The following is a 54550-nucleotide window of genomic DNA, read 5'->3' on the forward strand; positions in this document are numbered from 1 at the left end:
TTCCGCGACGACTACGCGCTGCTGTCCTCGACCCAGGCGCTGGCCGACAAGTTCGCGAAGGGCGAGGCCACCCTCGCCGACAACAGCGAGTTCAACGACGACATGGGCGACGTCGGCGAGCAGGGCGTGTTGTCGTTCTGGGCGGACATGGGCGCGCTGGCCAAGCTCACCCCCATCCCCGCCGAGCAGGCCGCGAGCATCGAGCCCATCAAGGACGCCCGGTTCGCCGGCGCGCTGCGCTTCGACAGCGCCTACGTCGAGCTGGCCGGCCTGGTCAGGGGCGCCAAGGGCGTCACCGCGGACGACCTCCAGCCCGCCGCACTGGGCACGCTGCCCGCCGGCACCGCCGGGGCCCTGTCGGTCTCCGGCCTGGACCAGATGATCACCAAGCAGTGGGCCCAGATCCAGAAGTCGGCCGCGGCCAGTGGCGGCGCCGAGGTCCAGCAGCTGCTCGACCAGGCCAAGACCAAGTTCGGCCTCGACCTGCCCGGCGACCTCGCCACGGTGCTCGGCAAGAACTTCACGGTCGCGGTGGACAGCCAGGGCCTGGACGGCGACCAGATCAAGGCGGGCGTGCGCGTGGTCACCGACCCGGCCAAGGCCCAGGCGGTCCTCGGCAAGATCGAGAAGGCGCTGGCGGACAGCGGGCAGCCCGCTCCGCAGCTCGCCAAGGTGCCCGGTGACGGCGTCTTCACGGCGGCGACGAGCGAGGAGTACGCCAAGAAGCTGGCCGAGGAGGGCACGCTGGGCGACTCCGAGACGTTCCAGACCGCGATCCCCGACGCCGGCGAGGCCACCTTCGCGCTCTTCGTGGACCTCGACAAGGTCGAGCACCTGTACCTGCAGAGCATGGAGGGCGACGAGAAGGCCAACGTGCAGGTCCTGCGGGCCGTCGGGCTGAGCGGCAAGCAGAGCGCCACCGAGGCGGACTTCTCGCTGCGGGTGCTGTTCAACTGACCACGAAAGAAGGGGGGCGGCCGTTCCGGCCGCCCCCCTCCCTCATGTCCTCAGGCCCAGAGCTGGCCTTCGAGGCGCTCTTCCGCCTCCTCCAGGGTGCCGTCGTAGGCGCCCGTGGACAGGTACTTCCAGCCGCCGTCGGCCACCACGAAGACGACGTCGGCCCGCTCGCCCGCCTTGACGGCCTTCGCGGCCACGCCCAGCGCGGCGTGCAGCGCGGCGCCGGTCGAGACGCCCGCGAAGATGCCCTCGGCGGCCAGCAGCTCGCGGGTGCGCCGCAGCGCGTCGGCCGAGCCGACGGAGAAGCGGGTGGTCAGCACCGACTCGTCGTACAGCTCGGGGATGAAGCCCTCGTCGACGTTGCGCAGGCCGTAGACCAGCTCGCCGTAGCGCGGCTCGGCGGCGACGATCTGCACGCCGGGCACCCGTTCCCGCAGGAACCGGCCGACGCCCATGAGCGTGCCCGTCGTGCCGAGCCCGGCCACGAAGTGGGTGACCGTGGGCAGGTCGGCCAGGATCTCCGGGCCGGTGGTCTCGTAGTGGGAGCGCCAGTTGGCCGGGTTTCCGTACTGGTAGAGCATCACCCAGGACGGGTTCTCCGCGGCCAGGCCCTTGGCCACCCGGACGGCCTCGTTGGAGCCGCCCGCGGCGGGCGAGGAGATGATCTCCGCGCCCCACATGCGCAGGAGCTGACGGCGTTCCTCGGAGGTGTTCTCCGGCATCACGCAGACCAGCCGGTAGCCCTTGAGCCTGGCCGACATCGCCAGCGAGATGCCGGTGTTGCCGCTGGTGGGCTCCAGGATCGTGCAGCCGGGCGTGAGCAGGCCGTCCTTCTCGGCCTGCTCGATCATCCACAGCGCGGGCCGGTCCTTGATCGACCCGGTCGGGTTGCGGTCCTCGAGCTTGGCCCAGACGCGCACCTCGGGCGAGGGCGACAGCCGGGGCAGCCCGACGAGCGGCGTGCGCCCGACCGAGTCGATCAGCGAGTCGAACCGCATGTCACCCGCCGGCGACGGCGGGCAGCACGGTCACGGTGTCGCCGTCGGACACCGGGGTGCCGAGGCCGCCGAGGAAGCGCACGTCTTCGTCGTTGAGGTAGACGTTGACGAAGCGGCGCAGGCTGCCCTGGTCGACCAGGCGGTCCTTGATGCCGGGGTGGCGCGACTCAAGGTTGCTGATCAGCTCGTCGAGGGTGGCGCCCTCGGCGTCGACGGCCTTGGCGCCGTCGGTGTAGTTGCGCAGGATGGTGGGAATGCGAACCTCGATGGCCATCGCGGTCATTCTCCTCTTATCTGGTCGTCGTCCCATCGGCGGCAACACCGATGGCTTGGTACGGATTCCAGATCAGCGACAGTCGTAGACGACGACGGCCGGGGTGTGCGCGAAGAGGTAGCTCTGCACCGGCCGGACCATCATGGGAGGAATCTTACCTCTTCCTCCTCGATCACTCCGTCGAGGATCCGGTAGGAGCGGAACTCGACCTCGTTCTCGTCCCTGGTCGAGACCAGGACGTAGTGGGCCTGCGGCTCGGAGGCGTAGGACACGTCGGTGCGCGACGGGTACGCCTCGGTGGCGGTGTGGGAGTGGTAGATCACGACGGGCTCCTCGTCGCGGTCGTCCATCTCCCGCCAGACGCGCAGTTGCTCCATGGAGTCGAACCGGTAGAAGGTGGGCGAACGCTCGGCGTTCTCCATCGGGACGAACCGCTCGGGCACGCCGTCGCGGCCGGCGATCACCCCGCACGCCTCGTCGGGATGGTCGGCCCGGGCGTGCGCGACGATCTTGTCCACCAGTTCCTGCGAGATCGTGAGCATGCCCGGAAGCTACCAGAGGGCGCGGACCAGGCTGTCTTGGAGGTAGGTCAGCCAGTCGTAGGTGACGTAGGCCGGGTAGCGGGGGTCGTCCTCGGACATCATGGCGATCTCGTCGTGGATCTCCTCGGTCACGTCGAGCTTGGTGCCGAGCGTCAGACGCACGTCGTTGAGCGAGCGCAGCCACGCCTGGGCCTGCTCCGGCGTCAGCTCGGCGGCGCCCGGCCGGGCGGTGTCCAGGACGGTCTGGGCGTCGGCGCGCTTGCCGTCGCGCAGCGTGGCCTCGGTGTAGCGGCGGAACTCCGAGGCCTCCTGCTCGTCCTCGTAGGCCGAGGGGAACAGCCGGGCCAGCACCGGATCGGTGGGCGCCTGGGCCGCCCCGATGCCGAGCGCCCGCTCCAGCGGATCGTCGCTGGTCTCCCCCGGCGCGACCAGGCCGAGCAGCATCGAGACGAGCGAGCGCAGCAGCGAGACCTCCGCGGACTCGAACTGCGCGATGACCGAGCCGTCGCGCCCGGCCGAGAACCCCGAACTCACCGCCGCCGCCTCACTTGACCGAATCCGGCTGGACCGTCGCCCACAGGCCGTAGGAGTGAAGAATCTGCACATCGCGTTCCATCTCTTCGCGCGTGCCACTGGACACGACCGCCTTGCCCTTTTGGTGGACGTCCAGCATCAGTCTCTCCGCCTTCTCCTTGGTGTAGCCGAAGACGGTTTGGAAGACATAGGTCACGTAGGACATGAGGTTGACCGGGTCGTTCCAGACGATGGTCACCCATGGCAGATCGGGCCGGACGTCCGATGACGGACGCTCGACGGTGATTGGAGCGGTGCTACCCACATCCCCGAGTCTGCCCTATCTGGGTCGTAGTCTTCGAGTCGTGAGAATGACCATGAGCACTGCGTTGCTCACAGATCACTATGAGCTGACGATGCTCCAGGCGGCGCTGCGCAGCGGCGCGGCGCACCGGCGGGCGGTCTTCGAGGTGTTCGCCAGGCACCTGCCGGGCGGCCGCCGGTACGGGGTCGTGGCCGGCACCGGACGCGTCCTGGACGAGCTCGAACGCTTCCGTTTCGGTGACGAAGAACTCACCTTTCTCCGCGAGCAGGAGGTGGTCGACGAATCGACTCTGGCGTTTCTCGCCGATTACCGGTTTTCCGGGAACGTCTACGGCTACCGCGAGGGCGACCTGTACTTCCCCGCCTCCCCGATCATGATCGTCGAGGGCACCTTCGCCGAGGCCGTGCTGCTGGAGACGCTGACGCTGTCGATACTCAACCACGACTGCGCCATCGCCTCGGCCGCCTCCCGCATGACCAACGCCGCCGGCAACCGCCCGCTCATCGAGATGGGCTCGCGCCGCACGCACGAGTACGCCGCCGTCGCCGCCGCCCGCGCCGCCTACATCGCCGGGTTCGCCTCCACCTCCAACCTCATGGCCGGCCACGTGTACGGCGTCCCCACGGCGGGCACGGCCGCGCACGCCTTCACCCTGCTGCACGACTCCGAGCGGGACGCGTTCGAGGCCCAGATCGCCTCCCTCGGCGTGGGCACGACCCTGCTGGTGGACACCTACGACGTGGCGCAGGCGGTGCGCACGGCGGTCGAGCTGGCCGGCAACAAGCTGGGCGCGGTCCGCATCGACTCCGGCGACCTGGCCGCCGCCGCGCAGGAGGTGCGCGAGCTGCTCGACTCGCTCGGCGCCTTCGACACCCGCATCGTGGTCACCTCCGACCTCGACGAGTACGCCATCGCCGCGCTCGCCGCCGCCCCGGTGGACGGCTACGGCGTGGGCACCTCCCTGGTGACCGGGTCCGGCGTCCCCACGGCGGCCCTGGTGTACAAGCTGGTGGCGCGGGAGACCGGGGCGGGCCGCCTGGAGGCCGTGGCCAAGCGGTCGGTGGGCAAGCCGTCGCGCGGGGGGCGCAAGGAGGCGTACCGGCTGCTGGACGACGCCGGGCACGTCGAGACCGAGCTGATCACGACCGGCGGCGTCGTCCCCGACGGCGGCATCCCCCTGCTGCACGAACTGGTGCGCGACGGCGAGGTCGTCGGCCGGGAGCCCCTGTCGGCCGCCCGTGACCGCCACGCCGCGGCCGTCGCGCTGCTCCCCCAGGAGGCGCTGCACCTCGGGAGGGGGTACGCGGCGATCCCCACGGAGTTCGTCTGACGTATCGTGCTCTTATGGGCACCGCGTTGATCATCGTCGATGTGCAGAACGACTTCTGCGAGGGTGGCAGCCTGGCCGTGGCAGGCGGCTCGGAGGTGGCCGCCGCGATCACCCGCCATCTCGGCGAGCACGGCTACGACCACGTCGTGGCCACCCGTGACCACCACGTCGACCCCGGCACCCACTTCTCGGACACCCCCGACTACGTCACGTCCTGGCCCGCCCACTGCGTGGCCGGCACCCCCGGCGCCGACTTCCACCCCTCCTTCGACGTGTCGGAGGTGGAGGAGGTCTTCAGCAAGGGCGCCCACGCGGCGGCCTACAGCGGCTTCGAGGGCGCCTCGGGCGACGGCGCGCCGCTGGCCGACTGGCTGCGCGAGCGCGGGGTGACCGAGGTCGACGTGGTGGGCATCGCCACCGACCACTGCGTGCGCGCGACGGCGCTCGACGCGGCGGCCAACGGCCTGGCCGTGCGGGTGCTGCTCGACCTCACCGCGGGCGTCTCCCCGGCGACCACGCAGTCGGCCATGGCCCAGATGGAGGCCGCGGGCGTCACGCTGGAGGGCACGCCCAAGGCGGGCTGACCGGCCCCGCCCGGGGACGACCCGCGGTTGTGCCGCGACCGAGCCTGATCACGGACGGTACACAGTGCGCAACCCTGCGGTCATGTGATATTCAAGGATGACCTGACCTCTCCGCAGTCGAAGTAGTACGTAGAGTCATATCTCTTCATCCTGTGCGAGGTTCCTCATGCTTGCCATCTCCCTGGGCGTGGCCTGGCTGCTGCTCGCCCCTCTCGCCCTCTGGGTGCTCGTCAAGGGCCGTCCGGGGGCGCGGGTGGGGGCGGTCGTGACGCTGGCGTTGCTGGAGGTCGCGACGGTCGCGATGGGCGACGTGCCCTCCGGCCGCGGCCCCGCCGTCGTGGCCCACGACATGCCGCCGGTGCCCGCGCTGCCCGCCTGCGACGAGCGCACCCCGATCCCCCAGTGGGCCAGGGTGGGCCGGCAGCTCGTGCTGTCGTGGTCGGCGGCGCCGCGCGAGTGCGCGACGGCCAAGGTGATCGCCCGTCCCGAGGGCCGCCGGCTGCTGGTGTGGGTGCACGAGGGGCCGCTGAGCGGCGACCATCAGGGCGTGCGCACCCTCCCCGTCCGCGTCAAGGACGGCCGGGCCGCGCTGACCGTCCCGCTGCCGGGCAAGGAGCGCTACATCCCGGTGGACGGCCGCTCCGGCAGGAGGATCCCGGCCCCCGCCGGCCTCTAGAGCGCCCTAGAGGGTCGCCACGGCCAGCCGCAGGGCGTCGTCGAACCGGGCGAACACCTCGAACGCGTGCCGCAGCCCCGTGATCGACAACACCCGCGCCATCACCCCGTGCACCCCCGCGAGCAGCAGCCTGGTGCCCCTCGACTCGCACCGCTGCATGACCTCGACGAGCTCGTTCATGCCCATCGAGTCGCAGAAGGCGACCGCGCCGAGGTCGAGGATCAGGAACGGCTCGGCCGGAAGCTCCCACACGCGCCGCAGGTGCTCGCGCAGGATCGGGATCGCGTGGACGTCGAGCTCGCCTTCGAGCCGGATGATGACGGCGTTTCGGGAGAGGCCGGAAGCGACGATGAGGGTCGGCCTGCCGGGGGCCTCAGACGACATGGGCGAGATCCTTCTTGTGTCCCAAGACGGCCAAGAAGGTTGTTGCCGTTCTGGCCGGCCTTCTAACGGAAGGTCACTGCTCTGTGTCCAAATGTGCAGGGTCCCCTGCCTGACCCGCGCCGGGCCCCTTCGCCGGTTCGCGGGGGACCGGCGAAGGGGCGCGGCTAGCGCCGCTGGGTGGCCCAGCGGCGGATGGCGTCGATGCGCTCCTGGATCTGCTCGGCCGTGGCCTGCGCGATCGGCGGGCCGCCGCACGTGCGGCGCAGCTCGGCGTGGATGACGCCGTGGGGCTGGCCCGTGCGGTGGTTCCAGGCGCCGACCAGGCCGTTGAGCTCGCGCCTGAGCTCGGCGATCTGCTCGTGCGGGGCGAGCGTCTCCTTGGGCTGCTCGGCCGGCCCCTGCTTGCGCCTGGCGGCCTGCTGGTCGGACTGGCGCTTGCGGAGCAGGGTGGCCACCTGGTCGGGCTCCAGGAGGCCGGGCAGGCCGAGGAAGTCCTCCTCCTCGGCCGAGCCGATCTCCGCGCCGGTGCCGAACTCGCCGCCGTCGAAGAGCACGCGGTCGAAGGTGGCCGAGGTCTCCATCGTCTCGAACGGCAGCTCGTCGCCCAGGACGTCGGGGTTGTCCTTCTGCCGGTTGGCCTGCTCCAGCAGGCTGTCGTCGAGGCCGTCCTCCGGAGGCTTCTTGTTGAGCACGTGGTCGCGCTCGACCTCCATCTCGTTGGCCAGCCCCATGAGGGTGGGCACCGAGGGGAGGAAGACCGAGGCGGTCTCGCCGCGCTTGCGGGCGCGCACGAACCGGCCCACGGCCTGGGCGAAGAAGAGCGGGGTGGAAGTCGAGGTGGCGTAGACGCCCACGCACAGGCGCGGGATGTCGACCCCCTCGGAGACCATGCGGACGGCCACCAGCCACCGGTCGTGGGAGGCGGCGAACTGCTTGATCTTCTTGGACGCCCCCGGGTCGTCGGACAGGACCACCGTCGCGCCCTCGCCGGTGATGTTGCGCAGGTGGCGGGCGTAGGCGCGGGCGGTCTCGTGGTCGGTGGCGATCACCAGGCCGCCCGCGTCGGGCACGCCCCGGCGGACCTCGGTCAGGCGGCGGTCGGCGGCCTGCATGACCTGGCGGATCCAGTCGCCCTTGGGGTCGAGCGCGGCCCGCCACGCCTGGGACAGCTGATCCTTGGTGAGCGGGGTGCCGAGCGTCGCGGCGATCTCGTCGCCCGCGCGGGTGCGCCACTTCATCTCGCCCGAGTAGGCCAGGAAGATCACCGGACGGACGACGCCGTCGTCGAGCGCGGGGCCGTAGCCGTAGGAGAAGTCGGAGACGCTGCGCTTGACGCCCTCGGCGTCCTCCTCGTAGCCGACGAACGGGATCGGGTTGTCGTCGGACCTGAACGGCGTGCCGGTGAGCTGGAGCCGGCGGGTGGCGGGCTCGAACGCCTCGCGCACGCCGTCGCCCCACGACTTGGCGTCGCCCGCGTGGTGGATCTCGTCGAAGATGACCAGCGTCTTGCGGGCCTCGGTGCGCGCGCGGTGGAGCGCGGGGTGCATCGCGACCTGCGCGTAGGTCACCGCCACCCCGGTGTAGTCGCGCGAGGTGGTGCCCTGGCTGTTCTTGAACTCCGGGTCGATGCCGATGCCGACCCGGGCGGCGGCGTCGGCCCACTGGCGCTTGAGGTGCTCGGTGGGCGTGACGATGGTGACGGCCCTGATCACCCCGTTGGCCAGCAGCTCGCTGGCGATGCGCAGGGCGTAGGTCGTCTTGCCCGCGCCGGGGGTGGCCACGGTGAGGAAGTCACGCGGCTCGCGCCTGAAGTACAGGTCGAACGCCTGCTGCTGCCAGGCGCGCAGTTTGGGCGCGGTGCCCCACGCGGCGCGGTCTGGATAGGAAGGCGAAAGGTGGGACGCGGCGAAGGTGCTCACCGCATCACCTCTGGGGTTCGTGTGCTTCGCTCTCTCACAGTGACCCAAGAGTAATCGGGCTCACCGACAAGACGTGCCGTGCACCGAGGATTCTGGCCAAGGTCTTCCCTACGTGCTATGTGGCTTATCTGAAGCTCGTCATCACCGCGTCGAGCGCCTGTCTGCCGGTGGCCGCCTCGGGCTGGAGCAGGCCGACGAGCAGCACGGCGCGGCCCGCGCGAGTGAGAAGCATCACGCGCAGGAACGCGGGCCGGTTGACGACGTCCTGGTACTCGGCGCGCAGGGCACGGGTGTGTCCCTGCGGGATGTCGCGGTCGTCGACGACCGTGACCTTGTCGCCCTTGAGCAGCAGCCTGGAGTACAGCTCGGCGGCCTCCCCCGCGGCCTTCCTGGCGTTCGGCACGGGCTCGGCGACCCGCCTGGCCATGACCAGCGCGCCGTTGCCGTCCCTGGCGACCGAGGTGAAGCCGGTGACGGGCGGGACCGTCCCGGCGCTCCAGCCGGGCGGCAGCCGCAGCGTCACGCCGGCCACGGCGTCGCTCAGCCGGTCGGGCGCCGGCGGCGGCGCGCCGAGCCGGGACGCCACCGCGCTCACCCCGGCGACCAGCCCCGCCGCCGCCACCAGGGCGACCAGGACGCCCGCCGGACGCCGTCCGCGCCGCGGCGCCTGCTCCAGCGGCCCGGGGTCGGCGGGGGTGCCGTAGAGGCGGGCCGAGGGCGGCAGCGGCTCGGAGGGGGTGGCGTGGCGGCGGGCCGAGGGCGGCAGCGGGTCGGCGGCCGGCGGGACGGGCGGGACGGTCCTGCGGATCCGCGGGTTCCACGCCGGCCGCTCGTACGGGTCGCGCCCCCGGCGCGGCGGCCAGGGGGCCTCCTCGTCGTCGGCGCTGCCGTCGTCGAGGTCGTCGTCGCTGTCGGGGTCGTCCGGGAAGTCCGCGTCCTGGGGAGGAGTGCGGCGGTGCCGGGGCCCGGAAGCGGGGGGCCAGACCCGGTGATCATCCTCCATGACACCTCCTCGTCCCGTTGTCCTATCACTCCTCGGGACGAAGATCTGGCGATCCGTGATCGTTGTGGCGGGAGGGGCAGAATCACACGATCAGCGGGTGCGGGCGGCCAGGAACGTGGCGGCCAGCCCGATGAGCGCCATGAGGACCGAGATCACCACGAACCCGGTGGCGATCTGCCCGGAGCCGTGCCCGATGAAGTTGATCACCGCGCCGCCCAGGCCGACGGTCAGGGCCGAGCCCAGCATGTCGGTGACCGACAGCGCGGCGGAGTTGGCGCCCTGCTCGCTGACCGGCGACTGCCTGAGCGCGGTGACGCTGACCGTGGTCATGCCGAGGCCCATGCCGAACCCGGCCGCGATCCAGGCCGGCACCGCGATCCAGCCGCTCACCGCGGGCAGCGCCGCGAACAGCGCGATCACGATCCCGGCCGTGACGCACACCGCCCCGAGCCTGATCCGCCGGTGCGGCTCGGCGGTCCGCCTGCTCTGCAGGAACGAGCCCGCCGACCAGCCGAGCGCGCCCGTGGTCAGCGCGATCCCGGCGGCCCTGGCGTCGAAGAGCTTGACCGACGTGAGCACCAGCGGGATGAAGGAGTTCACCCCGAAGAAGGCGGCCGAGAAGAACCCGCGCAGCAGCACAGTCGTGGGCAGCCCGCGGCCGAACCGCAGCGCGCCCGGCGGCAGCAGCCGGTAGAGGCCGTAGACGAGGAAGCACAGCCCGCCGAGCGTGGCGGCCGTGCCGATCACCGGCTGCTTGTGCAGCTCGTCCACGCCCCACAGCAGCACGCCCGCGCCGCCCGCGGCGGAGGTGGCGGCCAGCGTCATCGCCAGCGGCTGCGAACGCGGCCCGCGCGGGCTCTCGTCGGCCTCCCCCGGCGAGGCCATCCGGAGCGCGGGGACGAGCATCACCAGCGCGGGCACCACCAGCGGGATGATCCCGTAGAAGACGAAACGCCAGCCCCACTCCTTCGCGACGGCCCCCGCCACGGCCGGCCCGACCATCGAGGGCACGACCCAGGCGGCCGACAGCGCCGCGAAGACCTTGGGCCGCACGACCGCCGGGTAGACCCGCGCGATCATCACGTACAGCGCCACGATCGAGCAACCGGCCCCCAGCCCCTGGACGGCCCGCGCCACCAGGAACAGCTCCTTGGCGCCGGCCGCGCCGGCCAGCGCCATCCCGGCGACGAACAGCACCACCCCGACGAGGAACGGCAGCGGGTAGCCGCGCCGGTCCGACCAGAGCCCGGCGACCACGTTGGCGAACAGGCTGGCGATGAGGAAGGCCGAGAAGCTGATGCCGTAGAGGTTGAGCGCGTCGAGGTCCTGCGAGACCGCCGGCATGACGACGCCGACCGACATGCCCTCGAAGGCGATCAGGGTGACCACCAGAAGGATCCCCAAGGTGGCGGTGCGGTACTGGGGGCCGAGGATCGGAGGTGAGGTGTCGGGAGCGTCAATTGCCTTCGGTGCTGTCACCTGCACATCGTAATTGGCCTCAAACTACGCATCTGCGCTGCGTCGGTAGGCCGTCCACATCTCGTGCATGCGGTCGGCCTGGCCCCGGGTGAACTCCGACATGCAGCGGTCGTGGGTGTAGTCCATGTAGTTGCGCATCGGGTCCGAACCGGCGTGGGGGCAGGTGTCCTTGCCCTCGGGGCAGCCTTCGGTCGCGCGGGCCTCGGGGGCGGTGTCGGCGATGCCGTCGCCGGGTTCGTCGCAGCCGTTCTCGAAGGTGTGGAACAGGCCGAGCCAGTGGCCGATCTCGTGGACGCCGGTGTAGCCCTTGTCGTAGTTGGTCATCGGGCCGCCGGGCAGGCTGCGCCAGTCGATCACGACGCCGTCGAGGGCGGGGGCGCCGGCGTACCAGTAGGGGTAGCTGGCGAAGCCCAGCATGAGCTCGCTGAGCTGGGCGATGTAGAGGTTGAGCGTCTGGGCGCCGCCCTGGTGCAGGCGGGTCTTCATGTCCTTCTCGGCGCCGACGGGGTCGGTGAACCAGCCGGCGTTCTCCTTGACGGACACGGACTCCAGCCTGAAGCGCACGCCGGTGTCGACGCCTCCGTTGCGGCCGGCGTAGGCGGCGTTGAGCACGTCGATCTGGGCCTTGACCGCCTGCTCGGAGACCTTGCGGCGGCCGTCGGTGAGGACGACCACCCGGGTCGGCACGGTGATGCGCGCGGGCACGGTCACCCCGCGCAGCCGGACCTTCAGCTCGGCCATGACCTTGGCGACGTCCTCGGGGAGCGGCGAGCGCGGGCCGGTCGCCCTCGGCTCGCCCGGGGACAGGCCAGGTGTCGGACCAGGAGCCGGGCGCCCGGTCAGGCCCAGGGCCGGGCGCCCGGTCAGACGCTCGGTCAGGCGCGCGGCCGACGACGGGCAGCGCGACGTCGGCGTGGCGTCGAGCGGGGGCGGCGGGACGAGCCCGGCCGCCAGCAGGCATGCCAACGAGACGGCGGTCGCGCGCCGGGCCATGCAATCCCCCTGTGACGCTATGGGCTGGTCAGATTACCGACCGTAGCCTTACCCGAGGGGATTGGGCTTCAGCAACACTCACTGCTTCTTGTCGTCGCCCCCGTCGCCACCCGACGGGAGACCTTCGTAGATCTCCTTGCACTCCGGGCAGACCGGGTATTTCTTCGGGTCCCGGCTGGGCACCCAGATCTTGCCGCACAGGGCGCGGATGGGTGTGCCCGTCACCATGCTCTCGGTGATCTTGTGCTTGTCCGCGTAGTGGGCGAAGCGCTCGTGGTCGCCGTCACCGTGCGAGGTGCGCGGCGTGGTCTCCTGCTCTGGGAGGATCTTCGTACTCACCCCATCGAGTTTATGCCCGCCGGCGAGCGGTCCCGCGTTCCGCGCCGGCGTGGCAGCGCGGCGAGCCCGGGAAGCCAGCCGAGCACGATTCCCCAGATCAGCCCCACGGCCAGGCCGCCGCCGAGATAGCCCAGATAGGCGCCGATCCCGGCCTGCGCGACCGTGGCGAGCAGCGCCGCGCGCAGCAGGTTCACCGCGACCGCGGCGACGAGGAACCTGCCCCAGGTGCGCCAGAAGCCGCCGCGCGTGGCCGCGACCGCGCCGACCAGGGCGAGCGCCAGGACCGTGTCGGCGAGCGTGAGCAGCCACGTCGTCTCGCCGAGGGGGACGACCCGCAGGCCCGGCAGCGCGTACGGGGCCCCGACCGCGGACGGCACGGCCAGGTAGCCGACCCGCGTGACCAGGGTCGAGCCGAACAGACCGAACCCCAGGACGATCGAGAAGGCGACGATCGCCGGCAGGCTATTGCGAACAAGGCTCATGTTCGGCAGGCTAGCCGCGTCCATGATTCTGATGGAAGACCCCATTTCCCGGCATCCGCGGAGATCAGATGAAGCGTGCCAGGTTGCTCGCGACGGCAGCCGTGCTCGTCCTGCTGGCCGGAGGCGCCGTCGCCGCCGCGACCAGGGACGCTCCCCCCTCCACGCCCCGCTATGTCACCGACGACCGGGGACGGGCGCTGATCCTGCACGGCTTCAACACGGCGGGCAGCGCCAAGGGCGCCCCCGACGCCCTGCCCGAGCTGACCCCGGACGACATCGACCGCGAGTACCGGGACATGGGCACGAATTTCGTGCGGTTCCTCATCCAGTGGCGGGCCGTGGAGCCCTCCCCCGGCACCTATGACACGAAATATCTGGACAAGGTGGCTGAGCGGGTGCGGTGGTACTCCGACCGCGGCTACCAGGTCATGCTCGACATGCACCAGGACCTGTGGGGCAACGGCATCACCCCCACCGGCGTCGCCGGCAACGGCGCGCCCGGCTGGGCCACCCACACCGACGGCCTGCCGGTGGCCACCGACCACTTCACCTGGGAGATGTACTACCTGGAGCCCGGCGTCATCCGGGCCTTCGACCACTTCTGGAACACCACCGGCGAGCACCCCGAGCTGATGGACCACTACGCCAGGGCGTGGGCGGCGGTCGCGGCCCGCTTCAAGGACGTGCCGGGCGTCCTCGGGTACGACCTGATGAACGAGCCGTGGGGCGGCTCGGTCCAGGGCGCGGCGTTCGAGACCGGCCCCCTGGCCACCCTCTACCGCAAGAGCATCGACCGGATCAGGGCGGTCGACCAGGACAGCTGGATCTTCCTGGAGCCGCAGGCCGTGGGCGTCAACTGGGGGCTGCCGTCGTCGCTGCCGCGCTTCGACGACCCGCGCGGCGGGCCGCCGCGCATCGCCTTCGCCCCGCACGTCTACCCGCTGCCGCTGGACCTCGGGGACGACTACGCCGCGGGCTCCAAGGAGTGGACCGACCGCACGCTGGGCTGGTGGCGCGACAACGTCGCACGGACGGCCGAGCGTATGAAGGCGCCCGTCCTGCTGGGCGAGTTCGGGCTGGACATGACCCGGCCCGGCGCGTCCGACCTGGTGCGGAAGGTCCAGGGGGTGAGCGACGAGGTGGGCACCGGCATGGCCTACTGGTCGCGGGACGCCGACGCGTGGGGGCCGTACGACGTGAAGGGCAAGGCCACCGCGTTGCCGGGCGCGTACGTCCGGGCGTACCCGAGGGCGATCGGCGGCGTCCCGGTCAGCGTCACGTACGGCGAGAACCGCCTCCAGGTGACCTTCGACGCCAACGAGACCGGCCCCACCGAGATCTACCTGCCCGAACGCGGCTTCCCGAACGGCGCCCGGGTGGACGGCGGCACCGCCGCCTGGAACGCCGCCCGGCGCATCCTGACGGTCACCACCAAGACCTCGGGCCGCGTCGTCCTGACCGTCACCCCCGCATGACCGGGCCCGGACAATTCGTCACCCCCGCACACGCGGGCCCGGACAGCGGAACGGCCCCCGCCACGCTTGGGCGGGGGCCGTTCCGGCGGGACGCGGTCAGCCCATGTGGACCGGCGCGCCCTCGCTCTTCCGCCCGGCCTTGACGAACAGCGTCAGCAGGGCCGTCAGCACCGCGACACCGGTGCTGACCAGGAAGGCGAGGTGCATGCCGTCCATGAACGAGTGGTGCACGGCGTCGGTGACCACCTGCGGCAGCCCGGGAGGCGCCGCGCCGAACGCGGCGGCCTTCTCCAGCAGCGGGAGCTGCGCGGGCGGGATCGCCTGCGCCGCCGGGCCGAGGTAGCCGGGCAGGGTGTCGGCGATCTCGCCGGCCATCACGGCGCCCAGGATCGCGGTGCCGAGCGCGCCGCCGACCTGCATGGCCGACTGCTGCACGCCACCCGCGACGCCGCTCAGCTCGACCGGCGCGTTGCCCACGATGATCTCGGTCGCGCCGACGAACACCGGCGAGAGACCGAAGGCCAGCAGCACGAACGGCAGGCCGCTCTCGATGAACGAGGCGTCGATGCTGAGACGCGACATGAGGAACATCGAGCACGCGGTGATCAGCAGACCGGCGGCCATCGTGATCTTCGGCCCGAGCTTGCCGATCGCCATGCCGGCCAGCGGCGAGGCCACGATCATGCCCGCGCTCATCGGCAACATGCGCAGACCGGCCTCCAGCGGGGTCAGGCCGTGCACGCCCTGGAAGAAGAAGCCCAGGAAGAACATCGCGCCGAACATGGCGAACGCGACCATCATCATCAGCAGGGTGCCGATCGAGATCGAGGCGTTCTTGAACAGCGACAGCGGCACGAGCGGCTGCTTGGCCCTGCTCTGCCAGAAGATGAACCCGGCGATGAGCACCACGAACGCGCCGATGAAGGTCAGCGTCGTCGAGTCGCCCCAGCCCCACTCGGGGGCCTTGATGATCGTCCAGACCAGCGAGAACATCGCGCCGGACAGCAGCAGCACGCCGAGCCAGTCGATCCTGGCGAACGTCTGGACGCGGTTCTCCTTGATCAGGAAGATGCCCATGATCAGCGCGACGATGCCCACCGGGGCGTTGATGAAGAAGACCGACTCCCAGCTCACCTTCTCCACCAGCACGCCGCCCACGATCGGGCCGGCGGCGCTGGACAGGCCGATGATCGCACCCCAGGCCCCCATGGCCTGGTTCAGCTTCTCACCGGGGAAGGCGCCGCGCAGCAGGGCCAGGGCGGCCGGCTGGAGCAGCGCGCCGAAGAGGCCCTGCAGCACCCGAAGGCCGATCAGCGCGCCGACCGGCGAAATGCCGGGAACGATGTCGGCCAGTTCCTGGCTGAGACCGATGCCGACCGAGGACAGAGCGAAGCCGGTCACGCCGATCAGGAAGACGCGCTTGTGCCCGAACAGGTCGCCGAGCTTGCCCGCCGTGATCAGGAACACCGCCAGCGCGAGCAGGTAACCGCTGGTCACCCACTGCAGGTCGGACAGCGACGCCTTCAACTCCACCTGGATGACGGGGTTGGCGATGCCCACCACCGTGCCGTCCAGCATCACCATGATGACGCCGAGGCTGACCGCCAGCAGCACCAGCCACGGGTTTCCGCCACCTGTCCCCGTCTTACCGAGGCCGGGCGACGACGGTTCGACGACCGCCTTCGCGTTAGCCATAAGGTCCCCCTCAGTCACATACCGCTCAACTGCGGCATAGGTCTCGTAAGCCTCAGGTAGGGTATGTCAGGCGATGACTTATGACAAACGATTTTAAAAAGACGCTGCATGACTTCTGGCACACTGTGACAGAAAGGTGGCGAAGGGGTGTCCGCTGTGGGTCTACGGGAACGCAAGAAGGAGAAGACGCGCCTCGCGCTCCTCGACGCGGCGCTCGACCTGTTCCTCGAACAAGGATACGAGTCCACCACGATCGAGCAGATAGCGGGGGTCGTCGAAGTCTCTCCCCGCACCTTCTTCCGCTACTTCACCAGCAAGGACCATCTCGTGCTGTGGTTCCACGACCACGGCGAGGAGATCCTGCTGGAGGAGTTCGCCGCTCGTCCCGCGGACGAGCCCCCGTTCACGTCGCTCATGCACGGCCTGCGGGCCATGGTGGACGACATGCAGGGGTCAACGCCGGAGGACACCGAGAGGTTCCTGAAGCTGCGGCAACTATTCGATAAATATCCACATCTGGTGGGACAGTCGGTGGCCCGGGGCGCCGTCACGGAGATGCGGCTGGCCGAGGCCGTCGCCGCCCGCAGGGGCGTCGCCCCCGAGGACGATCAGCTGACGTACCTGATCGTGGCGTTCGCGATGTCCACCATGCGCATCGGCTTCGAGTGCCCCCGCAGGGAGACCACCATGCCGGAGATCGTCTCGCGCATCTCCGAGGCGGTCGCGCTGGCCGAGGCGTCGCTGCGGCCGGGCTGGGACACCCGCCCGGCGGCCTAGTTCATCGTGGGGTCGTCGGGGCAGGTCGCCACGAAGGCCAGCTCGCCCGGCTGGCGGCGCAGCACGTGCCGCCAGAGCGAGCCGGGGTCGCCGTGGAAGGTGTCGCCGGCCTCGGAGTCGACGACGTACCAGGCGCCCTCGGCGATCTCGCTCTCCAGCTGGCCGGAGGTCCAGCCGGCGTACCCGGCGAAGATCCGCATCTGCGCGATCTCGCCCTGGAGGATCTCGGGGGGCGCGTCGAGGTCGACCGTGCCCAGGCGGGAGACGGCCGGGGTGCCCGCGTGCAGCCTGCGCCAGCCGAGCGGCTCCTCCCCGCTCGGGACCGCCGCGAGGGCGAGGGCGCTGTCGGTCTGCACGGGGCCGCCCTCGAACAGCACCGGCGGCCCGGTCACCAGCGGGTCCCAGACCGGCAGCACCTGTGTGACGGAGATGTCGCTCGGCCGGTTGAGCACCACGCCGAGCGTGCCGCCGTCGTGGTCGTGTTCCAGGATGAGCACGACGCTACGCCGGAAGTTGGGGTCGTCAAGAAGCGGCGTCGCCACCAACAAACCGCCGACGTAGATCGCTTCCGCCATACCTCCATCATGATGGGTGTGACGGGCTTCCGCTCCTCCGGCTCGGCCATGTTACTTTCTGTGCACTTATGGGCACGATCTGTGGCAAAGATCACGCTTGCGGGGCTCGGGAGGAGCACATGCGCATCGGTACACGCCTCGTCCTGGCCGCCCTTCCCGTGGGCGCGGCCCTGCTGCTTCCGTCGTCCGCGCAGGCGTGGCCACTGCCGGACCGGGGTGATCCGTTCACGATGACGACCGACCGGCTCGCGTGCGGTTCGGGGTCCGTACGGGTCACGCTGCGCAACCAGACGCCCCAGCTCGCCCGGTTCGACCTGCGGGTGGACGCGAGGAGCGTGGCGACCGGCTCGATCCCGGCCCGCAAGCAGGTGGTCAGGACGGTCCGCATCGACCGGGGCACCACCCGCGAGATCGAGGCGTTCTCGGTCACCGACACCCATCCCGACACGCTGATCGACTCCACCCGGGTGCGCAACGACTGCACCTGGGGGCGGGAGCGGCGGCACAGCCGGCTGCCGTACACCGGGCCGCCGTCCGACCTGTGGGGCAAGCTGGCCACGGCGGCCGGGCTCGTGGTGATGGGCGGGATCATGTGGTGGTACGGCTCCGTCTGGCCCCGTTCGGTGCCCGACGGCCCGCTGTGACCCCGCCCGTGACCCCGCCCGTGACCCCGCCCGTGACCTCGCCCGTGACCCCGCCCGCGCGGGAGGCCCCGTCGTGCCGCGTCAGGCCTCCCGCGCGACGAACGCGCCGGCCCGCGCCGCGGCCAGCGTGCGCAGCGCCGCGTCGCGGGCGACCGCCAGGTCCACCGGTTCCTTGGTGACCAGCAGGCGGTAGTAGAGCGGCGCGGAGATCGCCCGGATCACCTCCATGCCGTCGGTGCCCTCGGGCAGCTCACCCCGTTTCACCGCGAGGTCGACGACCTTGGCCCACTCCTCGATGCGCCGCAGGTAGAACGCCCGCAACGCCTGGACGGCCTGCGCGTCGGAGGTGCCCGCCGCGATCACCGCCTGGAACGTGGCCCCGAGCCGGTGGTCGGTGACCGCGCCCACGACGGCCACGGCGTTGGCCAGCAGGTCGCCCTCGATGGATCCCGTGTCGGCGTGCGGTGACGACTGCTCGGCCAGCTCGGTCATCAGGTCCGTCACCAGCCCGGCCCTGCTGCCCCAGCGCCGGTAGACCGTGGTCTTGCCCACGCCGGCCCTGGCCGCCACCTGGTCCATGGTCAGCCCATGGAAACCGTGCTCGACCAGCTCGTCCTGAGTGGCCTCCAGCACGGCCGCGCGCACGCGCGCGGTGCGGCCCCCTGGCCGCACAGTCCCCGCCAAACGGGACTCTTGTTCCATTAATGCCCCTCTCGTGCTATCGTCGTGCCGCATCTTAACGGAACTAGTGTCCCATTAGGGGGATGGCATGACCGTGCTCGCCGATCGGCCCCGATCCGATCGCATGACGTCCGCGCAGCGGCTGGTTCTGGTGCTCCTGCTGGGGTCCCAGTTCATGCTCGCCGTGGACTTCTCCATTCTGAACGTGGCGCTGCCGGTGATCGGTTCAGGTCTCGGCTTCGCGCTGTCCGACCTCCAGTGGGTGGCCACGGCGTTCGCGCTGGCCGCCGCCGGGTTCACGTTGCTGTTCGGCAGGATCGCCGACCTGTTCGGGCGGCGCCGGCTGTTCCTGGCCGGCATGGTGCTGCTCGGCGTCTCCTCGCTGGCCGGCGGCCTGGCCGTCTCACCCGGCATGCTGCTGGTCGCCCGGGTCGTCCAGGGCCTGGCCACGGCCGTCGTCACGCCCGCCGGGCTCGCGCTGCTCACCACGTCGTTCCCCGAGGGGCCGCTGCGGGCCAGGGCGCTCGGCCTGAACGGCGCGCTGATGTCGGCCGGGTTCACCTCGGGCGCGATCCTGGGCGGGCTGCTGACCGAGCTGCTGAGCTGGCGGTGGGCGTTCTTCGTCAACGTGCCCGTAGCGCTGGCCGTGGTCGTCGCCGCGCCCGTGGTGCTGAAGGAGAGCCGTCCCGCCGAGCGGCCCAGGATGGACCTGCCCGGCGCGGTGACCGTGACCGCCGGCCTGCTCGCGCTGGTCTTCGGCCTGACCAGGGCCGGCGAGCACGGCTTCGCCGACGCCCTCGGCCTCGGCGCGCTGGCCGTCGGCGGCGCCCTGCTCGTCGCCTTCTGGTACGTCGAGCGCCGCGCCGCCGCGCCCCTGGTGCCCGTCTCGATCCTGGCCAGGCCCAACGTCACGTGGGGCAACCTGGCCGGGCTGATCGCCTTCGCCACCGAGACGTCCCTCGTCTTCCTCATGACCCTCTACCTGCAGAAGGTGCTCGGCTACTCGGCCCTGGCGACCGGGCTGGCGTTCGGGGTGCTGGGGCTCGGCACCGTGCTCGGCGGCGTGCTCGCGCCCCGGGTCCTCGGCCGGCTCGGCAGGGGCCGGGCGCTGGCGGCCGGGTTCGGGCTCCAGGCCGTCGCGACGGCGTCGCTGGCGCTGCTCGGCGCCGGGCCCGGCTGGATCTGGCTGCTGCTGGCGGCCACGTTCGCGGGCGGGATCGGGAACATGGTGGCGATCGTCGGGTTCATGGTGACGGCCACGTCCGGCCTGCCGGACTCCGAGCAGGGCCTGGCCACCGGCCTGGCGACGATGACGCAGCAGGTCGGCATCACCATGGGCATCCCCGTCATGAGCGCCGTGGCCACGGCCGCGATGGGCACCGTGCTCCAGGGCGTGATCGTGGCGGTGCTCGTCAACGCCGCACTGACGGTCGGCGGAGTGCTGATTTCCCGCAAGCGTTCGGCAATGTCGAACTGATCTGCGCTAGGGTGGCCGCCGTGGGAGAGACGATTCAATCGGTGGAACGGGCGGCCGCGATCCTGCGGCTGCTCGCATCCGGCCCCCGCCAGCTCGGCGTGGCAGAGCTGGCCAGGGCGCTGGGCCTGCCCAAGGGCACGCTCCACGGCATCCTGCGCACGCTGGTCCGGGTCGGCTTCGTCGAGCAGGACGCCGCCACCGGCAAGTACCGGCTCGGGGCCACGCTGCTCCACCTGGGCAGCAGCTACCTCGACGTCAACGAGCTGCGCACCCGCTCGATCAACTGGGCCGACGCCCTGGCCGGGCGGAGCAGGGAGAGCGCCTGGATCGGCACCCTGCACGAGGGGCACGTGCTGGTGATCCACCACGTGTTCCGCCCCGACGACAGCATGCAGACCCTCCAGGTCGGCACCTACCTGCCGACGCACGCCAGCGCGCTCGGCAAGGTGCTGCTCGCCTACGACCCGTACGGCGAGTCGCTCGCGGCCCCGCCGCTGCCGGCCTACACCGACCGCACGCTGGTCGACGCCGCCAAGCTGGAGGAGGAGCTGGAGCAGGTCCGGGCCAGGGGGTGGGCGGCCGAGATGGAGGAGCTCACCGAGGGCGAGGTCGCCATCGCCGCCCCGATCAAGGACCCGCGCGGCCTCGTGGTGGGCGCCATCGGCATCCGCGGCGCGGTCGAACGGCTGACCGCCGACGGCGCCCTGACCATGGAGTACGTCTCCTACGTCCGCGACGCCGCCCGCGCGATCACCCGCGATCTGGCCAGATGACCGGTTGAACAACACCGGGGCGAACACGTAACATCGCTCACATCGTTCGACAATGTCGAACCCCGACTCCCAAGCGAGGAACCTCGTGCCTCGACCGCACTACATCGCCGCCATCGACCAGGGCACCACGTCCAGCCGGTGCATCGTCTTCGACCAGGCCGGCAACATCGTCACCGTCGCCCAGCGCGAGCACCGCCAGATCTTCCCCAAGCCCGGCTGGGTCGAGCACGACGCCGAGGAGATCTGGCAGTCGGTCCGGACCGTCATGGCCGAGGCCACCGAGGGGCTCGACATCGCCGCGCTGGGCATCACCAACCAGCGGGAGACCACCGTCCTGTGGGACCGGGAGACCGGGCGTCCCGTCTGCCCCGCGGTCGTGTGGCAGGACACCAGGACCGACGCGCTCACCCGCGCGCTCGCCGAGCACGAGGGGCTGTTCAAGGAGAAGGCCGGCCTGCCGCTGACCACGTACTTCTCCGGGCCGAAGATCCGCTGGCTGCTCGACGCGTACGGCCTGCGCGAGCGGGCCGAGCGCGGCGAGGTGCTGTTCGGCACGATGGACAGCTGGCTGCTGTGGAACCTGACCGGCCGCCACCTGACCGACGTGACCAACGCCAGCCGCACGATGCTGATGAACATCCACACACTGAGCTGGGACGACGACCTGCTCGCCGCCCTCGGCGTGCCGCGCGCGATGCTGCCGGAGATCCGCCCGTCCGCCGAGGTCTACGGCCACACCGCGGCCGGCGTGCCGGTGGCCTCCGCGCTCGGCGACCAGCAGGCCGCGCTGTTCGGCCAGACCTGCTTCGAGCCCGGCGAGACCAAGAGCACCTACGGCTCGGGCAGCTTCCTGCTGATGAACACCGGCCAGGAGCCCGTCGTCTCCCGGCACGGCCTGCTGACCACCGTCGGCTACCAGATCGGCGACGGCCCGGCCACGTACGCCCTGGAAGGCGCGATCGCCGTCACCGGCTCGCTGGTGCAGTGGCTGCGCGACAACCTGGGCCTGATCTCCAGCGCCGCCGAGATCGAGACGCTGGCCAAGACCGTCGACGACAACGGCGGCTGCTACTTCGTCCCGGCCTTCTCGGGGCTGTTCGCGCCCCACTGGCGTTCCGACGCCCGCGGCGTGATCGCCGGGCTGACCGGGTTCGTCACCAAAGGCCACATCGCGCGGGCCGTCCTGGAGGCCACCGCCTGGCAGACCCGCGAGGTCGTCGACGCGATGAACGCCGACTCCGGCCTCGACCTGACCACGCTGCGCGCCGACGGCGGCATGACCGCCGACAACCTGCTCATGCAGACGCTGGCCGACGTGCTGGCCGTCCCCGTGATCAGGCCGATGGTCGCCGAGACCACCGCGCTCGGCGCCGCGTACGCCGCCGGCCTGGCCACCGGCTACTGGCCCGACCTCGACAGCCTGCGCGCCAACTGGCACAAGGCGTCGGAGTGGCGGCCGGAGATCGACGAACAGGTCCGCGCGCGGGAGTACCGCAATTGGAAGAAGGCCGTGGCCCGCACCCTCGACTGGGTCGAACAGTAGGACTGGAGCACGTCATGAACATCGCCATCGGCGCCGACCGGGCCGAGGTCCGGCACGAGCTCTCGCGCGCCACGTACGACCTGCTGGTGATCGGCGGCGGCATCCTCGGCACCTCCGTCACCTGGATGGCCGCGCAGGCCGGGCTGCGGGTGGCGATGGTCGAGGCGGGCGACTTCGCCGGGGCCACCTCCAGCGCGTCCTCCAAGCTGGTCCACGGCGGCCTGCGCTACCTGCAGACCGGCAACGTCAAGCTGGTCGCCGAGAACCACCGCGAACGCCGCGCCCTGGCCGCCGACATCGCGCCCCACCTGGTCAAACCGCTCAGCTTCCTGGTGCCGATCTACAAGGGCGGCCCGCACGGCGCGGCCAAGCTCGGCGCCGGCGTCTTCCTGTACTCCGCGCTGTCGGTGTTCGGCGACGGCATGGGCAAGGTCATCACGCCGCACCAGGCCATGACCCGCGTCCCCGCGCTGCGCAGCGAGGGCCTGCGCGCCGCCGCCGTCTACGGCGACCACCAGATGAACGACAGCCGCGTGGCCGTCATGACCGTGCGCGCGGCCGTCGACGCGGGGGCGGTCGTGCTCAACCACGCCGAGGTCGTCGGACTGCGCAAATCGGGCGCCAACGTGACCGGGGCCGAGCTGCGCGACCGCCTCGACGGCACCGAGTTCGGGGTGGACGCCCGGCTCGTCCTCAACGCCACCGGCCCGTGGGTGGACCACCTGCGCCGGATGGAGGACCCGCACGCCGCGCCGAGCATCAGGCTCTCCAAGGGCGCCCACCTGGTCATGCGCCGCCACGACCCGTGGAAGGCCGCGCTCACCACGCCGATCGACAAGTACCGGGTCTCCTTCGCCATCCCGTGGGAGGACCACCTGCTGCTCGGCACCACCGACGAGGCCTACGAGGGCGACCCTGCCGACGTGCGCGCCACCGACGCCGACATCGCCCAGATCCTCGACGAGGCCGGCCACGCCGTACGCGACTGCCAGCTCCGCCGCGAGGACATCACCTACGCCTTCGCCGGGCTGCGCGTGCTGCCCGGCGGCCCCGGGCAGGTGTCGGCCGCCAAGCGGGAGACCGTGGTGACCAGGGGCGCGGGCGGCATGTTGTCGGTCGCGGGCGGCAAGTGGACCACCTACCGGCACATCGGCAGGCACGTCCTGGAGACCCTCTCCCGCCTGCCGGGCCGGCCGCTCGGCGACGACCTGGCCGACATCCTGCCCGCCGTGCCGCTGCCCGGACTGGCCAGCCCGGACGCCGTCGCCATGCGCCTGTGGACCGAACGCGAGCCGGGCGCCCGCATGGACCCGCTGGTCGCCCGCAACCTGGCCACCCACTACGGCACGATCGCCTTCGACGTGGCCCGGCTCATCCGCGACGACCCCTCGCTCGGCGAGCGCATCCACCCCGACGGGCCCGACATCTGGGCCCAGGCCGTCTACGCCCGCGACCACGAGTGGGCGGCCACCGTCGACGACGTCGTGCGCCGCCGTACCACGCTCACCGTGCGCGGCCTCGACACGCCCGACGTCCGCACCCGCATCGAGCAGCTCCTCGCCTGATCGTCAACCGGGCCGCGGCGGCACCCCGCCGCCGCGGCTGCGACGAACGTCACCGCAGATCACAGGTTCGAAGCGGCCGGTACGGGGAATCCGAGATGTCGCATCTGTCGCCGCGGCCCCCCGGGCCACACCGACGGCGTCGGAGCGCCTACCGGCCGAACCCTCTTCTGCCGCCCCCATGGAGGTGACGTCATGTCCACCAAGTCCCGGCTGCACATCGCGATGGTGGCTCCCCCGAGGTTCGAGAACCCGCCCCGCTCGTACGGCGGTGTCAAGGTCATGATGGACGACCTCGCGCGGGCCCTGCTCAGACTGGGCCACCAGGTCACCCTGATCGGCGCGGGCCGGTCGGGCACTTCCCCCCACGTCCTGGCCGCCTACACCCAGCCGCCCTCCCACCCATTGGACGAACCCGCCCCTGGGGCGGCGGTCCCCGACGTCCGGCCGGAGGACCTGGACGTGGACGTCGTCCACGACCACTCCCCGGCGGGCTCGGTGACCGCCCTGAACCCCCGGATCCCGACGGTGACGACCGTCCACGGCCCGGCCTCGGGCGAGCAGGCCGAGCGCTACCGCCGGCTCGGCGACTCCGTCAGCCTGGTGTCCACCTCGACGTTCCAGCGCATGCAGGCCCCCGACCTCAACTGGCTGGGCACCGTGCACAACGGCGTGGACCTGAAGAGCTTCCCCTTCCGCGAGCGCAAGGAGGACTACGCGCTCTTCCTCGGCCGGTTCAGCCCGGACAAGGGCGCCCACCTGGCCATCGACGCCGCCCGGCGGGCCGGCCGGCGCATCGTGCTGGCCGGCCGGCTGACCGAGCCGTCCGAGCGGGAGTACTTCGACCGCCACATCCGCCCCCGGCTCGGCGACGACGCCGTCTATGTCGGCGAGGCCGACGGACCGCGCAAGCGCGAGCTGCTGGCCGACGCCCACTGCCTGCTCTTCCCCAGCCGCCGGGAGGAGGCGTTCGGCATGGTCATGATCGAGGCCATGGCGAGCGGCACCCCGGTGGTCGCGCTGCGCGGCGGCGCCGTGGGCGAGGTCCTCGTCGACGGCATCACCGGCTACGTCTGCGACGACCCCGCCGACCTGGCCGAGGCGGTCGAAGCCGCGGGCGGCCTGAACCCGGCCGACTGCCGCATGCACGTCAAGCGCAACTTCGACGCGCTCGGCATGGCCATGGGCTACGAGAAGATCTACGAACTGAGCATCCGCGACCGGCGTCCGGCGCCGTTCGCCGCCTGACCCGCGCGTCCCCGTGCGGCGGATCGCCGCCGCACGGGGTGTCGCCCCCGTCCCGGGGGAAGGGGGTAGGCATGCGCACTGCCATGAACGAGGCTCTGATCAGGCATTTCACCGACCTGCGCGACGGCGTCCACGGCGGCGTCACCGCGCGGGAGGACAAGGAACGCCTGTTCGCCACGGCGGTCGAGCTGCTCGACCCGGTGGCGCGGGCGACGCTGGACGAGTTCAACGCCGACCTGCTCCTCGGCACGGGGCAGGTGGTGGCCAGCGGGCTCACCAGGTCTCAGGAGGGCGGGCTCAACGCCATGTGGTCGCTCACCTGGCCGGAGCAGCGCGACAAGGACATCCTGCCGATCGCGATCGTGGCCCACTACGGCGCCGACTTCCACCACCCGCACCTGCGCGGCAACACGGTCGGGGACTGGCCGCTGAACGTCTTCGACCACTCGGACGCGGCCGGCCAGCTCACCACCCTGCGCGCCATCGCCGCCGCCGACGCCCACAACCTGGTCTTCCAGGAAAGCTACCGCCTCATCCCCGCCGTCACCCGGTAGCCATCCCCGCCCTCACGACTTCGAGCCTTCCGTCCTCACGGCCGCGAGCGTTCCGTCCTCACACCCACGAGCCTTCTGTCCTCACGGCCGTGAGCCTTTTTCCGTCTTTACGGCTTCGCGTGGTCAGGCCACCCGCCGTACTCCGGCTGGTGGCCTTCCAGGGCGTGCCCGCTGACCCTTCACCGGCGCGCCGCCGTGACGGTGCGCTCTGTGGGCCGCCTGGGTGCGGGGGCCGAGCCTGTCTGGAGCGGCCCCCGCGCCATCACGCCTCGGTGAAACCGCGGGCCCGGCCGCCGGCGCTCTCGCGGACCGCGGCGGCCACCGCCGTCGCCACGTCGGGGTGGAAGACGCTCGGCACGATGTAGTTGGGGCCCAGCTCCTCCGGGGTCACCACGGCCGCCAGCGCGCCCGCCGCGGCCAGCAGCATCTCCTGCGTCACCCCGCCGGCCTGCGCGTCGAGCAGCCCGCGGAACACGCCGGGGAAGGCCAGCACGTTGTTGATCTGGTTGGGGTAGTCGGAGCGGCCGGTCGCCACCACGGCGGCGTGCTCGCGCGCGTCGTCGGGCGAGACCTCGGGCTCGGGGTTGGCCAGCGCGAACACCACGGAGTCCTTGGCCATCGTCGCGATGTCGTCGCCGGTCAGGATGCCGGGCGCGGACACGCCCACGAACACGTCGGCGTCCTTGACCGCGCCGCGCAGGTCGCCCGCGTAGCCGTCGGCGTTGGTGTGCTCGGCGATCCAGCGCAGCGAGTCGTCGAGATCGTCGCGGCCCTTGTGCACGGCGCCCAGGTAGTCGCAGACGACCACGTTGCGGGCGCCGGCGGCCAGCAGCAGCCGCAGCACCGCGTTCCCGGCCGCGCCGGCGCCGGCCATCGTGATCCTGACGTTCTCGATGGACTTGTTCACCACGCGCAGCGCGTTGGTCAGCGCCGCCAGCACGCAGATCGCCGTGCCGTGCTGGTCGTCGTGGAAGACCGGGATGTCCAGCAGCTCGCGCAGCCGGCGCTCGACCTCGAAGCAGCGCGGCGCGCCGATGTCCTCCAGGTTGATGCCGCCGAACCCGGGCGCGATCAGCTGCACCGTGCGGACGATCTCGTCGACGTCCTGGGTGTCGAGGCAGATCGGCCAGGCGTCGATGCCCGCGAACCGCTTGAACAGGGCCGCCTTGCCCTCCATGACCGGCAGCGCGGCCTCCGGCCCGATGTTGCCCAGCCCCAGCACCGCCGACCCGTCGGTGACCACGGCCACCGAGTTACGCTTGATCGTCAGGCGCCGCGCGTCCTCCTTGTTCCTGGCGATGGCCATCGACACGCGCGCCACGCCCGGGGTGTAGGCCATGGACAGCTCGTCGCGGTTGCGCAGCGGCACCTTCGACTTCATCTCGATCTTGCCGCCGAGGTGCATGAGGAACGTGCGGTCGGAGACCTTGTGGATGACGACGCCCTCGACCGCCTCCAGCTGGTCGACGATGGCCTGCGCGTGGTCGGTGTCACGCGCGGCGCAGGTGACGTCGATGCGGAGCTTCTCGTGGCCCGCGTTGGTGACGTCGAGGGCGGTCACCACGCCGCCGGCCGACTCTACGGCGTGGGTGAGCTGGCTCACGGCCTTGCCGCCTGCGGGCACCTCGAGACGCACGGTTATGGAGTACGACACACTCGGGACGGTCGCCACGTCAATCGCTCCTTCGGGACTGACCAAGAAGTCATCCAAGGATAGGGGGCATCAGGTCAACCCAGTGCCGTCGCTGCGGTGACGATGAGATCGACACACGCGGGGACGGGAATCGTCGTGCTGTCGAGCACAAGGTGATAGTGGCACGGATCACCCGGATCCGCCCGGTAGAAGTGGCGGACGTAGGCCGTCCTGGCCCGGTCGTTGTCCTCGACGACGGCCCGCGCCTCCCGCTCGCTCGTGCCGCTCAGCGTGGCCGTCTGGCGGACCCGGCGCTGCAGCGGCGCGTCGAGCCTGACGTGCAGGGCGCCGGGATGGTCGGCCAGCACCAGGGCGCCGGCACGGCCCAGGAAGACGCCTCCCCGGGCCAGGGCCGTCTCCTTCATCATGCGCTCGGTGCGCCGGACGAACTCCTCGGGCGGCAGCGGCATCGCGCCGGGGACGTACATGTCCACGCCGCCGAAGGTGACCGTGGGCAGCCGGATGGCGCCCGACAACAACCAGCCGAGGCCGTGTTCGGCGCGGTCGTCGTGGGCCAGCGCCTCCTCCAGCGTGCAGCCGAGCTCCTTGGCCACGGCGCTGGGGATGGCACGGTCGACGAAGGGCACGCCGAGCCGTTCGGCGACGGCCGGGCCGATGTGGCTGCCGGCCGTGCCGTAGGCCGCGGAGATCGTGACGACCCGCATACCCCCAGGTTAGAACAGGGCGCTCGCCAATGCTCTACGCGCTTTCGCCAAAGATGGGTCGTCCGACGGCAACGCGTCGAAAAGCCCGAGCAAGTGCTTCCTGGCCCGGTCGCGGTCGTCGCCCGACGTGCGCTTGACCACGGCCACCACGCGCTCGAACGCCTCGTCGACCGCGCCGGAGAGCATCTCCAGGTCGGCGGCCAGCAACTGCGCCTCGATGTCGGACGGGTCCTGGGCGCGCCGCTGCACGTCGGCCGGGTCGGCCGCGGAGGTGCGCTTGATCAGGCCGACGCCCGCCAGCCCCATCTTGGCGTCCTCGTCGCCGGGGACGCGGGCCAGCAGCCGCTGGTAGGCCGCCTCGGCCGCGTCGAGGTCGCCGGCGTCGATGGCCTGCTCGGCCGCCACCAGGTCGGGGTCGGCGGGCGGCCCCTCGGGCGCCTGCGGCCCCTCCTCGGCCGCCGGCGGCCGGGCGTCGGGGTTGGCCTGGTAGAACTGCTCGACCGCGCCCATCAGCTCGTCGAGCCAGCGGCGCACCTCCTGCTCGGGCAGCACCTGCTGGAAGCCGGTGACGGCCTGCCCCTGGAAGATGGCCAGCACGGTCGGCACGGCCTGCACCCGCAGCGCCTGCGCGATCTGGGGGCTGGCATCGACGTTGACCTTGGCCAGCACGGCCCGGCCGCCCAGGTCGCCGATCACCTTCTCCAGCACCGGGCTGAGCTGGGCGCTGCCGGGCGCCCTCGGCGACCACAGGTCGAGCACCACCGGCACGGTCATCGACCGGTCGATGACGTCCGTCGTGAACGTCTCCTCGGTCACGTCGACGACCGAGGCCGAGGTGGCCCCCTGGGGACCGGCGGCCTCCCGCCGGGCCTGGGCCTCCAGTGCCTGTTTGCGCGCGCCCAAGTCCACAGCTCCGTAGAGCGACCCGGGCCTAGAGAAGTCCGCCATGCTCCTCATCTTGCCGCATGGACGGGCCCGCGAAGTCACCCGCCGCCACCCTCAGCGTGCGGAGCTGGTCGAAGATCTGGCGGAGTTCGTCCTCGGCGTACATCGTGAGGCCGAACTCGGCGGCCATCAGGTCGTCGGTGGCCCGGCGCACGACGTCCCTGCCCTTGCCGGTGATCTCGGCCAGCACGCCGCGGCCGTCGCGGGGGTTGGGCAGGCGGCGAACGAACCCGGACTTCTCCAGCCTGTCCACCGTGTTCGTGACGCTGGTGGGGTGGACCATGAGTCGTTCGCCGATCTTCCACAGCGGCAGCGAGCCGGTGTGGCTGAAGGTCAGCAGGACCAGGGCCTCGTAGCGGGCGAAGGTGAGGTCGTGGGGCTTCAGCAGGGAGTCGAGCTGCGACAGCAGGATCTGCTGCGCTCTCATGATCGAGGTGACCGCGGCCATCGCGGAGGAAGGCCCGAAGCGGGCACGCCAGCTCTCCGCGGCGCGGTCGATGGGATCGAACGGCAGATTGAGCGGCTTCGGCTGGGACACAGCGCTACGGTAGCGTGCCTCTCGTCCCGGTTTCGTCGGGCTACCTGGAGCGACAGGCTTCACCGCTTGACCAAGAATCCGACCGTCAATCATCACGCTCCGTTATGGTTCTCTCACGTAAGGTGACGCGGAAGCCAAGTCCATCTGCCGTGGGGACGGGTCTGGGCTGGCATTCTTCCGCTTTGCCGAGGGCACGGGGGGTGCTTGGTGAACATCAACGGGATACAGGGTGCGTGAGCACGCGGGCGTTACACGCGAGGAGCTGAAGCACAGCGCGGCCGTGACAGTGGCGGTGCTGCTCGCTCTCGGCCTGGTCGCGGCGTGGAACGTCCTGATACCCGGCGTCGACGCGTGGGAGAACATCCTGGCCGCGGTCATCGGCTCGTTGCGGATGACCGGGCCGGTGGCGGCCGCGTTCGCCGCGTGGGTGGCGTTGCGCAAGCGGCGCGCCCTGCGCGGGCGGTCGCTCACGACGTGGCGGGCGCTCAAGGCGCCGCTGGCGATCGTGGTGGTGGTGCTGGGCTCGTTCGGCGCGACGGTGCTGGTGCTGGCGGTCAAGACCGTGCTCACCGACCAGGCGGGGCGGCTCAGCCTGTCCGGCCTGGGCATGGGCATGGCGGGCCTGGCGCTCTACGCGGTGATCGGGTGGGTGGCCGGCTGGGTCGTGCCCAAGGCGCTCACGCCGCCGATCACGGGGCTGGCCTGCTACGTCGCCTTCTCCTGGCTGGCCGACGACCGGGGGCTGGCCGACCGGCTGGTGCCGGGCACGGGCGAGCCGTACGACCTGTTCCAGGGGCTGGGCGGGGCGCCGTTCTTCGACCAGACGATCTGGCTGCTCGGCATCACCTGCGCGCTGCTGCTCGGCTGGGCGGCGCTGGTGACCAGGCAGGCCCTGGTGCTGGCGTGCGCGCTGCTGGCCGTGCTGGCGGCGGGCATGGGCGTGTCGCGGATGCTGGCCCATCCCAAGCCGGCCGCGGCCGAGGACATCGCCTACGCCTGCCAGGAGTGGCCGATCACAGTCTGCCTGCACCCCGGGATGCGGGCCGGGCAGACCGAGCTGGGCGCGGTGTTCACGCAGATCGCCTCGCGCCTGGCCGGCACGCCGGCCGCGTTCACGCGGGTGGAGCAGCGGCCGCTGGACGAGCCGCTGAAGCCCTCCAACGGCCTGGCGCCGATCCACGTGCCCGACCTGTCGGCGGGGTTCGCCGAGGAGGCGGCCTACGAGTACATCGACGCGCTGGCCGCCCGCTGCCCCGGCACGCCGGCCGACGGCTACCGGGAGATCGTGATGGCCTGGCTGCGCGGCGAGCCGCTGCCCGGCGGCCCGCTGCCCGAGCACCAGTACGCCGCGTCCTGGTTCTCCGGTCTCGACGAGCACCAGCGCAGGGAGTGGCTGCGCATGTTCTACAGCGACTTCCAGGCGTGCCGCCTGTCCAGCACGCACTTCGGCGGCGGTCCGGCCCCCACCGCCGTCATCACGCCCCCCACCGGCGCCACGCCCGAGAGCAGCCACGTCTACCCGGTCTATCCCGACCCCGGCACGGCGGGCACCACCAGCTGAGGACGAAGATGTCACCCCGCGGCTGGCACTGATGATCGCCGAGCGGGTAGTCATGCCCCATGACGACTTCCCAGACGACGCCGCCGGACCTGGCTCCCCGGCGGCGGCGCAGGTGGCGATATGCGGCCGGGTTCCTCGTCCTGGCGGTCCTGCTCGTGGTGGGCGGCCGGCTGGCCTGGACCTGGCTCAACCCGTTCGGAGAGCAGACCGTCGACCGCAGCCAGCCGGTGCTGCTGCAGTCCATCAAGGACCTCAGCCGGTTCGAGGCGGCCACGGGCACCTTCCAGGTCGTCGTCGACCTGGAGAAGGACGCCAAATTCCTGCCCGACGCGGTCAAGGGCACCCGCACGCTGTTCGTGGGCGCGGGCGGCGTCGACGCCTACGTCGACTTCTCGGCCATGGGGGCGGGCGCGGTGACCGTGAACAAGGAGCGCACCGAGGCCACCGTCCGCCTGCCGCGCGCCCAGCTGGAGAAACCCAACCTGGACAACAGCCGCTCGTACGTGTTCGCCCAGCAGCGCGGCCTGCTCGACCGCGTCCAGGACTTCCTGTCGGGCTCCCCGGGCGACCAGCGTGAGCTCTACCTGCTGGCGGAGAAGAAGATCACCGAGGCGGCGGTGGCCAGCGACCTGCGGGCGCGGGCCGACGCCAACACCAGGTCGATGCTCACCGGCATGCTCAAGTCGCTCGGGTTCGCCAAGGTGACCGTGAAGTTCACCGACGAGCCCTGACGGGCGTCCTTACCCTGCCTGCGGGCCGCCCCACCCGAGGTGGAGCGGCCCGTCCGCGTTCCCGCCTAGGTATGCCGGGACGTCCTTAGTCCATGGGCACGGCTGCCTAAGTACCTCCCTACCTGCCCGAACCCCGGCAGATAGGACATCCGCCCGATGTGGCGGGAGGGGCCTTAGGAGGAGTCTTAAGAGTGCAGGGAACAAGGAACACGAACAGCAGGAGCATCGGATGAACGCCGAACTCGAGTACTCCGTCATGCAGCACCACGCCGCCGAACTCCGTCGGGCCGCCGCCGAGCAGCGGCGCGTACGGGAGGCGCTGAAGGGACAGCGTTCCGAGCGTCGCCACCGCTCGGTCTTCGCCAAGTTCCTGGCTTCATGACCGTCCACAAGCAGCCCGGCCGCAGCCTCCCTCGCGGCCGGGCTGAGATGCCCCCTTAGGGGGGCGCGCCGGTGCCGGATTCCTGGCCGGCCCGCGCGCAGCGTCACCGACACCCCGGTCCCGTTCCTGGTCGGACCGGGGTTTCGCGCGTTCACGCCGTACGTCGCGGGGGCTCGTACGGCGTGAACAGGACACTGACGGAGGATGTCAGTGATCGGCGCATACCGTCCGGGCATGGACAACAGCTTCGACTTCTTCGTCGGCACCTGGACCTCACGGCAGCGGCGGCTGCGCAAGGCGCTGGCCGGCAGCGACGAATGGTACGAGTTCACCGGCCGCACCAGGTGCTGGAGCGTCCTGGACGGCGCGGGCAACATCGACGAGGTCACCTTCCCCGGCGAGGGCTCCGCCGGGGTGACCTTGCGCCTGTACGACAAGGCGGCCGGCACGTGGTCGCTCTACTGGGCCGGCAGCGCCACCGGCATGTCCCTGCCGCCCGTCGTGGGCCGCTTCGACGACACCGGAGTCGGCCTGTTCACCTGCGACGACGTGTACGACGGCAGGCCGATCAAGGTCGCCTACGTCTGGTCGGACATCACCGCCGAGTCGTGCCGCTGGGAGCAGCGCTTCTCCCCCGACGGCGGGACGACCTGGGAGACGAACTGGACAGCCGACTTCACCCGCGCCTCCTGAATCCTTTTCGGGGGTCGGCGCCTCTCATGTCCGTACAACGGAACGAGACAATGGGAGCCCATCATGGTGATCGCCATCGCGGCCGGCGCTGCGGCCGTACTGATCTGCACGTGCGTCGTCGTACTGCGGCGAAGGAGCAAGGAACGTGGCTGACCCGCAGCGCCTCGGCACGGCCGCCGCGCCCGGCGCCCCGGCGCCGGCCGGCGGCGGGCGCGCCTGGTCGGACGAGCAGCTGATCGACGCGGCCCGGGCCGGCGACGCCGACTCGATCGCCGCGCTGGTGTCGGGCGCCCACCCGCACGTGCGGCGCTTCGCCCACACGCTGTGCGCCACGCCGGAGGACGCCGAGGACGCCGCCCAGGAGGCGCTGATCGTCCTGTACCGCAAGATCGGCACCCTGCGCGCGTCCGGAGCGCTGGCCTCGTGGATGTTCCGGATCATCCGCAACGAATGCATCAGGCGGGCCCGCCTGATGCTGCGTCCCGGGCCGCCCGCGCCCTCCTCGGCCGCCGTGCGGTCGGCCGAGGAGGAGATGTTCGAACGGCTGGAGGCCGCGCGGGTGGCCGAGGCCATCGCGGCACTCCCCGCCGACCAGCGGCGGGTGCTCATCATGCGGGACGTGCAGGGGCTGAGCGGCCGCATGGTCGCCGACGCCCTCGGGCTGAGCGTCCCGGCGATGAAGTCCCGCCTGCATCGCGCCCGTGCGACCGTGCACGGCCTGCTGTCCCAAGGAGCCGTCCATGACTGAGCCCACCGCGGGGACGTCACTGCCCCGTCACCTGGCCCGCGGCGCGCTGGGCTTCGGCGCGCTGATCGCCTCGGTCGCGCTGATCCCGTGGACCGGGCCGGTCAGCCTGGTGCTCGCCGTCCCCGGCGCGATCGCCCTGCGCGGCTGCCCGGCGTGCTGGGTGATGGCGCTGGTGCAGCTCGTCTCCATGGGACGCATGCAGCGCCAGTGCACCGACGGCGTGTGCGAGCTGGTCCCGGCGGGCGGGCGGCACACGGGCAAGGGCGCGGCCCATTGACCGCGCCCTGACCGGCGACCGGCCGCAGGGGCGGCGGACAGGCCCACCCGACGACAACGACCGGGTGGGCCAGGACGGGTCAGGGCACGCGGATGATGAGCGCGTCGCCCTGCCCGCCGCCGCCGCACAGGCCGGCCGCCCCGAGGCCGCCGCCCCGCCGCTTCAGCTCGTACGCCAGCGTCAGCACGATCCGCGCCCCCGAGGCCCCGATCGGGTGCCCCAGGGCGATGCCGCCGCCGTTGACGTTCACCTTGTCCAGCGGCACGCCGAGCTCCTTGGCCGACTGCAGGACCACGCTCGCGAACGCCTCGTTGATCTCGATCAGGTCGAGGTCGTCCGCGGTCAGGCCCTGCTTGGACAGGGCGTGCTTGATGGCGTTGGCCGGCTGCGACTGCAGGGACGCGTCGGGCCCGGCCACGTTGCCGTGCCGGCCGATCTCCGCCAGCCACGGCAGCCCGAGCTCCTCCGCCTTGGCCTTCGACATGACCACCACGGCGCACGCGCCGTCGGAGATCTGCGAGGCCGACCCGGCGGTGATGGTGCCGTCGGCGGCGAAGGCCGGGCGCAGCTTGGCCAGCGTCTCGGCGGTGGTGTCGCCGCGGATGCCCTCGTCCTCGCGGACGACCACCGGCTCGCCGCGGCGCTGCGGGATCTCGACCGGGACGATCTCCTCCTCGAAGACGCCGTTCTTGGTGGCGGCGGCGGCGAGCTGGTGGGAGCGGGCCGACAGGGCGTCCTGCTCGTCGCGGGCGATGCCGAGCCGGGCGTTGTGCCGCTCGGTCGACTCGCCCATCGCGCACTGGTCGAAGGCGCAGAACAGGCCGTCGTGGGCCATGGAGTCGACGACGTCGGAGCCGCCGTACTTGACGCCCTTGCGCAGCCCCGGCAGCAGGTGGGGGGCGTTGGTCATGGACTCCATGCCGCCCGCGACCACCATGTCGAACTCGCCGGCGCGGATGAGCTGGTCGGCCAGGGCGATGGCGTCGAGGCCCGACAGGCAGACCTTGTTGACGGTCAGCGAGGGCACGGTCATCGGGATGCCGGCCTTGACGGCGGCCTGGCGGGAGGGGATCTGGCCGGCGCCCGCCTGGAGCACCTGGCCCATGATCACGTACTCGACGGCCTCCGGAGCCACCCCGGCACGTTCCAGGGCGGCCTTGATGGCGATGCCGCCCAGCTCCACGCCGGACAGCCCGGACAGGGCGCCGAGCAACTTGCCGATGGGGGTACGAGCTCCGGCGACGATGACGGAACTGGACATTGGCGGCGGCCTCCTGTGCTCACGAGGGGTTCTTTGACACCATACCCACGAGTAGGAGCTCGCCCGCTATGGAGGTAGGCCACACAATGTTCATGCGCATCGACCACATCGGGATCGCCTGCCACGACCTAAAGGAGAAGATCGCGTTCTTCTCGGAGACGTTCGAGCTGACCGTCGTGGCCCGCGAGGTCAACGAGGCGCAGGGCGTCAAGGAGGCGATGCTGCACATCGCCGACGGCGAAGGCGGGGGCTCCTACATCCAGCTGCTGGAACCGCTCTCCGACGACTCGCCGGTGGGGAAATTCCTCGCCAAACGGGGCGAAGGTGTCCACCATGTGGCATTTGGGGTTTCCGACGTCGCCGAGGCCATGACTAAGATCAACGAGAAGGGCGTGAGGGTGCTGGACGAACGTCCGCGGCACGGTTCGATGGGGTCGCAGATCGCGTTCCTGCACCCCAAAGATGTGGGAGGAATGCTCACCGAGTTGGTCCAAGCGGCCTCGCGCTAGCAAACGGAAATTTCGTACATAAGTAACTAGTCACGCAGAAAGCTGGACGGGGCCCGAAGGTGGCACCAGCGGAGTACGCTGGCTTCCCACCGGACAGGGAGCCTGCCGCGAGGCACAGGCTCCTGGCTCGGCTGCCCCGAACCCCCCGTCCGGCCCGTGTAGCCGTCTCGACAACCCAGGATCGAGCCTCCATGCAGTCCGACATCGACGCCCAGCTCAACAACTTCTTCGAGGACGCCCCGGCACGCGAGTTCGACGTCGTGCTCAGGGGCTACGACCGGCACCAGGTGCACGACCACCTCAAGCAGCTCGACCTGGAGCTACGCCAGTCCAGGGAGCAGGTCGCCAACCTGCAGCGCGATCTGTCCGACTCCCAGCGCCAGCTGCAGGAGCAGGAGCGTCCGACGTACTCCGGTCTCGGCGCCCGCATCGAGCAGTTGCTGCGCCTGGCCGAGGAGCAGGCCACCGAGCTCGTGCAGGCCGCCCGGACCGAGGCCAACGAGATCAAGGCCGCCGCCAAGGTCGAGGCCGCCGACCTGCGGGCCGCCGCCGAGGCCGAGGCCGCCGAGAAGCGGGCCCAGGCCACGCGGGAGAGCGACGACATGCGCTCCACCGCCGAGCGGGACGCCGAGGAGATCCGCTCCACCGCCCGCCGCGAGGCCGACGAGCTGACCAACACCACCGAGCGTGAGGCCGCCAAGCTGCGCGCCACCGCCGACCACGAGGTGGCCGAGAAGCGGGCCGACGCCGAGCGCGAGATCGCCAAGCTGCGCACCACCACCGAGCGCGAGGTGGCGCAGCTGCGCGCCTCGACCAAGCGCGAGCGCGACGAGGTGCTGACCACCGCCAAGCGGCAGGCCGACGAGATGCGCGCGCAGGCTCAGCGGGTGCTGGAGGAGTCGGAGGCCAAGCGGGCCCAGGACGAGGCCGAGTTCGAGATCCAGCTCGCCTCCCGCCGGGAGGAGGCCGAGCGCCAGGAGGCCGAGCGCCACGCCACCGCCCAGGCCAACACGCAGAAGATGGTCGCCGAGGCCGAGCAGCGGGCCGCCACGGCCGAGTCGCGCGCCACGAAGGCCACCCAGCAGGCCGAGCAGACGCGCCGCGAGGCCGACCTGCACGCCAAGCAGCTCGTCGCCAACGCCCGCAAGAGCGCCGAGACGATCATGTCGGAGGCCAAGAGCAGCGCCGAGACGATCGTCACCGAGGCGAAGAACGACGCCGAGCGCACCCGCACCACGATGCAGCGCCAGGTCGACGAGCTGACCAGGCAGCGCGACAGCATCACCAGCCACCTGGCCCAGCTGCGCCAGCTGCTCGGCGGCGCCGCCCTGCCGGGCCTGGAGCCGGAGCCCGCGGTCGCCGCGGCCCCGGCCAAGCCGGCCATCGCCGCGCCGGCCGCCGAGCCGGTCGCGCCGCCCACGACGCCCGCTCCCAAGGTCGAGGCCAAGAGCGAGGACGACGCGGAGTGGTGGCAGGAGTGACGGCGGGCTAGCACGGGAGACCGCACACGGGGGCAGCGAACGGTTGGGAAGAGAGCCTGGTGACCTTGGGTCGCTAGGCTCTCTTTCTGTTTCACCGACACCTCCCGTCCCCCTAGGAGCCCCCCGTGTCCGCAGAAACCGAGCCCAGGACCGCCGAGGAGGCCGAGGCGCCCCAGGAGTCCGGGCCCACCGAGGAGCCGGGGCCCGCCGAGGAGCCGGCGCCGTACGGGCTGCCCGGCAAGCCGTTCGCCCGCGGGCCGTTCCTGTTCGGGCTGGTGGGCGGGCTGGGCGTGCTGACCGCCATCGCGCTCGCGCAGATGATCGAGAAGTCGCTCAGCACGATCATCCTCATCGTCGTGGCGATGTTCCTGGCCGTGGGCCTCAACCCGGCGGTCGAGGCGTTGCAGCGGCGCGGCCTGGGCAGGCGGCCGGCGATCTCGATCGTGTTCACCGGGGTGGTCGTGGCGTTCGCGCTGTTCGGCCTGGCCGTGGTGCCGCCGGTCAGCCAGCAGTTGTCGGAGTTCATCGCGGCCGTGCCCGGCTACATCACCGACCTGAGCAACCATCCGACGGTCCGCCAGATCGAGGCCGAGTACCACGTGCTGGCGCAGGTGCGCCAGTTCGTGACCAGCACGCTCGGGCCCGCGCTGGCCAGCGGCATCATGGGCGCGGGGCTGGTGGTGCTCAACGGCGTGTTCACCACGGTGACGCTGCTGGTGCTCATGCTGTACTTCCTCGGCTCGCTGCACACGATCAAGGAGTACCTGCTCAAGCTCGTCCCGGCCTCGCGCCGGCCGCGTACGTCGGCCATCACCGAGCAGATCCTCACCGGCATCGGCGGGTACGTGGCGGGCAACGTGCTCATCTCGGTCATCGCGGGCGCGCTGACCTGGATCTTCCTGTCGATCGCCGGGGTGCAGTACGCGCTCGCGCTCGCCCTCGTCGTGGCCCTGACCGACCTGATCCCGCTGGTGGGCGCCACGATCGGGGCGGTGCTGGTCACCGGGGTCGCGCTGCTGCAGTCGCTGCCCGCCGGCATCGCCTGCGCCATCTTCTTCGTGGTCTACCAGCAGATCGAGAACTACTTCATCTATCCCAGGGTGATGAAGCGCTCGGTGGACGTGACGCCCGCGGTGACGGTGATCGCGGCGCTGTTCGGCGGCGCCCTGCTCGGCATCGTCGGAGCGTTGCTGGCGATCCCGGTGGCCGCCGCCATCGCGCTGATCATCCGGGAGATCGTGCTGCCCCGCCAAGCTCGGTCCTGAGGAACTCGGTCACCGTCGCGTTGAACGCCTCCGGCTGCTCGACCGCGCTCAGGTGACCCGCCTTGGGGATGACCTCCAGCCTGCCCTCGGGCGCGGCCCGCGCCATGGCCTCGGCGTCGGCGGGCGGTGACAGCTCGTCCTCCTCCCCCACGACGATCAGCAGGGGCACCTTCAGCTCGCCCAGCGTGCCGAAGGAGTCGGGGCGCGCGGCCATGGCCCGTTGCGCCCAGGCCACGGCACCCGGCGGGGCCGACTGCACCAGGCCCTTGACCCGGCCGAAGACCATGGCCCGGCGTTCCTTGGTCGTGGGCCCGATGAGCGCCGGCAGCACCTCGCTGACCAGCACCTCGCTCCCCTCGTCCAGCACGGCGCGGGCGATGCGTTCCCGGTTCTCCCTGGCGGCGGGCGGGTCGGGGCTGGCCTTGGTGTCGGCCAGGACCACGCCCAGCACCCGGTCGGGATGCCGGCGGCAGAACGCCATGGTCACGTAGCCGCCCATCGACAACCCGCCGACCACCGCCCGGTCGATGCCCTCGTCGTCGAGCAGCCTGGCGACGTCGTCGGCCATCAGGTCGAGGGAGGGCTCGTCGTCGCCCAGCCGGGAGCCGCCGAACCCGCGCAGGTCGGGGGTGATGACCCGGCAGACCGTCGACAGCCCTTCGCGCTGGGCCAGCCACATCGCCGACGACAGCGGGAACGCGTGGAGCAACACCACCGGGAGTCCGCTCCCGGCCGATCTCGTGTAGAGCTGCACGGACCACACGGTAGCCCGGTTCACGGAGACATTCACTTATTGACCTATGCCGGTATACCGCGATAAGCCCGACCGCTTCCGGATTTGCCGAGCGGTGGTCGCGCACCGAGCACCAGGGCTCAGCCGATCGCGGTGGCCCCGCCGTCGACGAACAGCACCTGTCCCGTCATGTACGCCGACGCCTCCCCCGCCAGGAACACGGCCGGCTGGGCCATCTCCTCCGGCGTGCCCCAGCGCCGCATGGGCACGCCCGCGACCGTGGCCGCGGCGGCCGCCTCGTCCTGCCACAGGTTGCGGTTGAGGTCGGTGGCCGTCCAGCCGGGGCACAGGGCGTTGACCCGGACGCCCGCCGGCGCCCACTCGGCCGCGAGCGTCTTGGTCAGGGCCACCAGCCCGGCCTTGGCGGCGGCGTACGGGGCGAGCAGCGGAGCGCCGCGGGCCGCCACCGAGGCCACGTTGATCACCGAGCCGGAGCCGCGGCCCAGCAGGTGGGGCGCGACGGCGTGGCAGACCGCCATGGCGGAGTCGAGGTTGAGCCGCATCAGCTTGTCCCAGCCGGACAGGCGCAGGTCCTTGAACTCGACCAGGAAGTTCGAGCCGCCGGCGTTGTTGACGACCACGTCGAGGCGCCCGAGCCCGTCGATCGAGGCGGCGACGGCCGCGGCGGCCGCCTCGCGGTCGGTGAGGTCGGCCGGGATCACGACGGCCCGCCTGCCGAGCGCCTGCACCTCCTTGGCCACCTCGGCGAGGGGCTCGGCCGACCTGCTGACCAGGGCGACGTCGGCGCCCGCCGCGGCGTAGGCGAGCGCGATGGCCCGCCCGATGCCCTTCGACGCCCCGGTGACCAGAGCCGTCCTGCCGGACAGGTCGAACGCGCCCACACTGCCTCCTCGCTCGGAACCGAACAAGATTCTACAAATCTTGCCCGGCCCGCGCTATGCCCATACCACCCCGAATCACGACAGGACGGGCGCCGCGGGCGCGGCCGGAGCCTGCGGCGCGGCCGGCAGCCTCGCCCCTCGCGGCAGCAGCGACTCGCACGCCCTGACCGCCGCCCCGTACGTCGCCGACAGGGCGTCCACCCGCTCGCCGCCGATGCTGAGGTTGATCAGGCCGTCCGCGGAGACGGTGACCCCGGGGAAGCCCGGCAGCCCGTGGGCGCGCACGCAGGCGGTGAACGCCTTCCCGCCGTCGCCCGGCCCGCTCTCCCCGTACGACGCCGCCGCCCCGCCCGCCACGGCGGCGAAGACCAGGGCGGCCAGGGCCACCCGCCTGATGGTCGAACCTTTCATGATGACTCCTCCGTCTCGTCCGACGCTCCCAGCGAACCCCGCCCCCGGTTACCGCCCGGGAACGACGGCGGTTACCCCGCTGTAACCCCGCTCTGGGCATGCTGGGCGGACCATGAGGGTGCTGATCGTCGAAGACCACGAGGAGCTCGCCCACACCGTGGCCGCCGGCCTGCGCCGCGAGGGCATGGCCGTCGACGTGGCGCTGGACGGGCCCGCCGGGCTGGAACGCACGTCCGTCAACGACTACGACGTGGTCGTGCTCGACCGCGACCTGCCCGGCCTGCACGGCGACGACGTGTGCCGCAGCCTGGCCGCCGGCGGCCATCCGGCGCGCGTCCTGATGCTCACCGCCGCCGGGACCATCGACGACCGGGTGAGCGGGCTGGGCATCGGGGCCGACGACTACCTGCCCAAGCCGTTCGCGTTCGCCGAGCTGGTGGCCAGGATCCGGGCGCTGGCCAGGCGGGCGCGTCCGGCGCTGCCCGCGGTGCTGGTCCACGGCGGGTTGCGGCTCGACCCGGCCACCCGGGTGGCCACCCGCGACGGACGCCGGCTGGCGCTCAGCCCGAAGGAGTTCGCGGTGCTGGAGCTGCTGCTGTCGGCGGGCGGCGCGGTGGTCTCGGCCGAGCAGCTGCTCGAACGCGGGTGGGACGAGTTCGCCGACCCGTTCACCCAGACGGTGAAGGTCACGGTCAGCCGGTTGCGCCGCAAGCTCGGCGACCCGCCGCTGATCGAGACCGTGCCGCAGGCCGGGTACCGGATGGCCGGCCCCGCGCGAGCACCGGACTCGGACGGAGGTGCCCCGGCGTGCGCCGAACCGTACGGCTGCGGCTGACGCTGTTCTACAGCGGCCTGTTCCTGGCCGCCGGGCTGCTGCTGGTCGCCCTGATCTACCTGCTGGCCGCGCACTCGCCGTTCCCGGCCGCGCCGGCCGCGCCCGCCCTGCCCGGGGGGCCCGGCCAGGTCGTGCCGCCGCCGCGGGTGGACGCGGCGTACCTGGCCGAGCAGCAGGCGGCCGGGCTGCGCAGGCTGCTGGTCAACTCGGTGATCGCCCTGGTCGTCATGGCGTTCGCGTCGGTGCTGCTGGGCCGGTTGACGGCCGGGCGGGTGCTGCGCCCGTTGCAGGACATGACGGCGACCGTCCGGCGCATCACGGCCGACCGGCTCGACCGGCGGCTGGCCGCCTCCGGCCCGGACGACGAGCTGAAGGAGCTGGCCGACACCTTCGACGACCTGCTCGACCGGCTGGAGGCCGCCTTCACCGCGCAACGCCGCTTCGTGGCCAACGCCTCCCACGAGCTGCGCACCCCGCTGACCCTGCAACGCGCCATGGCCGAGGTCGCGCTGGCCGACCCGGACGCCGGCACCACCGAGCTGCGCCGCGTCCTCGACCGTCTGCTGGCGGCCGGCCGGCACCAGGAACGGCTCATCGAGGCGCTGCTCGTCCTGGCCAGGAGCCAGCAGGGGCTGGACCACCGGGAGCCGCTGGACCTGGCCGCCGTCACCCGGCAGGCGCTCGACCGGCGGCCGGACTCACCGCTGCGGGTCGAGGCGACGCTGCGGCCCGCGCCCGCCTCCGGTGACCGCGCCCTGCTGGAACGCCTGGTCGTGAACCTGCTGGACAACGCGGCGCGGCACAACGTGCCGGACGGCTGGATCACGGTGACCACCGGCGTGCGGTCGGGCCTGGCCACGCTCGGCGTCGCCAACAGCGGCCCGGTGATCCCGCCCGACCGGGTCGCGACGCTGCTCCAGCCGTTCCAGCGGCTGGCGGGCGGCCGCCGGGCGGTCGGCGACGGGCTGGGGCTCGGGCTGTCGATCGTCGCCGCCGTCGTCCAGGCCCATCACGGCACGCTGGAGGTGGTCGCGCGGCCGCAGGGCGGGCTGGAGGTGACCGTCAGATGTCCGTCGGCAGCGGGTACGCCGCCGGATTGACCCGCCGGACGATCTCGTTCAGCACGATCCGGACGTAGGGCTCGCCCACCCACAGGTGCTTGGCGCCGTCGACGCCGATGACCTCGGCCTGCGGCACCCTGGCGAAGCGCCGCCGGGCCTCCTCCGGACGCAGGTAGTCGTCGAACTCGGGCACCATCGCCACCAGCGGCCGGCCGAACCGGGCCCAGGCGTCGAGGTCGTCGTCGGTGGCCCTGTGCAGCGGCGGCGAGAGCAGGATCGCCCCCTCGACCAGGGGGTCGTGGGCCCATTTCAGGGTCAGCTCGGTGCCGAAGGACCAGCCCACCACCCACACCCGCGGCAGGTCGTTGAACTCGGCGTACTCCAGCGCCGCCGCCACGTCGAACCGCTCGCCCTCGCCGCCGTCGAAGGCGCCCCCGGAGGTGCCGCGTTCGGAGCTGGTGCCGCGCGTGTTGAAGCGCAGCACGGCGAGGTCGGCGAGCGCGGGCAGCCGGTTGGCGGCCTTCTTGTAGACGTGGCTGTCCATGAACCCGCCGTGGGTGGGCAGCGGGTGCAGGGTCACCAGGGTCGCCACGGGCGGCCGGTCGAGGGGCTGGGCCAGCTCGCCGACCAGGGTCAGGCCGTCGGCCGTCTGCAGCTCGATCGGTTCACGCCTGGCGGGCAGCACGGTGGCCGCGCGAATCTCCACGGGGGTCCTCCTAGTAGCGGCTGCGGCCGGGGCCGCGGTCGAGTCTCTTGCGCCAGCAGGCCGGATGCCAGTGGCGGCGCTCCTGGTCGCCGCCCGGCCAGTCAGGCCAGGCGACCAGGTGCGGCCTGCCGCCCAGGATCTCCTGGTCGCAGCCGGGGCAGCGGTAGGTCTTGGTCGAGGACGCGCCCGTGAGCATGCGCACCTTCCAGTCGCCGTCCGGCCATTCCTCCACCTTGTCGTTGCCGGTGGGCAGGCCGAGAGGGCGGGAGTCGTCCCTCCGGCGGGCGCGGCGGGGGCTCATGAGCGGGGGAACTCGCTCACACCGGCCGTGACGAGCTGGTCGAGCAGGGGGGCGGGGGCGAAGGCGGGCTCGCGGTACTCGGCGTACAGGGCCCGCAGGCCGTCGCGGACCCTGGCCGGGCCGAGGTAGCCGAGCATCTCGAACGGGCCGGCCGGGTAGCCGCAGCCCAGCCGCATGGCGGCGTCGATGTCGGCGATGGAGGCGTAGCCGGCGTCGTACATGCGGACGGCGTCGTTGAGGTAGGGGAACAGCAGGGCGTCGGCCACGAACCCGGCCCGGTCCTTGCACGAGACGGGCACCAGACCGGCGACCCGCATCAGGTCGCGCGCCGCCTTGGCGGCCGCGGGCGAGGTGAGCGCGGTGCCGGCCAGCTCGGCCACCTTGTCGCCGACGACGTGCACGCCGACCATCCTGGTGGGGTCGGACAGGCGTACGGCATGCTCGATCACCGGACGATCGGTGCAGCGCAGCACGGTGTCGGGCGCGTCGGACGGCCCGAACCCGGAGGCCCGCAACCGCTCGCCGAGCCCGTGCACGTCGGGCCCGTCGATGGCGAACGTGATGACCGTGGACTTCTCCGGCTCCTTGGCCGGCTCCTGCGGCCCGTAGAAGCCGTGGCCGCTCTTGCGGCCGAGCCGCCCGGCGGTGACCAGCTCGCGCAGCAGCGGCGAGGGCGCGTGCCGGCGGTCGCGCGTCTCGTCGAACAGCACCTCCATCACCTCGTACGCGGTGTCGAGCCCGATCAGGTCGAGCAGCGCGAACGGCCCCATCGGCAGCCCCACGCCCAGCCGCATGGCGTCGTCGATGCCGTCGCGCGTGGCGATGCCCAGCTCCAGCAGGACGGCGGCGTGGTTCAGATAGGGCAGCAGCAGCCGGTTGACCACGAACCCGGCCCGGTCGCCCGCCGGTACGGCGGTCTTGCCCAGCCGCCCGGCCAGCTCGCAGATCTCCGGGACCACGCCGGGCGCGGTCACCACCGTGCCCACCACCTCGACCAGCCGCATCACCGGCGCCGGGTTGAAGAAGTGCATGCCGACCACGCGCCCGGGCCGGCCCGTGGCGGCGGCGACGGCGGTGACCGGCAGCGAGGAGGTGTTGGTGGCCAGCACCGTCTCGGGCTTGCAGATCCGGTCGAGGTCCTGGAACAGCGAGATCTTCAGGTCGAGCACCTCGGGGATCGCCTCGATCACGAGGTCGGCCTCGCGCAGGTCCTCGCGCGAGGTGGTCAGCGTGATCCGCCCCAGGATCTCGGCCCGCTGCCCGTCCGTCAGCTTGCCCCGGTCGGCCGCCCTGGCCGTGGAGCGCTCGACGTGCCCGCGCCCTCTGGCCAGCGCCTCGACGTCGGCCTCGACGCCGATCACCCGGAGCCCGGCACGCGCGAAGACCTCGGCGATCCCGGCGCCCATCGTGCCGAGCCCGACAACTCCCACCGTTTCAAACGCCATGCGACCAGTTTTCCAGAGCCGCTAAGGTGGACCGTCATGCGGCTGGTCATCGCGCGGTGCAGCGTGGATTACATCGGACGGCTCACGGCGCATCTGCCGATGGCGCCGAGGCTCGTCCTCATCAAGGCGGACGGGAGCGTCAGCATCCACGCCGACGACCGCGCCTTCAAACCGCTCAACTGGATGAACCCTCCGTGCAAGCTCAAGGAGGACGGCGAGACCTGGACGGTCACCCACGGCAAGACCGGCGAGAAGCTGGTCCTGACCATGGCGGAGATCATCCACGACTCCAGCCACGAGCTGGGCGTCGACCCCGGCCTGATCAAGGACGGCGTGGAGGCCCACCTCCAGGAGCTGCTGGCCGAGCACATCACGACCCTGGGCGAGGGCTATTCGCTGATCCGCCGCGAGTACATGACGGCCATCGGGCCGGTCGACATCCTGTGCCGCGACGCGCAGGGCGCGACGGTGGCCATCGAGATCAAGCGGCGCGGCGAGATCGACGGCGTCGAGCAGCTCACCCGCTACCTGGAGCTGCTCAACCGCGATCCGCTGCTCGCGCCGGTGCGCGGGGTGTTCGCGGCGCAGGAGATCAAGCCGCAGGCGCGCGTGCTGGCCACCGACCGGGGCATCGACTGCGTCACCCTCGACTACGCCGCCCTGCGCGGCATCGAGCCGGAGAACCCGACCCTCTTCTAGCCCTCCCGGCCTCGCAGCGGGCCGGGATTCCCCATGGCGTGACATTCCTGTGTTGACACGTCTCTTCCGGACGTTCTAGTTTCGACATATCGAGATTGGAGTGTTCATGGACGTTCCCGCGTATCTCAGCGGTGACCTGGCGCCCGTCCCCGACGAGATCGAGGCGCACGACCTGGAGGTCACGGGCGCGCTGCCCGCCGAGCTGACCGGGCGCTACTTCCGCAACGGGCCCAACCCCCGGCCGGGCGAGGATCCCGGCCACTGGTTCGCCGGGCACGGCATGCTGCACGGCGTCCGGCTGCGGGACGGGCGGGCCGAGTGGTACCGCAACCGCTGGGTGCGGACCAGCAAGTTCACCGACGACGCGCCGTTCGTCACCGACACCGGCGTCGACCGCGCCGCCGTGACCGCCAACACGCACGTCGTCCGGCACGCCGGGCGCATCCTGGCGCTGGTGGAGAACGGCCTGCCGCACGAGGTGACGCCCGAGCTGGCCACCGTGGGCCCGTGCGACTTCGGCGGACGGCTGACCACCGCGATGACCGCCCACCCCAAGCACGACCCGCTCACCGGCGAGCTGCACTTCTTCGGCTACGGGTACTTCCCGCCGTTCCTCACCTACCACCGGCTCTCGGCCGCCGGCGAGCTGGTGGAGAGCAGGGAGATCGAGGTGCCGGGGCCGACGATGATGCACGACTTCGCCGTCACCGAGCACCACCTGCTCTGGCTGGACCTGCCGGTGGTTTTCGACCTGAACCGCCGCGGCATGCCGTACGCCTGGGAGGACGACTACGGCGCCAGGATCGGCGTCACCCCCCGGACGGGCGGCCCGACCCGCTGGTTCGACGTCGACCCCTGCTACGTGTTCCACGTCGGCAACGCCTGGGAGGACGAGCGGGGGCGCGTCGTCCTGAACGCCGCCCGCTACTCCCCCGGCGCGTGGTCCGCCGTCTGGAAGCAGATCGGCGGCGCCGCCGACCCGGCCCGGCACGCGGGCGCCGCCGGCGCGGCCGCCCTGCACCGCTGGATCCTCGACCCGGCCACCGGCACGGCCACGGAGGAGGCGCTGGACGACCGCGGCGTGGAGTTCCCCACCTTCAACGAGGACCTGCTCGGCCGGCCCAGCCGCCACCTCTACACGGTGGGCGCCGACGCCGTCGTCAAGTACGACGTGCGCGACGGCTCCGCCCAGGTCAGGAAGACCGGCGGCGCCACCGGCGAGGCCGTGTTCGTGCCGGCCGAGGGGGCCACGGGCGAGGACGAGGGGTGGCTGCTGTCGATCGTCACCTCCGGGGAGTCGTCCGAGCTGCTGGTGCTGGACGCGAGCGACCTGTCCGACGTCGCCTCGGTGCGGCTGCCCAGGCGGGTGCCGGCGGGCTTCCACGGCTCGTGGTTCGCGGAGGGCTGACGGTGGAGATCAGGCCGGCCGACGACTTCGACGCCGCCGGCGGCGCGCTGGCCAGGGCCTTCCATGACGATCCGGTGGTCGGGTGGCTGCTGCCCGGCGGCCGCGGCGCGGCGGGGATGTTCGCCACGATCGCCCGTCACCTGCACGCGTTCACCGACACGGCGCTCAGCGGGGGCGGCGCCGTGGCGGGGGTCGCGCTGTGGGACCCGCCGGGCCACCGGCCCGACGCGGAGGCGGCCGTGCCCGGCCTGCTGGCGGCCATGGGCGACCGGGTGCGCCAGGGCCTGCTGCTGGAGGAGGAGTTCGCCCGGCACAAGCCTGGCGGCCCCTACTGGTACCTGGCCCAGCTCGGCACCGTGCCCGAGCTCCAGGGCACCGGCGTGGGCGGCGCGCTGCTGCGCGCGGGCCTGGCCAGGTGCGGCGGGCTGCCCGTCTACCTGGAGAGCAGCAAGGAGTCGAACGTGCCCTTCTACGAGCGGTTCGGGTTCGCGGTCACCGAGCGGTTCACCCTGCCGGACGGGCCGCCGGTGTGGGGGATGCTGCGCCCGCCCCGGAGCTAGTAAGCGACGGCTTACCGGTTTATCGTGACGCCATGACCACGCTGACGTTCGACTCACTGAACCCGGCTACCGGCGAGGTCGTCGGCAGTCACCCCAAGAACGACGCCCAGGCCGTGCACGAGGCCGTGGCCAGGGCCGAGACGGCCGCGGAGTGGTGGGCGGCGCTGCCCGCGGGCGAGCGCAGGCGCCGCCTGCTCGACTACAAGGCGGTCATCACGCGTCGCCTGCGGGAGCTGGCCGCGCTGGTGCACGAGGAGACCGGCAAGCCCGTGGGCGACGCCACGCTGGAGATCGTGCTGGCCGTCACGCACCTCGACTGGGCGGCCCGCAACGCCGCCAAGGTGCTGGGCCGCCGCCGCGTGGCGACCGGCATGCTGGGGCTCAACCTGGCCGCCACCCTGGAGTACCTGCCGCTCGGCGTGGTCGGCGTGATCGGCCCGTGGAACTACCCGGTGTTCACCCCCATGGGGTCCATCGCGTACGCGCTGGCCGCCGGCAACGCGGTCGTGTTCAAGCCCAGCGAGCTCACTCCCGGCGTGGGCGTGCGGCTGGCGGAGCTGTTCGCCGAGTCGGTGCCCGAGCAGCCGGTGTTGCAGACGGTGACCGGGCTCGGCGAGACCGGCGCGGCGCTGGCCGCCGACCCCCGGGTGCGGAAGGTGGCCTTCACCGGCTCGACCGCCACCGCCAAGCGGGTCATGGCGGCGTGCGCGGAGAACCTCACGCCCCTCGTGGCCGAGTGCGGCGGCAAGGACGCCTTCATCGTGGACGCCGACGCCGACCTGCCCGCCGCGGCCGACGCCTGCCTGTGGGGCGCGATGTCGAACGCGGGCCAGACCTGCGCCGGCGTCGAGCGGGTCTACGTGGTGGACGCCGTGTACGAGCCGTTCATGCGGGAGCTGTCGGAGCGGGCCGCCCAGGTCAAGGCCGGCCAGGACTACGGCCCGATCACCATGCCGGCCCAGATCGACATCATCCGGCGGCACATCGACGACGCCACCAAGTCCGGAAAAGTGGTGACCGGCGGCCCCGACTCGGTACGGGCGCCGTTCGTCGACCCGGTCATCGTGGCGGACGTGCCCGAGGACTCCCCGGCCGTGCGCGAGGAGACGTTCGGGCCGACGATCACCGTCCGGCGCACCCGCGACGCGCAGGAGGCGCTGGAGCTGGCCAACGCCTCGGCGTACGGGCTGGCGGGCACGATCTTCTCGCGGAACGCGCGCCGGGCGACGCAGCTCGCGCGCGCGATGCGGACCGGGATGACCGCCGTCAACTCGGTCATCTCCTTCGCCGGGGTGCCCGCGCTGCCGTTCGGCGGGGTCGGCGACTCGGGGTTCGGCCGCATCCACGGAGCCGACGGCCTGCGCGAGTTCACCAGGCCGAAGGCGGTCTCCCGCCAGCGCTTCGCCCTGCCCGGCATGAACCTGACCTCCTTCAGGAGGGGGCCCGACGAGCTTGAGCGACTGATCAGGCTTGTCACGTTCTTGCACGGACGACGTAAAAGATAATCATCGCGCTCTTTCCCAAATCCGATCATCCGTCCATAATTGTGTGCTCTGGGGGCCACGATCATGTTGGACGGGTGGAATGTGAACCGGTCTTACCGGGGAATGTCAGCTGAGCAAAGGCTGGCGGACAGACGCGAGCGGCTGATGACGGCCGCCTACACGCTATACGCGAAACCAGGTTTCGCGGCGACGACCATCGAAAGATTGTGCTCGGAGGCGCGGATCTCCAACCGCGCCTTCTACGAATGTTTCGGCGGCCGCGAGGAGTTGCTCCAGGCGCTGCACGAGCGGTGCGTGGAGGAAAGCCTCGCAGTTGTGGCCAAAGCGTTACAGGAGGCGCCGGGCACGCTTGACGGAAGAGTCAAGGCGGGGATTCGCGCCTATATCGAGTTCGCCGCCGCCGACTGGCGGCGGGCCCGCATCATGCACCTGGAGGTACGCAGATCGGGCGACGTCCTGACAGCCTCGCGTCAGCGGGCGGTGGACTCCTTCGCCCGGCTCGTGGAGGAGGCGTCGGCGGATTTCCCGCAGGCCCGCTCGCTGAATCGGCGTCTGGTGGCGCTTGGCGTAATTGGCGCGCTGCAAGAGCTGCTGATCGAATGGATACTGGCCGACGAGCAGCCGACCATCGACGATCTGGTCGAGGTGGCGGTGCACATCTTCATCCGCAGCCTCAGTCCGTCGTGACCCGCCGATTACCCGCAGTGATGGGGTCACAGAATAATCACTTTCACAGTTCTTTGCGAGTGCCCACGCCCGTGATAGCGGGCCGGCCGAAATCTACATTCCCTCTATATTCGCCTCGTGAAAGGGCACGGGCGACGGCTGATCGGCGCCCGGCCCCGATATGTGACCTCAGGCCACCGCGGCCGCGGGAACCTCGACGTGCAGGACCCGATTCAGCCGGGTCACCGCCAGGATCCGCATGATCCGCGGGGGCACCCCCCGAAGAACGAGGCGGCGTTGCACGCTGATCGCGCGCCGATGCGCTCCGACCAGCACCCCGAGCCCGGTGGCGTCGATCATCTCCAGCTTGGAGAGGTCGAGGATGAGGTCGCCCTCGCCGGCGTCGAGCGCGGCGTGCAGCCGTTCGCGCACGCCGGCCGACGTGCCGGCGTCGAGCCGGGCGCCGATCCGTACCGTCTGGCCTCGTGGATTACGCCGGACGCGCATGCCACCTCCTCAATCACGCACACGGCGTGTGGTCGCCGGGATCGAAACCCCCGCTCTCCTCCCCTACCCATCTATCGGGAGTGACACGACAGCCGTCAGCAGGAACTGCCCGTCGCCGGTGGGACGGGCCGTCATGCGGCCGCCCACGGCGGCCATCCGCTCGCCCATGCCGGACAGCCCGCTGCCCAGGTCGTCGGCCTGCCTGCGCGCCACGCCGTCGTTGCGCACCGCCAGTTCCGCCTCCTGGTCGGTGAACCGCAGCGTGATGTCGCAGAAGGTCGCGGCGCTGTGCTTCAGCACGTTCGTGACCGCCTCACGCACCGCGTAGGCGAACACCGGCGCGACGCCCTGCGGCAGCTCGCGGTGCGGCAGGCGCACCTCGCAGCGGACGCCGGCCGCTTCGAGCACTCCCTTCACGCTATTCAGCTCAGCGGTCAAGTCAAGTTCGCGGTAGCCGCGCACGGCCTGGCGCAGCTCGCGCAGGGCCTTGCGGGTCAGCGTGTTCACCGCCGCCATCTCGTCCTTCGCGGCCTTGCCGTCGGCGTCGGCCAGCCGTACGGCCAGCTCGGTCTTGACGGCGATGGCCGAGAGCTGGTGGCCGACGAGGTCGTGCAGGTCCCTGGCGAAACGCAGCCGCTCCTCGGCCAGCGCCAGCCGGGTGTGCGCCTCGCGGCCGTCGTGGGCCTGCACGGCCAGCGACCAGATCCAGGCCCACATCCTGTTGGTGCAGGGCAGCGCCGTGGCCCACACGACGTCGAGGGCGGCGATGACGAGCAACGACACGAGGAAGGAGTCACCGCTCAGCGCCAGCAGGCCCGTCCCGCCCAGCACGGACAGCGCGCCGAGCCCGACGCAGGCCGCGCACGTCGCCGCGCCCAGCGCCAGCGCCCGGCGCGCGGGCAGCCCGATCACCACCACGGACAGCCAGACCATGGGCACGAACCCCCAGCCCATCGGGTCGGCCCCGCCGAGCAGCGCCGCCAGGAACGCCAGAGCGCCGGTCCACACGACCTCCCTCGTGGGATACCGGCGCTCCATAACCGCGGCGACGACGCGTACGTAGAGCCAGGTGAAGGCGAGCGCCGCGATCGTCGCGAGCGCCAGGCGCGGCCAGCCGGCCGCGCCCGAGCCGAGGCTGAACACGGTCGACGCGATCAGGAAGATCCACATGATCACGAGCGTCGAGTTCAGCATCCGGCGGGCCAGCCGGCGCGCCCGCGTGATCGCGTCCATCTAGCCGGCGCGCAGCACGTCGCCGAGCTTCAGCCGGGCGCCCGTGCGCAGCACCGCCCGCTCGTAGACCTTCGCGCCGAACGACAACACCGCCAGCACGGCCACGGCCATCGCCGCCATGGACGCCGCCACCTGCCACATCGGCACGTCGGCCGCCGCCATCCGGACCGGCATGATCATCGACGAGAACGGCGGGATGTAGGACATCACCGTGGCCAGCGTGCCCGTGGGGTCGTTGGTGGCGTAGAAGGCCACGAAGTACGTGACCATGATGAGCATGGTCAGCGGCGACATCACGCTGCTCACCTCCTCCTGGCGGGAGACCAGCGAGGCGAAGGCGGCCGCGAGCGTGGCGAAGAACGCGTACCCGAGCACGAACCAGACCAGGACGGCGACCACCAGCCCCGGCACACCCGGCGGGAAGTCGGCGGCGAACCCCGACACCGACGTGGCGACCAGGCCGACGGCGAGGATGGTGAGCAGGTTGATCAGCCCGAGCACGCCCAGCCCGACGATCTTGCCGCCGAGCAGCTGCCACGGGCGCACCGCCGCGAGCAGGATCTCCACGATCCTGCTGCCCTTCTCCTCCACGACGCCCATGGCCACCATCATGACCTGGCCCATGAGCAGCATGAAGAGGACGAGCACCAGCACCACGGCGATGCCGGTCTTGGCCGCCTGGTAGCGGGTGTCCACGCCCACGGAGACCATCTGCAGCGGCGGGATCGTCACCCCGGCCGCGCCGAGCCGCATCTCCCGGTTGGTGCTCTGCATGAGCACGCCGAGCTTGCTGTCGATCTCGCCGTCGGTGAGCACCTTGTCGCCGTTGACCAGCACCGCGTCCACGTCGCCGGCCAGCACGGCCTTCTTGGCCGCGGCCTCGTCGGGGAAGGAGCGCCACTCGAACTCGGCGTCCGGCGCGGCAGCCTTCAGCGGGAGCTGCTGGGAGTTGACCGTGCCCAGCGTGTACGAGTCGTTCCCACCCATGATCTTCGGCGCGAAGGAGACCGCCGCCACCAGCAGCGCGGTCACCAGCAGGCCGACCAGGAACGTCTTCGTGCGCACCTGCGTGACGATCTCGCGGCGGGCGACCAGCATCAGTCCGTTCACGCCACGGCCTCCTTGAAGATCTCGGTGAGGGTCGGCTGCTCGACCCCGAAGTGCTCGACGCGGCCCGCCTTCATGGCGCGGCGCAGGATCTCCTGGTCGTCGCCCTCGGCCGTCCGCAGGGTGTGCAGGCCGCCGTGGACGGTCACCGTGCCCGGCAGGCCGTCGGCCCAGCCCGGGGCGGGGTCGCGGACCTCCACGCGCAACGTGTCGCCCTCGGCGGCGCGCAGCTCGGCCACCGTGCCCGTCGCGACCATCCGGCCGCCGGAGACGATGCCCACCGAGTCGCACAGCCGCTCAACCAGGTCGAGCTGGTGGCTCGAGAAGATCACCGGCACGCCGCTCCTGCAGCGTTCCTGGAGCGCCCCGGCCAGGGCGTCCACGGCGAGAGGGTCGAGCCCCGAGAACGGCTCGTCCAGGACCAGCGCCTCGGGGTCGTGCACCAGCGCCACGGCGAGCTGCACGCGCTGCTGGTTGCCCAGCGACAACGTCTGCACCGCGTCGCCCCTGCGCTCGGTCAGCCCCAGCCGCTCGATGAGCTCGTCGGCGGCCTTCTTCGCGGCCGCGGGGGCGAGCCCGTGCAGCCGGCCGAAGTACTCGATCTGCTCGCTGACCCGCATCTTCTGGTACAGCCCGCGCTCCTCGGGCATGTAACCGAACCGCGTGCGGTCGTCGTAGCCCAGCGCGCGGTCCCGCCAGCGCACCGATCCGGAGTCGGCCTGGAGCACGCCCATGACGATGCGCATCGTCGTCGTCTTGCCCGCACCGTTCGCGCCCACGAAGCCGTACATCTCGCCCGGACGTACCGTGAAGCTGATCCCGTCCAGGGCGACCTTGCCGCCGGGGTTGTCGGGACCGCCCGCGAAGCGCTTGCGCAGCTCGCTGATCTCGAGCATCAGGTCCTCTCTCTCGTCATGGGTAGATTGTGGCTTTGGCGGCGTTCGCCCTGGTAGTCGTGGAAATCATGCGCGCGACATGGAAAGCGCGTCCCGTTCGGATGACATTTGTCATTACGCTGGGCTCATGACGCGTGCCGACAAGGACAAGCCCGTCGTCCTCTCCCGCATCTACACCCGTACGGGCGACGACGGCACCACGAACCTGAGCGACATGAGCCGCGCGGCCAAGACCGACACCCGGCTGGCCGCCTACGCCGACGTCGAGGAGGCCAACGCCTGCCTCGGCCTGGCCCTGTCCCACGGCACCCTGTCCGCCGACCTCGTGGCGCTCCTCGTGCGCATCCAGAACGAGCTGTTCGACGTGGGGGCCGACCTGGCCACACCGGTGGTGGACGAGCCGGAGTTCCCGCCGCTGCGCGTGGAGCAGTCCTACATCGACCGGCTGGAGGAGCAGTGCGACCGGCTCAACGCCGAGCTCCAGCCGCTGCGCAGCTTCATCCTGCCCGGCGGCGACCCGGCCACGGCCGCGCTGCACCTGGCCCGGGTGACCGTACGCAGGGCCGAGCGCACCACGTGGGCGGCGCTGGAGGCCCACGACGACGTCAACCCGCTGACCGCCAAATACCTCAACAGGCTGTCCGACCTGCTCTTCATCGCCTGCCGGGTCGCCCACGGCGGCAACGAGATCCTCTGGAAGCCCGGCGGCACCCGCTAGGCGACGTCGAGGTAGGCGCTGGGCGGCGCCGACTCCAGCCAGGCGAGGAAGCCGGTGAGGGCGTCGGCGCTCATCGCCAGCGACAACCCGCGCGTCGTGCCGCCGCAGTCGACGGCGTAGAGGCCGCCGTCGATCTCACGCCGGGCGGAAACGACGAGGCCGCGCCTCGCGATCGCGTGGCGCGGCCTCAGTCGGACGCCCATGAGCGGAATCCAGTGGAGCTCACCGTCGGCGTAGCGGGCCACCCCGCTCTGCCACCCTCGGCTGCCCACTTTCAGCCGACAGGGTACGCTGCCGCGCGAACGC

60 protein-coding genes and 1 pseudogene (2 of these 61 only partly in view) are annotated in these 54550 nt (G+C 71.7%); 30 read left to right on the forward strand and 31 right to left on the reverse strand.

Annotation, left to right across the window (positions count from 1 at the left end; translation table 11 throughout):
- Positions 1-957, forward strand: the 3' portion of a protein-coding gene (locus tag AB0J76_RS07305) for a DUF3352 domain-containing protein (protein ID WP_352326195.1). It extends 867 nt beyond the left edge of the window; the window shows 957 of its 1824 coding nt (coding positions 868-1824); its start codon lies off the left edge, out of view; the stop codon is at positions 955-957.
- A gap of 50 nt (positions 958-1007) precedes the next feature.
- On the opposite strand, the gene AB0J76_RS07310 is transcribed toward AB0J76_RS07305, so the two are convergent.
- The 5 genes from AB0J76_RS07310 to clpS form a co-directional block, all read right to left on the reverse strand.
- Entirely contained in the window at positions 1008-1955 is a 948-nt protein-coding gene (locus AB0J76_RS07310) for a cysteine synthase (protein WP_352327706.1), read from the reverse strand.
- Between the two features lies 1 nt (position 1956).
- The gene (locus tag AB0J76_RS07315) at positions 1957-2229 is read right to left on the reverse strand and encodes a MoaD/ThiS family protein (protein WP_352327705.1); all 273 of its coding nucleotides are present in this window, start codon (positions 2227-2229) and stop codon (positions 1957-1959) included.
- A 140-nt stretch (positions 2230-2369) separates the two neighbouring features.
- Positions 2370-2771, reverse strand: a complete 402-nt coding sequence (locus tag AB0J76_RS07320; RefSeq protein WP_352327704.1) for a M67 family metallopeptidase — start codon at positions 2769-2771, stop codon at positions 2370-2372.
- A 9-nt stretch (positions 2772-2780) separates the two neighbouring features.
- Complete coding sequence (locus AB0J76_RS07325) at positions 2781-3305, reverse strand: DUF2017 domain-containing protein (protein ID WP_352327703.1); 525 nt, start codon at positions 3303-3305, stop codon at positions 2781-2783.
- Between the two features lie 10 nt (positions 3306-3315).
- Positions 3316-3609, reverse strand: coding sequence for an ATP-dependent Clp protease adapter ClpS (gene clpS, locus AB0J76_RS07330; RefSeq protein ID WP_352327702.1), 294 nt, complete (start codon positions 3607-3609; stop codon positions 3316-3318).
- Positions 3610-3655: 46 nt separating this feature from the next.
- On the opposite strand from clpS, the gene AB0J76_RS07335 reads away from it, so the two are divergent.
- From AB0J76_RS07335 to AB0J76_RS07345, 3 genes are all read left to right on the forward strand, one after another.
- On the forward strand, positions 3656-4939 hold the full coding sequence (locus AB0J76_RS07335) for a nicotinate phosphoribosyltransferase (protein WP_352327701.1): 1284 nt from the start codon (positions 3656-3658) through the stop codon (positions 4937-4939).
- Between the two features lie 14 nt (positions 4940-4953).
- On the forward strand, positions 4954-5523 hold the full coding sequence (locus AB0J76_RS07340; protein WP_352327700.1) for a nicotinamidase: 570 nt from the start codon (positions 4954-4956) through the stop codon (positions 5521-5523).
- A gap of 166 nt (positions 5524-5689) precedes the next feature.
- Complete coding sequence (locus AB0J76_RS07345) at positions 5690-6199, forward strand: hypothetical protein (protein WP_352327699.1); 510 nt, start codon at positions 5690-5692, stop codon at positions 6197-6199.
- A 6-nt stretch (positions 6200-6205) separates the two neighbouring features.
- Here the strand turns inward: AB0J76_RS07345 and AB0J76_RS07350 are convergent, their stop codons facing one another.
- The 7 genes from AB0J76_RS07350 to AB0J76_RS07380 form a co-directional block, all read right to left on the reverse strand.
- On the reverse strand, positions 6206-6583 hold the full coding sequence (locus AB0J76_RS07350; RefSeq protein WP_352327698.1) for an STAS domain-containing protein: 378 nt from the start codon (positions 6581-6583) through the stop codon (positions 6206-6208).
- A gap of 164 nt (positions 6584-6747) precedes the next feature.
- Complete coding sequence (locus AB0J76_RS07355; RefSeq protein ID WP_352327697.1) at positions 6748-8502, reverse strand: DEAD/DEAH box helicase; 1755 nt, start codon at positions 8500-8502, stop codon at positions 6748-6750.
- A gap of 124 nt (positions 8503-8626) precedes the next feature.
- Positions 8627-9505: a hypothetical protein gene (locus tag AB0J76_RS07360; RefSeq protein WP_352327696.1), complete on the reverse strand. Its 879-nt coding sequence runs from the start codon at positions 9503-9505 to the stop codon at positions 8627-8629.
- Between the two features lie 90 nt (positions 9506-9595).
- Positions 9596-10984 (reverse strand): MFS transporter, encoded by a 1389-nt coding sequence (locus AB0J76_RS07365; RefSeq protein WP_352327695.1) that lies wholly within the window; start codon positions 10982-10984, stop codon positions 9596-9598.
- A gap of 24 nt (positions 10985-11008) precedes the next feature.
- On the reverse strand, positions 11009-11977 hold the full coding sequence (locus tag AB0J76_RS07370) for a M43 family zinc metalloprotease (RefSeq protein WP_364389081.1): 969 nt from the start codon (positions 11975-11977) through the stop codon (positions 11009-11011).
- A gap of 78 nt (positions 11978-12055) precedes the next feature.
- Positions 12056-12316, reverse strand: coding sequence for a DUF3039 domain-containing protein (locus AB0J76_RS07375; RefSeq protein WP_352326135.1), 261 nt, complete (start codon positions 12314-12316; stop codon positions 12056-12058).
- On the reverse strand, positions 12313-12798 hold the full coding sequence (locus AB0J76_RS07380; RefSeq protein WP_352326136.1) for a hypothetical protein: 486 nt from the start codon (positions 12796-12798) through the stop codon (positions 12313-12315). Before AB0J76_RS07380 ends, AB0J76_RS07375 begins: the two co-directional genes overlap by 4 nt.
- Before the next feature lie 68 nt (positions 12799-12866).
- Here AB0J76_RS07380 and AB0J76_RS07385 point away from each other — a divergent pair, with 68 nt between their 5' ends.
- Positions 12867-14273 (forward strand): cellulase family glycosylhydrolase, encoded by a 1407-nt coding sequence (locus AB0J76_RS07385; protein ID WP_352326137.1) that lies wholly within the window; start codon positions 12867-12869, stop codon positions 14271-14273.
- 96 nt (positions 14274-14369) lie between these two features.
- On the opposite strand, the gene AB0J76_RS07390 is transcribed toward AB0J76_RS07385, so the two are convergent.
- Positions 14370-15968 carry an MFS transporter gene (locus AB0J76_RS07390; protein WP_352326139.1) on the reverse strand — a complete coding sequence of 533 codons (1599 nt, stop codon included), beginning with the start codon at positions 15966-15968 and terminating at the stop codon, positions 14370-14372.
- A gap of 147 nt (positions 15969-16115) precedes the next feature.
- On the opposite strand from AB0J76_RS07390, the gene AB0J76_RS07395 reads away from it, so the two are divergent.
- On the forward strand, positions 16116-16745 hold the full coding sequence (locus AB0J76_RS07395; RefSeq protein WP_352326140.1) for a TetR family transcriptional regulator: 630 nt from the start codon (positions 16116-16118) through the stop codon (positions 16743-16745).
- On the opposite strand, the gene AB0J76_RS07400 is transcribed toward AB0J76_RS07395, so the two are convergent.
- The gene (locus AB0J76_RS07400; protein ID WP_352326141.1) at positions 16742-17320 is read right to left on the reverse strand and encodes a YqgE/AlgH family protein; all 579 of its coding nucleotides are present in this window, start codon (positions 17318-17320) and stop codon (positions 16742-16744) included. The two genes, AB0J76_RS07395 and AB0J76_RS07400, sit on opposite strands and share 4 nt — an antisense overlap.
- 119 nt (positions 17321-17439) lie before the next feature.
- On the opposite strand from AB0J76_RS07400, the gene AB0J76_RS07405 reads away from it, so the two are divergent.
- Positions 17440-17964, forward strand: coding sequence for a hypothetical protein (locus tag AB0J76_RS07405; protein WP_352326143.1), 525 nt, complete (start codon positions 17440-17442; stop codon positions 17962-17964).
- Between the two features lie 81 nt (positions 17965-18045).
- On the opposite strand, the gene AB0J76_RS07410 is transcribed toward AB0J76_RS07405, so the two are convergent.
- Positions 18046-18666, reverse strand: coding sequence for a TetR/AcrR family transcriptional regulator (locus AB0J76_RS07410; RefSeq protein ID WP_352326144.1), 621 nt, complete (start codon positions 18664-18666; stop codon positions 18046-18048).
- A 103-nt stretch (positions 18667-18769) separates the two neighbouring features.
- Between AB0J76_RS07410 and AB0J76_RS07415 the strand changes: the two genes are divergently transcribed.
- The 6 genes from AB0J76_RS07415 (at position 18770) to AB0J76_RS07440 (ending at position 25802) form a co-directional block, all read left to right on the forward strand.
- Positions 18770-20122: an MFS transporter gene (locus tag AB0J76_RS07415; RefSeq protein WP_352326145.1), complete on the forward strand. Its 1353-nt coding sequence runs from the start codon at positions 18770-18772 to the stop codon at positions 20120-20122.
- 20 nt (positions 20123-20142) lie between these two features.
- Positions 20143-20895: an IclR family transcriptional regulator gene (locus AB0J76_RS07420; protein ID WP_352326147.1), complete on the forward strand. Its 753-nt coding sequence runs from the start codon at positions 20143-20145 to the stop codon at positions 20893-20895.
- An 85-nt stretch (positions 20896-20980) separates the two neighbouring features.
- The gene (gene glpK, locus AB0J76_RS07425) at positions 20981-22438 is read left to right on the forward strand and encodes a glycerol kinase GlpK (protein WP_352326149.1); all 1458 of its coding nucleotides are present in this window, start codon (positions 20981-20983) and stop codon (positions 22436-22438) included.
- Between the two features lie 14 nt (positions 22439-22452).
- Positions 22453-24003 (forward strand): glycerol-3-phosphate dehydrogenase/oxidase, encoded by a 1551-nt coding sequence (locus tag AB0J76_RS07430; protein ID WP_352326150.1) that lies wholly within the window; start codon positions 22453-22455, stop codon positions 24001-24003.
- Between the two features lie 192 nt (positions 24004-24195).
- Positions 24196-25248 (forward strand): glycosyltransferase family 4 protein, encoded by a 1053-nt coding sequence (locus tag AB0J76_RS07435; protein WP_352326152.1) that lies wholly within the window; start codon positions 24196-24198, stop codon positions 25246-25248.
- A 71-nt stretch (positions 25249-25319) separates the two neighbouring features.
- Positions 25320-25802 carry a hypothetical protein gene (locus AB0J76_RS07440; protein WP_352326153.1) on the forward strand — a complete coding sequence of 161 codons (483 nt, stop codon included), beginning with the start codon at positions 25320-25322 and terminating at the stop codon, positions 25800-25802.
- A 262-nt stretch (positions 25803-26064) separates the two neighbouring features.
- Here the strand turns inward: AB0J76_RS07440 and AB0J76_RS07445 are convergent, their stop codons facing one another.
- The 4 genes from AB0J76_RS07445 to AB0J76_RS07460 are packed head-to-tail and all read right to left on the reverse strand — an operon-like array spanning position 26065 to position 29643.
- Positions 26065-27474 (reverse strand): NAD-dependent malic enzyme, encoded by a 1410-nt coding sequence (locus tag AB0J76_RS07445; protein WP_352326154.1) that lies wholly within the window; start codon positions 27472-27474, stop codon positions 26065-26067.
- A gap of 56 nt (positions 27475-27530) precedes the next feature.
- Positions 27531-28160, reverse strand: a complete 630-nt coding sequence (locus AB0J76_RS07450; protein ID WP_352326155.1) for a cytidylate kinase-like family protein — start codon at positions 28158-28160, stop codon at positions 27531-27533.
- A 9-nt stretch (positions 28161-28169) separates the two neighbouring features.
- Positions 28170-29108 (reverse strand): tetratricopeptide repeat protein, encoded by a 939-nt coding sequence (locus tag AB0J76_RS07455; protein WP_364389087.1) that lies wholly within the window; start codon positions 29106-29108, stop codon positions 28170-28172.
- Positions 29092-29643: a MarR family transcriptional regulator gene (locus AB0J76_RS07460; RefSeq protein WP_352324306.1), complete on the reverse strand. Its 552-nt coding sequence runs from the start codon at positions 29641-29643 to the stop codon at positions 29092-29094. Before AB0J76_RS07460 ends, AB0J76_RS07455 begins: the two co-directional genes overlap by 17 nt.
- A gap of 229 nt (positions 29644-29872) precedes the next feature.
- On the opposite strand from AB0J76_RS07460, the gene AB0J76_RS07465 reads away from it, so the two are divergent.
- The 6 genes from AB0J76_RS07465 to AB0J76_RS07490 all read left to right on the forward strand — a co-directional run bounded on the left by AB0J76_RS07465 (position 29873) and on the right by AB0J76_RS07490 (position 34035).
- Positions 29873-31204 carry a hypothetical protein gene (locus AB0J76_RS07465; protein WP_352324305.1) on the forward strand — a complete coding sequence of 444 codons (1332 nt, stop codon included), beginning with the start codon at positions 29873-29875 and terminating at the stop codon, positions 31202-31204.
- Positions 31205-31263: 59 nt separating this feature from the next.
- Entirely contained in the window at positions 31264-31935 is a 672-nt protein-coding gene (locus AB0J76_RS07470) for a DUF4230 domain-containing protein (protein WP_352324304.1), read from the forward strand.
- Between the two features lie 229 nt (positions 31936-32164).
- Entirely contained in the window at positions 32165-32317 is a 153-nt protein-coding gene (locus tag AB0J76_RS07475) for a hypothetical protein (RefSeq protein WP_352324303.1), read from the forward strand.
- A 234-nt stretch (positions 32318-32551) separates the two neighbouring features.
- Positions 32552-33010 carry a hypothetical protein gene (locus tag AB0J76_RS07480; protein WP_352324302.1) on the forward strand — a complete coding sequence of 153 codons (459 nt, stop codon included), beginning with the start codon at positions 32552-32554 and terminating at the stop codon, positions 33008-33010.
- A 145-nt stretch (positions 33011-33155) separates the two neighbouring features.
- The gene (locus AB0J76_RS07485; protein WP_352324300.1) at positions 33156-33758 is read left to right on the forward strand and encodes a sigma-70 family RNA polymerase sigma factor; all 603 of its coding nucleotides are present in this window, start codon (positions 33156-33158) and stop codon (positions 33756-33758) included.
- On the forward strand, positions 33751-34035 hold the full coding sequence (locus AB0J76_RS07490) for a hypothetical protein (protein WP_352324299.1): 285 nt from the start codon (positions 33751-33753) through the stop codon (positions 34033-34035). Before AB0J76_RS07485 ends, AB0J76_RS07490 begins: the two co-directional genes overlap by 8 nt.
- Positions 34036-34114: 79 nt before the next feature.
- Here AB0J76_RS07490 and AB0J76_RS07495 read toward each other — a convergent pair whose 3' ends face one another.
- The gene (locus AB0J76_RS07495; RefSeq protein WP_352324298.1) at positions 34115-35296 is read right to left on the reverse strand and encodes an acetyl-CoA C-acetyltransferase; all 1182 of its coding nucleotides are present in this window, start codon (positions 35294-35296) and stop codon (positions 34115-34117) included.
- Between the two features lie 86 nt (positions 35297-35382).
- On the opposite strand from AB0J76_RS07495, the gene mce reads away from it, so the two are divergent.
- The 3 genes from mce to AB0J76_RS07510 all read left to right on the forward strand — a co-directional run bounded on the left by mce (position 35383) and on the right by AB0J76_RS07510 (position 38551).
- The gene (gene mce, locus AB0J76_RS07500) at positions 35383-35805 is read left to right on the forward strand and encodes a methylmalonyl-CoA epimerase (protein WP_352324297.1); all 423 of its coding nucleotides are present in this window, start codon (positions 35383-35385) and stop codon (positions 35803-35805) included.
- Positions 35806-35996: 191 nt separating this feature from the next.
- Positions 35997-37286, forward strand: coding sequence for a DivIVA domain-containing protein (locus AB0J76_RS07505; protein ID WP_352324296.1), 1290 nt, complete (start codon positions 35997-35999; stop codon positions 37284-37286).
- 125 nt (positions 37287-37411) lie between these two features.
- Complete coding sequence (locus AB0J76_RS07510; protein ID WP_352324295.1) at positions 37412-38551, forward strand: AI-2E family transporter; 1140 nt, start codon at positions 37412-37414, stop codon at positions 38549-38551.
- Here the strand turns inward: AB0J76_RS07510 and AB0J76_RS07515 are convergent.
- From AB0J76_RS07515 to AB0J76_RS07525, 3 genes are all read right to left on the reverse strand, one after another.
- Positions 38511-39305 (reverse strand): alpha/beta fold hydrolase, encoded by a 795-nt coding sequence (locus tag AB0J76_RS07515; protein ID WP_352324294.1) that lies wholly within the window; start codon positions 39303-39305, stop codon positions 38511-38513. The two genes, AB0J76_RS07510 and AB0J76_RS07515, sit on opposite strands and share 41 nt — an antisense overlap.
- Positions 39306-39424: 119 nt before the next feature.
- Positions 39425-40186 (reverse strand): SDR family NAD(P)-dependent oxidoreductase, encoded by a 762-nt coding sequence (locus tag AB0J76_RS07520; protein WP_352324293.1) that lies wholly within the window; start codon positions 40184-40186, stop codon positions 39425-39427.
- A gap of 75 nt (positions 40187-40261) precedes the next feature.
- The gene (locus AB0J76_RS07525; protein WP_364389092.1) at positions 40262-40597 is read right to left on the reverse strand and encodes a hypothetical protein; all 336 of its coding nucleotides are present in this window, start codon (positions 40595-40597) and stop codon (positions 40262-40264) included.
- 112 nt (positions 40598-40709) lie between these two features.
- Here AB0J76_RS07525 and AB0J76_RS07530 point away from each other — a divergent pair.
- Positions 40710-41360, forward strand: a pseudogene (locus AB0J76_RS07530) (response regulator transcription factor); the annotation flags it as partial.
- Between the two features lie 44 nt (positions 41361-41404).
- Positions 41405-42532, forward strand: coding sequence for an ATP-binding protein (locus AB0J76_RS07535; protein WP_352324291.1), 1128 nt, complete (start codon positions 41405-41407; stop codon positions 42530-42532).
- On the opposite strand, the gene AB0J76_RS07540 is transcribed toward AB0J76_RS07535, so the two are convergent.
- From AB0J76_RS07540 to AB0J76_RS07550, 3 genes are read right to left on the reverse strand one after another with little or no spacing between them, the layout of a single operon-like run.
- Positions 42495-43199: an alpha/beta hydrolase gene (locus AB0J76_RS07540; protein ID WP_352324290.1), complete on the reverse strand. Its 705-nt coding sequence runs from the start codon at positions 43197-43199 to the stop codon at positions 42495-42497. The two genes, AB0J76_RS07535 and AB0J76_RS07540, sit on opposite strands and share 38 nt — an antisense overlap.
- Positions 43200-43209: 10 nt before the next feature.
- Positions 43210-43500, reverse strand: a complete 291-nt coding sequence (locus AB0J76_RS07545; RefSeq protein WP_352324289.1) for an ATP/GTP-binding protein — start codon at positions 43498-43500, stop codon at positions 43210-43212.
- The gene (locus tag AB0J76_RS07550) at positions 43497-44945 is read right to left on the reverse strand and encodes a 3-hydroxybutyryl-CoA dehydrogenase (RefSeq protein WP_352324288.1); all 1449 of its coding nucleotides are present in this window, start codon (positions 44943-44945) and stop codon (positions 43497-43499) included. Before AB0J76_RS07550 ends, AB0J76_RS07545 begins: the two co-directional genes overlap by 4 nt.
- A 36-nt stretch (positions 44946-44981) precedes the next feature.
- On the opposite strand from AB0J76_RS07550, the gene nucS reads away from it, so the two are divergent.
- The 5 genes from nucS (at position 44982) to AB0J76_RS07575 (ending at position 49804) form a co-directional block, all read left to right on the forward strand.
- Positions 44982-45644, forward strand: a complete 663-nt coding sequence (gene nucS / locus AB0J76_RS07555; RefSeq protein ID WP_352324287.1) for an endonuclease NucS — start codon at positions 44982-44984, stop codon at positions 45642-45644.
- Positions 45645-45750: 106 nt separating this feature from the next.
- Positions 45751-47052: a carotenoid oxygenase family protein gene (locus AB0J76_RS07560; RefSeq protein ID WP_352324286.1), complete on the forward strand. Its 1302-nt coding sequence runs from the start codon at positions 45751-45753 to the stop codon at positions 47050-47052.
- Between the two features lie 2 nt (positions 47053-47054).
- On the forward strand, positions 47055-47612 hold the full coding sequence (locus AB0J76_RS07565; protein WP_352324285.1) for a GNAT family N-acetyltransferase: 558 nt from the start codon (positions 47055-47057) through the stop codon (positions 47610-47612).
- Between the two features lie 32 nt (positions 47613-47644).
- Positions 47645-49117 carry an aldehyde dehydrogenase family protein gene (locus AB0J76_RS07570; protein WP_352324284.1) on the forward strand — a complete coding sequence of 491 codons (1473 nt, stop codon included), beginning with the start codon at positions 47645-47647 and terminating at the stop codon, positions 49115-49117.
- A gap of 144 nt (positions 49118-49261) precedes the next feature.
- Positions 49262-49804, forward strand: coding sequence for a TetR/AcrR family transcriptional regulator (locus tag AB0J76_RS07575; protein WP_352324283.1), 543 nt, complete (start codon positions 49262-49264; stop codon positions 49802-49804).
- A gap of 168 nt (positions 49805-49972) precedes the next feature.
- Here the strand turns inward: AB0J76_RS07575 and AB0J76_RS07580 are convergent, their stop codons facing one another.
- The 4 genes from AB0J76_RS07580 to AB0J76_RS07595 all read right to left on the reverse strand — a co-directional run bounded on the left by AB0J76_RS07580 (position 49973) and on the right by AB0J76_RS07595 (position 53526).
- Complete coding sequence (locus AB0J76_RS07580) at positions 49973-50290, reverse strand: STAS domain-containing protein (RefSeq protein WP_352324282.1); 318 nt, start codon at positions 50288-50290, stop codon at positions 49973-49975.
- A gap of 63 nt (positions 50291-50353) precedes the next feature.
- Complete coding sequence (locus tag AB0J76_RS07585; protein ID WP_352324281.1) at positions 50354-51523, reverse strand: histidine kinase; 1170 nt, start codon at positions 51521-51523, stop codon at positions 50354-50356.
- Positions 51524-52633, reverse strand: coding sequence for an ABC transporter permease (locus AB0J76_RS07590; protein ID WP_352324280.1), 1110 nt, complete (start codon positions 52631-52633; stop codon positions 51524-51526).
- Positions 52630-53526 (reverse strand): ATP-binding cassette domain-containing protein, encoded by an 897-nt coding sequence (locus AB0J76_RS07595; protein ID WP_352324279.1) that lies wholly within the window; start codon positions 53524-53526, stop codon positions 52630-52632. The genes AB0J76_RS07590 and AB0J76_RS07595 overlap by 4 nt, the downstream gene beginning before the upstream one ends.
- A 127-nt stretch (positions 53527-53653) precedes the next feature.
- On the opposite strand from AB0J76_RS07595, the gene AB0J76_RS07600 reads away from it, so the two are divergent.
- The gene (locus tag AB0J76_RS07600; protein WP_352324278.1) at positions 53654-54244 is read left to right on the forward strand and encodes a cob(I)yrinic acid a,c-diamide adenosyltransferase; all 591 of its coding nucleotides are present in this window, start codon (positions 53654-53656) and stop codon (positions 54242-54244) included.
- Here AB0J76_RS07600 and AB0J76_RS07605 read toward each other — a convergent pair.
- Positions 54241-54550 carry the 3' portion of a DUF2550 family protein gene (locus AB0J76_RS07605; protein WP_364389097.1) on the reverse strand. Its footprint extends 71 nt past the window's final position, so 310 of the gene's 381 nt are visible here — the last part of the coding sequence; the start codon falls outside the window, past its right edge — the gene reads right to left on this strand; its stop codon occupies positions 54241-54243. The two genes, AB0J76_RS07600 and AB0J76_RS07605, sit on opposite strands and share 4 nt — an antisense overlap.

Source organism: Nonomuraea sp. NPDC049624 (assembly GCF_040675255.1).
Classification (GTDB): domain Bacteria; phylum Actinomycetota; class Actinomycetes; order Streptosporangiales; family Streptosporangiaceae; genus Nonomuraea.

What these genes read in the sequence shown, in the direction of transcription:
- AB0J76_RS07370 (WP_364389081.1), bottom strand. Translation starts at nt 11,977, where the DNA reads ATGGCCCGGCGCGCGACCGCCGTCTCGTTGGCATGCCTGCTGGCGGCC.
- AB0J76_RS07310 (WP_352327706.1), bottom strand. Translation starts at nt 1,955, where the DNA reads ATGCGGTTCGACTCGCTGATCGACTCGGTCGGGCGCACGCCGCTCGTC.
- AB0J76_RS07440 (WP_352326153.1), top strand. Translation starts at nt 25,320, where the DNA reads ATGCGCACTGCCATGAACGAGGCTCTGATCAGGCATTTCACCGACCTG.
- AB0J76_RS07435 (WP_352326152.1), top strand. Translation starts at nt 24,196, where the DNA reads ATGTCCACCAAGTCCCGGCTGCACATCGCGATGGTGGCTCCCCCGAGG.
- AB0J76_RS07560 (WP_352324286.1), top strand. Translation starts at nt 45,751, where the DNA reads ATGGACGTTCCCGCGTATCTCAGCGGTGACCTGGCGCCCGTCCCCGAC.
- AB0J76_RS07335 (WP_352327701.1), top strand. Translation starts at nt 3,656, where the DNA reads ATGACCATGAGCACTGCGTTGCTCACAGATCACTATGAGCTGACGATG.
- AB0J76_RS07580 (WP_352324282.1), bottom strand. Translation starts at nt 50,290, where the DNA reads ATGCGCGTCCGGCGTAATCCACGAGGCCAGACGGTACGGATCGGCGCC.
- AB0J76_RS07430 (WP_352326150.1), top strand. Translation starts at nt 22,453, where the DNA reads ATGAACATCGCCATCGGCGCCGACCGGGCCGAGGTCCGGCACGAGCTC.
- AB0J76_RS07415 (WP_352326145.1), top strand. Translation starts at nt 18,770, where the DNA reads ATGACGTCCGCGCAGCGGCTGGTTCTGGTGCTCCTGCTGGGGTCCCAG.
- AB0J76_RS07550 (WP_352324288.1), bottom strand. Translation starts at nt 44,945, where the DNA reads ATGGCGTTTGAAACGGTGGGAGTTGTCGGGCTCGGCACGATGGGCGCC.
- AB0J76_RS07570 (WP_352324284.1), top strand. Translation starts at nt 47,645, where the DNA reads ATGACCACGCTGACGTTCGACTCACTGAACCCGGCTACCGGCGAGGTC.
- AB0J76_RS07320 (WP_352327704.1), bottom strand. Translation starts at nt 2,771, where the DNA reads ATGCTCACGATCTCGCAGGAACTGGTGGACAAGATCGTCGCGCACGCC.
- AB0J76_RS07455 (WP_364389087.1), bottom strand. Translation starts at nt 29,108, where the DNA reads ATGGCGGACTTCTCTAGGCCCGGGTCGCTCTACGGAGCTGTGGACTTG.
- AB0J76_RS07475 (WP_352324303.1), top strand. Translation starts at nt 32,165, where the DNA reads ATGAACGCCGAACTCGAGTACTCCGTCATGCAGCACCACGCCGCCGAA.
- nucS (WP_352324287.1), top strand. Translation starts at nt 44,982, where the DNA reads ATGCGGCTGGTCATCGCGCGGTGCAGCGTGGATTACATCGGACGGCTC.
- AB0J76_RS07585 (WP_352324281.1), bottom strand. Translation starts at nt 51,523, where the DNA reads ATGGACGCGATCACGCGGGCGCGCCGGCTGGCCCGCCGGATGCTGAAC.
- AB0J76_RS07385 (WP_352326137.1), top strand. Translation starts at nt 12,867, where the DNA reads ATGAAGCGTGCCAGGTTGCTCGCGACGGCAGCCGTGCTCGTCCTGCTG.
- mce (WP_352324297.1), top strand. Translation starts at nt 35,383, where the DNA reads ATGTTCATGCGCATCGACCACATCGGGATCGCCTGCCACGACCTAAAG.
- AB0J76_RS07525 (WP_364389092.1), bottom strand. Translation starts at nt 40,597, where the DNA reads ATGAAAGGTTCGACCATCAGGCGGGTGGCCCTGGCCGCCCTGGTCTTC.
- AB0J76_RS07405 (WP_352326143.1), top strand. Translation starts at nt 17,440, where the DNA reads ATGCGCATCGGTACACGCCTCGTCCTGGCCGCCCTTCCCGTGGGCGCG.
- AB0J76_RS07470 (WP_352324304.1), top strand. Translation starts at nt 31,264, where the DNA reads ATGACGACTTCCCAGACGACGCCGCCGGACCTGGCTCCCCGGCGGCGG.
- AB0J76_RS07380 (WP_352326136.1), bottom strand. Translation starts at nt 12,798, where the DNA reads ATGAGCCTTGTTCGCAATAGCCTGCCGGCGATCGTCGCCTTCTCGATC.
- AB0J76_RS07505 (WP_352324296.1), top strand. Translation starts at nt 35,997, where the DNA reads ATGCAGTCCGACATCGACGCCCAGCTCAACAACTTCTTCGAGGACGCC.
- AB0J76_RS07575 (WP_352324283.1), top strand. Translation starts at nt 49,262, where the DNA reads ATGACGGCCGCCTACACGCTATACGCGAAACCAGGTTTCGCGGCGACG.
- AB0J76_RS07495 (WP_352324298.1), bottom strand. Translation starts at nt 35,296, where the DNA reads ATGTCCAGTTCCGTCATCGTCGCCGGAGCTCGTACCCCCATCGGCAAG.
- AB0J76_RS07360 (WP_352327696.1), bottom strand. Translation starts at nt 9,505, where the DNA reads ATGGAGGATGATCACCGGGTCTGGCCCCCCGCTTCCGGGCCCCGGCAC.
- AB0J76_RS07350 (WP_352327698.1), bottom strand. Translation starts at nt 6,583, where the DNA reads ATGTCGTCTGAGGCCCCCGGCAGGCCGACCCTCATCGTCGCTTCCGGC.
- AB0J76_RS07400 (WP_352326141.1), bottom strand. Translation starts at nt 17,320, where the DNA reads ATGGCGGAAGCGATCTACGTCGGCGGTTTGTTGGTGGCGACGCCGCTT.
- AB0J76_RS07390 (WP_352326139.1), bottom strand. Translation starts at nt 15,968, where the DNA reads ATGGCTAACGCGAAGGCGGTCGTCGAACCGTCGTCGCCCGGCCTCGGT.
- AB0J76_RS07315 (WP_352327705.1), bottom strand. Translation starts at nt 2,229, where the DNA reads ATGGCCATCGAGGTTCGCATTCCCACCATCCTGCGCAACTACACCGAC.
- AB0J76_RS07545 (WP_352324289.1), bottom strand. Translation starts at nt 43,500, where the DNA reads ATGAGCCCCCGCCGCGCCCGCCGGAGGGACGACTCCCGCCCTCTCGGC.
- AB0J76_RS07340 (WP_352327700.1), top strand. Translation starts at nt 4,954, where the DNA reads ATGGGCACCGCGTTGATCATCGTCGATGTGCAGAACGACTTCTGCGAG.
- AB0J76_RS07410 (WP_352326144.1), bottom strand. Translation starts at nt 18,666, where the DNA reads ATGGAACAAGAGTCCCGTTTGGCGGGGACTGTGCGGCCAGGGGGCCGC.
- AB0J76_RS07490 (WP_352324299.1), top strand. Translation starts at nt 33,751, where the DNA reads ATGACTGAGCCCACCGCGGGGACGTCACTGCCCCGTCACCTGGCCCGC.
- AB0J76_RS07480 (WP_352324302.1), top strand. Translation starts at nt 32,552, where the DNA reads ATGGACAACAGCTTCGACTTCTTCGTCGGCACCTGGACCTCACGGCAG.
- AB0J76_RS07600 (WP_352324278.1), top strand. Translation starts at nt 53,654, where the DNA reads ATGACGCGTGCCGACAAGGACAAGCCCGTCGTCCTCTCCCGCATCTAC.
- AB0J76_RS07345 (WP_352327699.1), top strand. Translation starts at nt 5,690, where the DNA reads ATGCTTGCCATCTCCCTGGGCGTGGCCTGGCTGCTGCTCGCCCCTCTC.
- AB0J76_RS07450 (WP_352326155.1), bottom strand. Translation starts at nt 28,160, where the DNA reads ATGCGGGTCGTCACGATCTCCGCGGCCTACGGCACGGCCGGCAGCCAC.
- AB0J76_RS07595 (WP_352324279.1), bottom strand. Translation starts at nt 53,526, where the DNA reads ATGCTCGAGATCAGCGAGCTGCGCAAGCGCTTCGCGGGCGGTCCCGAC.